At 72.1% G+C, this 55,125-nt stretch carries 59 protein-coding genes (1 of these 59 running past the window's edge); 26 read left to right on the top strand and 33 right to left on the bottom strand.

Translation table 11 applies throughout. The features are described 5' to 3' along the window. Window positions 1-251 (top strand): hypothetical protein (locus AB0A69_RS04325; RefSeq protein WP_361415104.1); only part of this gene is annotated, 251 nt, incomplete at its 5' end. A 143-nt stretch (window positions 252-394) separates the two neighbouring features. Here the strand turns inward: AB0A69_RS04325 and AB0A69_RS04320 are convergent. Further along, window positions 395-1,036, bottom strand: coding sequence for a DNA-3-methyladenine glycosylase (locus AB0A69_RS04320; protein ID WP_361415102.1), 642 nt, complete (start codon window positions 1,034-1,036; stop codon window positions 395-397). Window positions 1,037-1,124: 88 nt separating this feature from the next. Here AB0A69_RS04320 and AB0A69_RS04315 point away from each other — a divergent pair, with 88 nt between their 5' ends. The 3 genes from AB0A69_RS04315 to AB0A69_RS04305 all read left to right on the top strand — a co-directional run bounded on the left by AB0A69_RS04315 (window position 1,125) and on the right by AB0A69_RS04305 (window position 3,160). Next, on the top strand, window positions 1,125-1,907 hold the full coding sequence (locus tag AB0A69_RS04315; protein ID WP_361415100.1) for a sporulation protein: 783 nt from the start codon (window positions 1,125-1,127) through the stop codon (window positions 1,905-1,907). A gap of 57 nt (window positions 1,908-1,964) precedes the next feature. Further along, on the top strand, window positions 1,965-2,504 hold the full coding sequence (locus AB0A69_RS04310; RefSeq protein WP_361415098.1) for a YbhB/YbcL family Raf kinase inhibitor-like protein: 540 nt from the start codon (window positions 1,965-1,967) through the stop codon (window positions 2,502-2,504). Window positions 2,505-2,647: 143 nt separating this feature from the next. Further along, on the top strand, window positions 2,648-3,160 hold the full coding sequence (locus AB0A69_RS04305) for an HNH endonuclease (RefSeq protein ID WP_361415096.1): 513 nt from the start codon (window positions 2,648-2,650) through the stop codon (window positions 3,158-3,160). A 44-nt stretch (window positions 3,161-3,204) separates the two neighbouring features. Here AB0A69_RS04305 and AB0A69_RS04300 read toward each other — a convergent pair whose 3' ends face one another. The 5 genes from AB0A69_RS04300 to AB0A69_RS04280 all read right to left on the bottom strand — a co-directional run bounded on the left by AB0A69_RS04300 (window position 3,205) and on the right by AB0A69_RS04280 (window position 6,732). Next, the gene (locus AB0A69_RS04300; RefSeq protein ID WP_361415094.1) at window positions 3,205-3,393 is read right to left on the bottom strand and encodes a DUF1272 domain-containing protein; all 189 of its coding nucleotides are present in this window, start codon (window positions 3,391-3,393) and stop codon (window positions 3,205-3,207) included. A 4-nt stretch (window positions 3,394-3,397) separates the two neighbouring features. After that, window positions 3,398-4,171 (bottom strand): sulfite exporter TauE/SafE family protein, encoded by a 774-nt coding sequence (locus tag AB0A69_RS04295; RefSeq protein ID WP_361415092.1) that lies wholly within the window; start codon window positions 4,169-4,171, stop codon window positions 3,398-3,400. A 67-nt stretch (window positions 4,172-4,238) separates the two neighbouring features. Next, window positions 4,239-5,228 carry an SPFH domain-containing protein gene (locus AB0A69_RS04290; RefSeq protein ID WP_361415090.1) on the bottom strand — a complete coding sequence of 330 codons (990 nt, stop codon included), beginning with the start codon at window positions 5,226-5,228 and terminating at the stop codon, window positions 4,239-4,241. 171 nt (window positions 5,229-5,399) lie between these two features. Further along, window positions 5,400-5,828, bottom strand: a complete 429-nt coding sequence (locus AB0A69_RS04285; protein ID WP_361415088.1) for an NfeD family protein — start codon at window positions 5,826-5,828, stop codon at window positions 5,400-5,402. A gap of 112 nt (window positions 5,829-5,940) precedes the next feature. Beyond that, entirely contained in the window at window positions 5,941-6,732 is a 792-nt protein-coding gene (locus tag AB0A69_RS04280; RefSeq protein ID WP_361415086.1) for an ABC transporter ATP-binding protein, read from the bottom strand. A 164-nt stretch (window positions 6,733-6,896) separates the two neighbouring features. On the opposite strand from AB0A69_RS04280, the gene AB0A69_RS04275 reads away from it, so the two are divergent. Further along, a complete protein-coding gene (locus tag AB0A69_RS04275; RefSeq protein WP_361415084.1) occupies window positions 6,897-7,685 on the top strand; it encodes a hypothetical protein in 789 nt (262 codons plus the stop codon). 211 nt (window positions 7,686-7,896) lie between these two features. Here AB0A69_RS04275 and AB0A69_RS04270 read toward each other — a convergent pair whose 3' ends face one another. From AB0A69_RS04270 to AB0A69_RS04260, 3 genes are all read right to left on the bottom strand, one after another. Further along, window positions 7,897-8,142, bottom strand: coding sequence for a chaplin (locus AB0A69_RS04270; RefSeq protein WP_361415082.1), 246 nt, complete (start codon window positions 8,140-8,142; stop codon window positions 7,897-7,899). Between the two features lie 142 nt (window positions 8,143-8,284). Then, entirely contained in the window at window positions 8,285-8,947 is a 663-nt protein-coding gene (locus tag AB0A69_RS04265; RefSeq protein WP_361415080.1) for a response regulator transcription factor, read from the bottom strand. Next, window positions 8,940-10,106 (bottom strand): GAF domain-containing sensor histidine kinase, encoded by a 1,167-nt coding sequence (locus AB0A69_RS04260; protein ID WP_361415078.1) that lies wholly within the window; start codon window positions 10,104-10,106, stop codon window positions 8,940-8,942. Before AB0A69_RS04260 ends, AB0A69_RS04265 begins: the two co-directional genes overlap by 8 nt. A 179-nt stretch (window positions 10,107-10,285) precedes the next feature. Between AB0A69_RS04260 and AB0A69_RS04255 the strand changes: the two genes are divergently transcribed. The 3 genes from AB0A69_RS04255 to AB0A69_RS04245 all read left to right on the top strand — a co-directional run bounded on the left by AB0A69_RS04255 (window position 10,286) and on the right by AB0A69_RS04245 (window position 13,156). Then, the gene (locus AB0A69_RS04255; RefSeq protein ID WP_361415076.1) at window positions 10,286-10,990 is read left to right on the top strand and encodes an SDR family oxidoreductase; all 705 of its coding nucleotides are present in this window, start codon (window positions 10,286-10,288) and stop codon (window positions 10,988-10,990) included. Beyond that, a complete protein-coding gene (locus tag AB0A69_RS04250) occupies window positions 10,987-12,123 on the top strand; it encodes an S-adenosylmethionine:tRNA ribosyltransferase-isomerase (protein WP_361415074.1) in 1,137 nt (378 codons plus the stop codon). The genes AB0A69_RS04255 and AB0A69_RS04250 overlap by 4 nt, the downstream gene beginning before the upstream one ends. Before the next feature lie 301 nt (window positions 12,124-12,424). Beyond that, window positions 12,425-13,156: a transglycosylase SLT domain-containing protein gene (locus tag AB0A69_RS04245; RefSeq protein WP_361415072.1), complete on the top strand. Its 732-nt coding sequence runs from the start codon at window positions 12,425-12,427 to the stop codon at window positions 13,154-13,156. Between the two features lie 130 nt (window positions 13,157-13,286). Here AB0A69_RS04245 and AB0A69_RS04240 read toward each other — a convergent pair whose 3' ends face one another. Further along, a complete protein-coding gene (locus AB0A69_RS04240) occupies window positions 13,287-15,899 on the bottom strand; it encodes an FHA domain-containing protein (RefSeq protein WP_361415070.1) in 2,613 nt (870 codons plus the stop codon). 581 nt (window positions 15,900-16,480) lie between these two features. Between AB0A69_RS04240 and serB the strand changes: the two genes are divergently transcribed. Next, window positions 16,481-17,686 carry a phosphoserine phosphatase SerB gene (gene serB / locus AB0A69_RS04235; protein WP_361415068.1) on the top strand — a complete coding sequence of 402 codons (1,206 nt, stop codon included), beginning with the start codon at window positions 16,481-16,483 and terminating at the stop codon, window positions 17,684-17,686. A 96-nt stretch (window positions 17,687-17,782) separates the two neighbouring features. Here the strand turns inward: serB and AB0A69_RS04230 are convergent, their stop codons facing one another. From AB0A69_RS04230 to AB0A69_RS04215, 4 genes are all read right to left on the bottom strand, one after another. Continuing rightward, window positions 17,783-18,301, bottom strand: coding sequence for a histidine phosphatase family protein (locus tag AB0A69_RS04230; protein WP_361415066.1), 519 nt, complete (start codon window positions 18,299-18,301; stop codon window positions 17,783-17,785). 57 nt (window positions 18,302-18,358) lie between these two features. Then, a complete protein-coding gene (locus AB0A69_RS04225) occupies window positions 18,359-18,583 on the bottom strand; it encodes a hypothetical protein (RefSeq protein ID WP_361415064.1) in 225 nt (74 codons plus the stop codon). 172 nt (window positions 18,584-18,755) lie between these two features. Then, window positions 18,756-18,875: an SGM_5486 family transporter-associated protein gene (locus AB0A69_RS04220; RefSeq protein WP_361415062.1), complete on the bottom strand. Its 120-nt coding sequence runs from the start codon at window positions 18,873-18,875 to the stop codon at window positions 18,756-18,758. A gap of 18 nt (window positions 18,876-18,893) precedes the next feature. After that, window positions 18,894-20,345 carry an MFS transporter gene (locus AB0A69_RS04215; RefSeq protein WP_361415060.1) on the bottom strand — a complete coding sequence of 484 codons (1,452 nt, stop codon included), beginning with the start codon at window positions 20,343-20,345 and terminating at the stop codon, window positions 18,894-18,896. Window positions 20,346-20,435: 90 nt separating this feature from the next. Here AB0A69_RS04215 and AB0A69_RS04210 point away from each other — a divergent pair, with 90 nt between their 5' ends. Beyond that, window positions 20,436-21,164, top strand: coding sequence for an FCD domain-containing protein (locus tag AB0A69_RS04210; protein WP_361415058.1), 729 nt, complete (start codon window positions 20,436-20,438; stop codon window positions 21,162-21,164). Here the strand turns inward: AB0A69_RS04210 and AB0A69_RS04205 are convergent. From AB0A69_RS04205 to fabG, 3 genes are all read right to left on the bottom strand, one after another. Next, window positions 21,143-21,478, bottom strand: a complete 336-nt coding sequence (locus AB0A69_RS04205) for a hypothetical protein (RefSeq protein WP_361415056.1) — start codon at window positions 21,476-21,478, stop codon at window positions 21,143-21,145. The genes AB0A69_RS04210 and AB0A69_RS04205 overlap by 22 nt on opposite strands. A 174-nt stretch (window positions 21,479-21,652) precedes the next feature. Beyond that, complete coding sequence (gene fabI, locus AB0A69_RS04200; RefSeq protein WP_361415054.1) at window positions 21,653-22,420, bottom strand: enoyl-ACP reductase FabI; 768 nt, start codon at window positions 22,418-22,420, stop codon at window positions 21,653-21,655. A 4-nt stretch (window positions 22,421-22,424) separates the two neighbouring features. Then, on the bottom strand, window positions 22,425-23,129 hold the full coding sequence (gene fabG, locus AB0A69_RS04195; protein WP_361415052.1) for a 3-oxoacyl-[acyl-carrier-protein] reductase: 705 nt from the start codon (window positions 23,127-23,129) through the stop codon (window positions 22,425-22,427). A 210-nt stretch (window positions 23,130-23,339) separates the two neighbouring features. Between fabG and AB0A69_RS04190 the strand changes: the two genes are divergently transcribed. From AB0A69_RS04190 to tyrS, 3 genes are all read left to right on the top strand, one after another. Further along, window positions 23,340-24,863, top strand: a complete 1,524-nt coding sequence (locus AB0A69_RS04190; RefSeq protein ID WP_361415050.1) for a TldD/PmbA family protein — start codon at window positions 23,340-23,342, stop codon at window positions 24,861-24,863. Between the two features lie 88 nt (window positions 24,864-24,951). After that, window positions 24,952-26,343: a metallopeptidase TldD-related protein gene (locus tag AB0A69_RS04185; protein ID WP_361415048.1), complete on the top strand. Its 1,392-nt coding sequence runs from the start codon at window positions 24,952-24,954 to the stop codon at window positions 26,341-26,343. Window positions 26,344-26,409: 66 nt separating this feature from the next. Beyond that, window positions 26,410-27,678 carry a tyrosine--tRNA ligase gene (tyrS, locus tag AB0A69_RS04180; protein ID WP_361415046.1) on the top strand — a complete coding sequence of 423 codons (1,269 nt, stop codon included), beginning with the start codon at window positions 26,410-26,412 and terminating at the stop codon, window positions 27,676-27,678. Window positions 27,679-27,762: 84 nt separating this feature from the next. On the opposite strand, the gene AB0A69_RS04175 is transcribed toward tyrS, so the two are convergent. Continuing rightward, window positions 27,763-28,038 carry a GlsB/YeaQ/YmgE family stress response membrane protein gene (locus AB0A69_RS04175; protein ID WP_361415044.1) on the bottom strand — a complete coding sequence of 92 codons (276 nt, stop codon included), beginning with the start codon at window positions 28,036-28,038 and terminating at the stop codon, window positions 27,763-27,765. A 227-nt stretch (window positions 28,039-28,265) separates the two neighbouring features. Here AB0A69_RS04175 and AB0A69_RS04170 point away from each other — a divergent pair, with 227 nt between their 5' ends. Further along, a complete protein-coding gene (locus tag AB0A69_RS04170; protein ID WP_361415221.1) occupies window positions 28,266-28,673 on the top strand; it encodes a DUF3099 domain-containing protein in 408 nt (135 codons plus the stop codon). A gap of 214 nt (window positions 28,674-28,887) precedes the next feature. Beyond that, a complete protein-coding gene (locus AB0A69_RS04165; protein WP_361415042.1) occupies window positions 28,888-29,148 on the top strand; it encodes a hypothetical protein in 261 nt (86 codons plus the stop codon). Between the two features lie 89 nt (window positions 29,149-29,237). Here AB0A69_RS04165 and moaA read toward each other — a convergent pair whose 3' ends face one another. From moaA to AB0A69_RS04150, 3 genes are all read right to left on the bottom strand, one after another. After that, window positions 29,238-30,227: a GTP 3',8-cyclase MoaA gene (moaA, locus tag AB0A69_RS04160; RefSeq protein ID WP_361415040.1), complete on the bottom strand. Its 990-nt coding sequence runs from the start codon at window positions 30,225-30,227 to the stop codon at window positions 29,238-29,240. A 154-nt stretch (window positions 30,228-30,381) separates the two neighbouring features. After that, the gene (locus AB0A69_RS04155; RefSeq protein WP_361415038.1) at window positions 30,382-32,016 is read right to left on the bottom strand and encodes a cation acetate symporter; all 1,635 of its coding nucleotides are present in this window, start codon (window positions 32,014-32,016) and stop codon (window positions 30,382-30,384) included. After that, the gene (locus AB0A69_RS04150; protein ID WP_361415036.1) at window positions 32,013-32,381 is read right to left on the bottom strand and encodes a DUF485 domain-containing protein; all 369 of its coding nucleotides are present in this window, start codon (window positions 32,379-32,381) and stop codon (window positions 32,013-32,015) included. Before AB0A69_RS04150 ends, AB0A69_RS04155 begins: the two co-directional genes overlap by 4 nt. Window positions 32,382-32,620: 239 nt before the next feature. Between AB0A69_RS04150 and AB0A69_RS04145 the strand changes: the two genes are divergently transcribed. Then, the gene (locus AB0A69_RS04145; RefSeq protein ID WP_361415034.1) at window positions 32,621-34,186 is read left to right on the top strand and encodes a S8 family serine peptidase; all 1,566 of its coding nucleotides are present in this window, start codon (window positions 32,621-32,623) and stop codon (window positions 34,184-34,186) included. Window positions 34,187-34,236: 50 nt separating this feature from the next. Continuing rightward, entirely contained in the window at window positions 34,237-35,646 is a 1,410-nt protein-coding gene (locus AB0A69_RS04140; RefSeq protein ID WP_361415032.1) for a CoA transferase, read from the top strand. Here the strand turns inward: AB0A69_RS04140 and AB0A69_RS04135 are convergent. Together AB0A69_RS04135 and AB0A69_RS04130 are read right to left on the bottom strand one after the other, a co-directional pair. Continuing rightward, window positions 35,547-36,335 (bottom strand): lysoplasmalogenase, encoded by a 789-nt coding sequence (locus tag AB0A69_RS04135; protein WP_361415030.1) that lies wholly within the window; start codon window positions 36,333-36,335, stop codon window positions 35,547-35,549. The genes AB0A69_RS04140 and AB0A69_RS04135 overlap by 100 nt on opposite strands. Next, a complete protein-coding gene (locus tag AB0A69_RS04130) occupies window positions 36,332-37,210 on the bottom strand; it encodes a sterol desaturase family protein (RefSeq protein ID WP_361415028.1) in 879 nt (292 codons plus the stop codon). Before AB0A69_RS04130 ends, AB0A69_RS04135 begins: the two co-directional genes overlap by 4 nt. Before the next feature lie 159 nt (window positions 37,211-37,369). Here AB0A69_RS04130 and AB0A69_RS04125 point away from each other — a divergent pair, with 159 nt between their 5' ends. Next, window positions 37,370-40,462 carry an NACHT domain-containing protein gene (locus AB0A69_RS04125; protein WP_361415026.1) on the top strand — a complete coding sequence of 1,031 codons (3,093 nt, stop codon included), beginning with the start codon at window positions 37,370-37,372 and terminating at the stop codon, window positions 40,460-40,462. Here the strand turns inward: AB0A69_RS04125 and AB0A69_RS04120 are convergent. Further along, window positions 40,459-41,172: a VIT family protein gene (locus tag AB0A69_RS04120; RefSeq protein ID WP_361415024.1), complete on the bottom strand. Its 714-nt coding sequence runs from the start codon at window positions 41,170-41,172 to the stop codon at window positions 40,459-40,461. The two genes, AB0A69_RS04125 and AB0A69_RS04120, sit on opposite strands and share 4 nt — an antisense overlap. 216 nt (window positions 41,173-41,388) lie before the next feature. Here AB0A69_RS04120 and AB0A69_RS04115 point away from each other — a divergent pair, with 216 nt between their 5' ends. The 6 genes from AB0A69_RS04115 to AB0A69_RS04090 all read left to right on the top strand — a co-directional run bounded on the left by AB0A69_RS04115 (window position 41,389) and on the right by AB0A69_RS04090 (window position 48,942). Next, on the top strand, window positions 41,389-43,974 hold the full coding sequence (locus AB0A69_RS04115) for an MXAN_6230/SCO0854 family RING domain-containing protein (protein ID WP_361415022.1): 2,586 nt from the start codon (window positions 41,389-41,391) through the stop codon (window positions 43,972-43,974). Between the two features lie 121 nt (window positions 43,975-44,095). After that, window positions 44,096-45,106: a DEDDh family exonuclease gene (locus AB0A69_RS04110; RefSeq protein WP_361415020.1), complete on the top strand. Its 1,011-nt coding sequence runs from the start codon at window positions 44,096-44,098 to the stop codon at window positions 45,104-45,106. A 54-nt stretch (window positions 45,107-45,160) separates the two neighbouring features. Next, entirely contained in the window at window positions 45,161-45,397 is a 237-nt protein-coding gene (locus AB0A69_RS04105) for a hypothetical protein (RefSeq protein ID WP_078887695.1), read from the top strand. Window positions 45,398-45,458: 61 nt separating this feature from the next. Then, window positions 45,459-46,301, top strand: a complete 843-nt coding sequence (locus tag AB0A69_RS04100; RefSeq protein ID WP_361415017.1) for an SURF1 family protein — start codon at window positions 45,459-45,461, stop codon at window positions 46,299-46,301. Between the two features lie 89 nt (window positions 46,302-46,390). Next, complete coding sequence (locus tag AB0A69_RS04095; protein ID WP_361415015.1) at window positions 46,391-48,181, top strand: glycoside hydrolase family 15 protein; 1,791 nt, start codon at window positions 46,391-46,393, stop codon at window positions 48,179-48,181. A 5-nt stretch (window positions 48,182-48,186) separates the two neighbouring features. Further along, entirely contained in the window at window positions 48,187-48,942 is a 756-nt protein-coding gene (locus AB0A69_RS04090; protein ID WP_361415014.1) for an SDR family oxidoreductase, read from the top strand. Window positions 48,943-48,959: 17 nt separating this feature from the next. On the opposite strand, the gene amaP is transcribed toward AB0A69_RS04090, so the two are convergent. The 5 genes from amaP to AB0A69_RS04065 are packed head-to-tail and all read right to left on the bottom strand — an operon-like array spanning window position 48,960 to window position 51,210. Then, window positions 48,960-49,538, bottom strand: coding sequence for an alkaline shock response membrane anchor protein AmaP (amaP, locus tag AB0A69_RS04085; protein WP_361415012.1), 579 nt, complete (start codon window positions 49,536-49,538; stop codon window positions 48,960-48,962). A 7-nt stretch (window positions 49,539-49,545) separates the two neighbouring features. Continuing rightward, window positions 49,546-50,088, bottom strand: coding sequence for a DUF6286 domain-containing protein (locus AB0A69_RS04080; protein ID WP_361415010.1), 543 nt, complete (start codon window positions 50,086-50,088; stop codon window positions 49,546-49,548). Beyond that, complete coding sequence (locus AB0A69_RS04075; protein ID WP_361415008.1) at window positions 50,085-50,453, bottom strand: hypothetical protein; 369 nt, start codon at window positions 50,451-50,453, stop codon at window positions 50,085-50,087. The genes AB0A69_RS04080 and AB0A69_RS04075 overlap by 4 nt, the downstream gene beginning before the upstream one ends. Window positions 50,454-50,457: 4 nt before the next feature. Then, window positions 50,458-50,649, bottom strand: a complete 192-nt coding sequence (locus tag AB0A69_RS04070; protein WP_355365456.1) for a hypothetical protein — start codon at window positions 50,647-50,649, stop codon at window positions 50,458-50,460. 33 nt (window positions 50,650-50,682) lie between these two features. Continuing rightward, the gene (locus AB0A69_RS04065) at window positions 50,683-51,210 is read right to left on the bottom strand and encodes an Asp23/Gls24 family envelope stress response protein (protein ID WP_361415006.1); all 528 of its coding nucleotides are present in this window, start codon (window positions 51,208-51,210) and stop codon (window positions 50,683-50,685) included. 93 nt (window positions 51,211-51,303) lie between these two features. On the opposite strand from AB0A69_RS04065, the gene AB0A69_RS04060 reads away from it, so the two are divergent. Beyond that, a complete protein-coding gene (locus AB0A69_RS04060; RefSeq protein WP_361415004.1) occupies window positions 51,304-52,023 on the top strand; it encodes a hypothetical protein in 720 nt (239 codons plus the stop codon). 79 nt (window positions 52,024-52,102) lie between these two features. Here AB0A69_RS04060 and AB0A69_RS04055 read toward each other — a convergent pair whose 3' ends face one another. Next, window positions 52,103-52,543, bottom strand: coding sequence for a helix-turn-helix domain-containing protein (locus tag AB0A69_RS04055; RefSeq protein WP_361415002.1), 441 nt, complete (start codon window positions 52,541-52,543; stop codon window positions 52,103-52,105). Window positions 52,544-52,612: 69 nt separating this feature from the next. Between AB0A69_RS04055 and AB0A69_RS04050 the strand changes: the two genes are divergently transcribed. Beyond that, window positions 52,613-52,987 (top strand): cupin domain-containing protein, encoded by a 375-nt coding sequence (locus tag AB0A69_RS04050; protein WP_361415000.1) that lies wholly within the window; start codon window positions 52,613-52,615, stop codon window positions 52,985-52,987. Between the two features lie 61 nt (window positions 52,988-53,048). Here AB0A69_RS04050 and AB0A69_RS04045 read toward each other — a convergent pair whose 3' ends face one another. The 3 genes from AB0A69_RS04045 to abc-f all read right to left on the bottom strand — a co-directional run. Next, on the bottom strand, window positions 53,049-53,849 hold the full coding sequence (locus tag AB0A69_RS04045) for an enoyl-CoA hydratase/isomerase family protein (protein ID WP_361414998.1): 801 nt from the start codon (window positions 53,847-53,849) through the stop codon (window positions 53,049-53,051). A 161-nt stretch (window positions 53,850-54,010) separates the two neighbouring features. Beyond that, window positions 54,011-54,232 (bottom strand): helix-turn-helix domain-containing protein, encoded by a 222-nt coding sequence (locus AB0A69_RS04040; protein ID WP_254751967.1) that lies wholly within the window; start codon window positions 54,230-54,232, stop codon window positions 54,011-54,013. Window positions 54,233-54,588: 356 nt separating this feature from the next. After that, a protein-coding gene (gene abc-f, locus AB0A69_RS04035; protein WP_361414996.1) for a ribosomal protection-like ABC-F family protein crosses the window boundary here: on the bottom strand, window positions 54,589-55,125 show its 3' end. It continues 1,062 nt past the right edge of the window; the window shows 537 of its 1,599 coding nt (coding positions 1,063-1,599); the start codon falls outside the window, past its right edge; the stop codon is at window positions 54,589-54,591.

Raw genomic sequence — 55,125 nt, 5'->3', positions numbered from 1 at the left:
TATCAACTAATCTGGCGTTGATTTTTGGCACGCTGTTGAGTTCTCAAGGAACGGACGCTTCCTTTGTACTCACCCTCTCGGGCTTTCCTCCGGGCGCTTCCCTTCGTTGTTTCCAACCTTACCAGATTCTTTTTCCGTTCCGTTTCCGGTTCGGATTCAGTTTCCAGTGGCCGTTGGAGGGCCTTTGCCTTTCGGCGCTCCATCACTTTAGACCATTTCCGTGGCGACTCATAATCGAGCCGCTGGAATGAATTCCGGCATGCCAGAACTCGAACCCATTTGGGAGACGATCTTCGGTGGTGGATGGCTGCGTCCAGGGGGCACAGACGGCACGCCCTGCTCTCGCAGCTCGGTAGACATTAGGCGCTTGCGTGGCGCAAGTCAAGCCCCCCTCTCAAGCCCTCCTCCGGCGCGGGACGTGGGCGCGGTACGGGCTCACTGTGGGGTCTCCGTCGATCCAGAAGCGCCAGGGGTGGGTGGCCCCGTCGCCGCTCACTCCGGTGCGGGGGCCCGTGCTGACCTGGCCGGCGGGTGTGGGGGTGCCGGTCAGTACGGAGAGGGGCGACTCGGGGCCGGCGCAGGCGTCGGTGCCGTCGAGGGTGCGGTCGACGTCCAGGGCGGTGGCGAGACGGGCGGGGCCTTTGGCCAGTTCTCGATCGTTCCGGGCCGTGGCGCGGCGCTTCCGGGCCAGCTCGTGACCGGTCTGGATCTCTCCGGCGCGCAGGAGGACACCGCTGGCGTGGCCCTCGGGGCCGCACACCAGGTTCAGGCAGTGCCACATGCCGTAGGTGAAGTAGACGTACGCGTGACCGGGCGGGCCGAACATGACCGCGTTGCGCGCGGTGCGGCCCCGGAAGGCGTGGGAGCCGGGGTCGGCCTCGCCCGCGTACGCCTCGACCTCGGTGAGGCGGAGCTCGATGGGTCCGTCGTCCGTCATCCGCACGAGGACACGGCCGAGGAGGTCCGGTGCGACCTCCAGAACGGGTCGGTCGAAGAAGGTGCGCGGGAGCGGCGTACGGTCGGGGCTCTCGGTCATGTCGTACGAGCGTAATGGGGGACGGGCTACGGTCGTGGCGCGTTTCCGTCGCGTACGAGAAGAAGCAGAAGGACGAGAAGGAGCGAACATGGGGTTCAAGAAGCTGCTCGCGAGCCTGGGTGCGGGGGGTGCGTCCGTCGAGACGGTGCTCACCGAGGCGAACGTCGTGCCGGGCGGGGTCGTCCAGGGCGAGGTGCGGATCCAGGGCGGCACGGTGGACCAGCGGATCGAGGCCCTGTCGGTCGGTCTGCAGGCGCGCGTCGAGGTCGAGGGCGGCGACCAGGAGGTCAAGCAGGACATCGAGTTCACCAAGGTCCGGCTCGGCGGGGCCTTCGAGGTCAAGGCCGGGGCGGTGCACGTGGTGCCGTTCGGGCTGGACATCCCGTGGGAGACGCCGGTCACGATGATCGCCGGGCAGCACCTGCACGGAATGGACATCGGCGTGACGACCGAGCTGGAGATCGCGCGGGCCGTGGACTCGGGCGACCTGGACCCGATCAACGTCCACCCGCTGCCGGCGCAGCAGGCGATCCTCGACGCCTTCATCCAGCTGGGCTTCCGCTTCAAGAACGCGGACATGGAGCGCGGGCACATCCGCGGGACGCGGCAGCGGCTGCCGTTCTACCAGGAGATCGAGTTCCTGCCGCCGCAGCAGTACCGGGGGCTGAACCAGGTCGAGCTGTCCTTCGTCGCGGACGAGCGCGAGATGGACGTGGTGCTGGAGATGGACAAGAAGCCGGGGCTGTTCAGCGAGGGCAGCGACTCGTACCGGGCGTTCAAGGTGGGGCTGAACGACTTCCGGAACACCGACTGGGTGGCGTACCTCAATCAGTGGCTCGCCGACGTCGGTGGACGCCGCAACTGGCTCTAAGGTCGGTGCGGAAGGCTGAACGCTGAAGGCTCGAACGACCGAAAGGGAGGTTCACGCGTGGCAGAGGGGAAGAGGGCGCCGCTCCCTCACGACTTCCATCCGCCGGTGCCGTCGTTCACGGTGGTGAGCAAGGACATCGCGCCGGGTGCCGTGCTGGCGGACGCGCAGGTCTACGCCAAGGGGAACACCTCGCCGCATCTGCGGTGGGAGGGTTTCCCGGTGGAGACGAAGAGCTTCGCCGTGACGTGCTTCGACCCGGACGCACCGACCGGGAGCGGTTTTTGGCACTGGGTGCTGTTCGACATCCCGGCGTCCGTCACCGAGCTGCCGGCGGGTGCGGGCGGTGGGGCGTTCGAAGGGCTGCCCGAGGGGGCGGTGCACGTACGGAACGACTACGGGTCGCGTGACTTCGGCGGTGCGGCGCCGCCGGCCGGGGATCCGGCGCACCGGTACGTGTTCACCGTGTACGCGGTGGACCAGGAGAAGCTGGGTCCGGACGCGGACGCGTCGCCCGCGGTGGTCGGGTTCAACCTGCGGTTCCACACGCTGGCGCGGGCTCAGCTGATCGGTGAGTACGCGGCTCCCGCGGAGTCCTGACGTTCGCTCGTTGTTTGCCCGCTTCTGGTCTTGGAGAGATCAGAAGCGGGCATTTTTTATTGCGTTGTCCAACCCGGCCAGCCCGGCCAGAGTTGATCCAAGCCCGCCAGGGGGTGGGCCGGCACACGGGAGGTGGGCGAGCAATGCGGGACACGCTGGTACTGAATGCAAGCTTCGAGCCGCTGTCGACGGTGACGCTCAACCGTGCGGTGGTGCTGGTGCTGCAGGACAAGGCCGTCGTCGAGCAGTCGCATCCGCGTCTTCGTGTGCGTGCGGCGGCGGTTGAGCTGCCGGTACCGCGGGTGATCCGGTTGTGCCGGTATGTCCGGGTGCCCTTCCGAAGACAGGCGCCGTGGTCGCGTCGGGGTGTGCTGGTACGGGACCAGCACAGGTGCGCGTACTGCGGGAAACGCGCGACGACCGTGGACCACGTGGTGCCGCGGGCCCAGGGTGGTGGCGACAACTGGCTGAACACGGTGGCGTCCTGCGCGGAGGACAACCACCGCAAGGCGGACCGTACGCCGGAGCAGGCGGGCATGCCGTTGTTGTTCCAGCCGTTCGTACCGTCGCCGGCGGACGCGATGCTGCTGGCGTTGGGGGTACGCGACCGGGCGGAGTTGCCGGAGTGGCTGGCGACGCAGGCCGCGGCCGCTTGAGCGAGCGCTCGGGTGCGTCCCGTTCGCCGTGCGAAGAGCCCGTCTCAGTCCGAGGCAGGCTTCGTGCGTGTCGGGCGCAGGACGAGGTCGCCGCCGCAGTTGGGGCAGATGTGGTTCATCGCCGTCGTACAGGGCTCGCAGAAGGTGCACTCGTAGCTGCAGATGTACGCGGCGCCGGTGGCGGAGACGGGTCGCTCGCAGCGTTCGCAGAGTTCGCGCATGTCCAGTGCCATGTGGTCATCCCCGGGTGGTGAGTTGGATGATCGCGACGATACCCACGGCGATGATCAGCGCGCGGAGGGCGGTCGGGGGCAGGCGGCGGCCGACCTTGGCTCCGATCTGGCCGCCGATGGTGGAGCCGGCGGCGATGAGGAGGACGGCCGTCCAGTCGAAGTGGGCGACGAAGAGGAAGAACAGCGCGGCGATGGTGTTGACGACGGCCGCGAGGATGTTCTTGACGGCGTTGAGGCGCTGCAGGGTGTCGTGGAGCAGCATGCCCATGAGGGAGAGGTAGATGATCCCCTGGGCGGCGGTGAAGTAGCCGCCGTAGACGCTGGCGAGGAGCAGGCCGACGAAGAGCGCCGGGCCGCCGGCGGGGTCGCCGGTGTCGTCGCCCTGGCGCTCGCGGCGTCGCTGGACGGCCCGGGAGATGCGGGGTTGCAGGCTGACCAGGACGAGGGCGAGCGCCACGAGGACGGGAACGATCGTCTCGAAGGCGGTCGCGGGCAGGAGCAGCAGCAGGATGGCTCCGCAGAGTCCGCCGATGGCGGCGGCCGTGCCGAGCCGCAGGACACGGCGGCGCTGGCCGGTGAGTTCGGCGCGGTAGCCGATGGCGCCGCTGATGGAGCCGGGGATGAGGCCCAGGGCGTTGGAGACGGTGGCGGTGACGGGCGGGAGACCGGTGGCGATCAGCACCGGGAAGGTGATGAGCGTGCCGGAGCCGACGATGGTGTTGATGGTGCCCGCGCTGATGCCGGCGGCGAAGACGGCGAGCATCTCCCAGATCGTCACGCTGTGTCCTCGGCCTTCGTGCATGATCGGTGCTTGATGCACTGATCATGCACGAAGGGAGGGCCCGTCAGTCGACCGGGGGCTCTTCGCGGCGCTGCTGCGGCGGCTGCTTGGCGATGCCGGAGCCACCGTTGCCGCCGCCGTTGCCGCCGCCGTGGCCACCTGTGTTGAAGCCGGGAGTGCCGTTGCCGATGTTGCCGAAGGCACCGGAGAGGCCCTTGAGTGCGTCGCCGATCTCGCTGGGGACGATCCAGAGCTTGTTGGCGTCGCCTTCGGCGATCTTCGGGAGCATCTGGAGGTACTGGTAGGAGAGCAGCTTCTGGTCGGGATCGCCGGCGTGGATGGCCTCGAACACCGTGCGGACGGCCTGGGCCTCGCCCTCGGCGCGCAGGGCCGCGGCCTTGGCCTCGCCCTCGGCGCGGAGGATGGCGGACTGCTTCTCACCCTCGGCGGTCAGGATCTGCGACTGGCGGATGCCCTCGGCGGTGAGGATGGCGGCGCGCTTGTCGCGGTCGGCGCGCATCTGCTTCTCCATCGAGTCCTGGATGGAGGTCGGGGGCTCGATGGCCTTGAGCTCGACGCGGTTGACGCGGATGCCCCACTTGCCGGTGGCTTCGTCGAGGACGCCGCGCAGGGCCGCGTTGATCTCCTCGCGCGAGGTGAGGGTCCGCTCCAGGTCCATGCCGCCGATGATGTTGCGGAGGGTGGTGACGGTGAGCTGCTCGATGGCCTGGATGTAGCTGGCGACTTCGTAGGTGGCCGCGCGGGCGTCCGTCACCTGGTAGTAGATGACGGTGTCGATGTTGACGACCAGGTTGTCCTGGGTGATCACCGGCTGGGGCGGGAAGGGGACGACCTGTTCGCGCAGGTCGATCCGGTTGCGGATCGAGTCGATGAACGGGACGACGATGTTGAGGCCCGCGTTCAGCGTGCGCGTGTAGCGGCCGAAGCGCTCCACGATGGCGGCGCTGGCCTGCGGGATGACCTGGATCGTCTTGATCAGGGCGATGAAGACGAGCACCACCAGGATGACCAGGACGATAATGACTGATGGCATCGTGTTCCCCGTGTCCTTCGCTGCCGCGGTTGCTTTCGGTGATCGAGTTTCCCAGACGGCGGGGGGTGGCGTGCGCCGTTCTGCGGGGTTGACCGGGTTCCGTCACATGTCAATGCCGCAACCTGTGGATGTCGCACGCCTCGTGCACCGTTGTCCCTCGGTGACGTTCCCTCACATGACCACGGCGGTCGCTCCGTCGATCTCGGCCACGTCCACCTGCTGTCCGGGTTCGAAGACCTGGTCGGCGTCGAGGGAGCGGGCGGACCAGACCTCGCCGGCGAGCTTGATCCGGCCGCCGTTGCCGTCGACCCGTTCCAGGACGACGGCCTGGCGGCCTCTCAGCGCGTCGACGTTGGTGACGTGTTCGGGCCGGCCGTCGCGGTGGCGTGCGGCGATGGGGCGTACCACCGCGATGAGCGCGACGGAGACCACCGCGAACACCACGACCTGGGCGACCACGCCCAGGCCGAGGGCCGCGGTGAGGGCTCCGGCGATCGCGCCGACGGAGAGCATTCCCAATTCCGGCATCGCGGTCAGGACGAGTGGGATGCCGAGTCCCACCGCGCCGATCAGCCACCAGACCCATGCGTCGATGTCCACGTCGTCATGGTAGGACCGGGGCCCGGTTCCCCGACAGGGCGCGGTGGACGGGGGGTTGACCTACGAGACCGGCTTACGAGACCGGCTTACGGGACCGGCTTACGGGACCGGTCTACGAGAGGGGCAGGCCCTGGGCCGTGTAGCGCTCGCCGACGTGCTCGACGACCAGGGGCAGACCGAAGCAGTGGGAGAGGTTGCGGGAGGTGAGCTCCATCTCCATGGGGCCGGCGGCGAGGATCTTGCCCTGACGGATCATCAGGACGTGGGTGAAGCCCGGCGGGATCTCCTCGACGTGGTGCGTGACCATCACCATGGAGGGCGCGTACGGGTCGCGGGCGAGGCGGCCCAGGCGGCGGACCAGGTCCTCGCGGCCGCCGAGGTCCAGGCCGGCGGCCGGCTCGTCGAGGAGGAGGAGCTCGGGGTCGGTCATCATGGCGCGGGCGATCAGCGTGCGCTTGCGCTCGCCCTCGGAGAGGGTGCCGAACCGGCGGTCCAGGAACTCGGTCATGCCGAGGCGGTCGAGGAAGGCGCGGGCGCGCTGCTCGTCGACGGCGTCGTAGTCCTCGCGCCAGGTGGCGGTCATGCCGTACGCGGCGGTGAGGACGGTCTGCAGGACCGTCTGGCGCTTGGGCAGCTTGTCGGCCATGGCGATGCCGGCCATGCCGATGCGGGGGCGCAGCTCGAAGACGTCGACCTTGCCGAGCCGGTCGCCGAGGACGGTCGCGGTGCCGGCGCTCGGGAAGAGGTAGGTGGAGGCGACGTTGAGGAGGGTGGTCTTGCCTGCGCCGTTGGGGCCGAGGATCACCCAGCGCTCGCCCTCCTTGACCGACCAGGAGACGTCGTCCACCAGAGCACGTCCGTCGCGGACCACGGATACGTCCACCAGCTCCAGTACATCGCTCATGAGCGCGTTGTCTCCCCTATGCGGTCTGTCGGGTCTTGTGGTCGCTCGCACCTGTGGGCGCGGCTCCCAGGGAAAACCTACGCCACCGCTGCGGCGGGGCGGTCGTTAGGGGCGGTTCGGGGCGGTGGCCCGGGGGTCCCGGGGCCAGTGCCTAGGGTGGGGGCATGCTTTCGGAACCACGTTCAGGACGGTTGGCCGCATGGGGGAACGCCCTGCTGGCCGGGTTGGTCTCGCCCGACGAGGCCGTGCTCGCGATTGTCGGGGACGACGCGGTGCACCGGGTGGAGGGGCTCCCGGGCGAGGCGGGGCCGGTCGGGCTGACGCTGGCGCTGGGGCGGCTGCGGGCGCTCGGGGTGACCGGGTGGCGGGTGGCGCTGCCGGCGCCGGGGCATCCGCTGGGGCTGAGCGGGCCGCCGGAGTTCAACGCGCGGGCGCTGGAGGCGGAGGAGGCGGTGGTCGGGTACGGGGCCGGTTTCGGCCTCGTACCCGAGGTGTACGAGGCGGGGCCGTCCGGGGACGTGCACGTCGAGGTCCTGTGGCACTGCCTGCCGGTGCGGGAGGCGCCGCCGGCGGACGTGCCGTCGCTCGGGGAGGCGGAGCGGGAGCTCGCCGAGGCGCTGCGGGAGGCGACGGTCGTGCTGACGCGGCTGGACGTGGCGGCGTCGGGGCCGGTGGCGGAGGCGGCGCTGGACGCGTACCGGGCGCGGGCGGAGGTGGGGAGCGAGGTACTGGCGCCGGGGTATCCGCCGCGGGCGGTGCGGGTGCTGGAGCTGGCGCAGCGGGTGGCGTTCCTGGTCTCGCTGGCGTACGGCAACGGGCACGGCGGCGCGGTGAGCGCGTCGGAGATGGCTGCGCGGACGGAGGCGCTGCGCCCGGTGGAGCGGGTGGCGCGGCGGGCGCAGGTGGCGGCGTTCAACGCGTACGTGGAGGAGCGTGAGCGCGGGCGGGGGTGAGGCGCCTGTGTCCGGTGGCCCGGCCCCCGGCTGATGCGCTGTGCCGGGGGGAGCCGGGCCGGGCGGGAGGCCCCGGCAAGGGGCCCGGGCAGAGGGTCCGGCAGGGGGTCCGGGCAGAGGGTCCGGCAGGGGGTCCGGGCAGGGGGCCGGTCCCGGGGGGCATGGCGACGGCCCCCAGGTGGGGGCTGGGGGCCGTGCGGTGAGAAAGCCGTCAGTGGTTGACGGACGTGTTGCCGAAGGCCGGGTTCAGCGCGCCGATCACGTTGACGCTGTTGCCGTTGACGTTCACCGGGACGTGGACCGGGGCCTGGATCAGGTTGCCGGAGCCGACGCCGGGGGAACCGACGGCGGCGCCGTCCGCGTGCGCGCCGGAGGTGGCGGACGCGGCGCCCGCGGCGGCGGCGACCAGCCCACCGGCGAGCAGGGTCACGGTGGCGGCCTTCTTCAGGTTCTTCACTTCTGGAATCCTCCGTTGGACATCGCTGCGGAGATCACCGCAGCACGCCCTGGAGAACGGCCGCACGCCCACCAGGTTCCGCCGAGTGGGTGACATACACACGACGGTATGAATCTCCGACTTATATGGGTGCGCTGGTTGACTAGCCCGTCAGGCCGTGGCGCACCGCCCACAGCGCCGCCTGGGTGCGGTCCGCGAGGTCCAGCTTCATGAGGATGTTCGAGACGTGGGTCTTGACCGTCTTCTCGGAGAGGACCAGCGCCCGGGCGATCTCGCGGTTCGAGCGGCCGTCGGCGATCAGGCCGAGGACCTCGCGCTCCCGCTCGGTGAGGGTGCCGCCGCGGCCCGTGCCGCCGTTGCCCTCGTCCTGGCTGAGGAGTGCTCCGGCCACCTCCTGCTGGAGGAGGACGTGGCCCGCGTGGACGGAGCGGATGGCGCCGGCCAGCGCGTCCGGGTCCACGTCCTTGTAGACGTACCCGGAGGCGCCCGCGCGCAGGGCGGGCACGACCGTGCGCTGCTCGGTGAAGCTGGTGACGATCAGCACCCTCGCCGGGTTCGCCAGCTCGCGCAGTTTGCGCAGGGCCTCGATCCCGTCCATGCCGGGCATCTTGACGTCCATGAGCACGACGTCCGGGCGCAGCTCCTCCGCGCGGGCCACGCCCTCGGCACCGTCCGACGCCTCCCCCACGACCTCGATGTCGTCCTGGACCTCCAGGAAGGTGCGCAGTCCACGGCGGACCACCTGATGGTCGTCGACCAGCAGGACGCGGATGCCGGTCTTCGCTTGGGACGCAGCCTCAGCCACCGGGGACCTCCATCTCGATCGTGGTGCCCTTGCCGGGCTCGGACTGGACCGTGAGCTTGCCGCCCACGCCGCTCGCCCGGTCCCGCATGGAGACCAGGCCCAGGTGGCGGCCCGCCCTGCGGACCGCGCGCGGTGCGAACCCCTTGCCGTTGTCGGTGACGCTGAGAAGCGCGCCCTGGCCGTGCCGGTGGAGGGAGACCTCCACCCGGTCCGCACCGGAGTGGCGCAGGGCGTTGTGCAGGGCCTCCTGGGCGACGCGGAGGACGGCCTCCTCCTGGGAGGCCGGCAGGGCGCGTATCCCCCGGGCGTCGAAGGTGACGTGCGCGCTGTGGGCGCGGTCCAGGACCTGGATCTGCGTACGCAGGGTGTGGACGAGGCCGTCCTCGTCGAGTGCGGCCGGCCGCAGTTCGACGACCGCGGCGCGCAGCTCGTCCGCGGCCTCGGCGGCGAGCGCGGCGACCTGCTGGAGCTCGCCCTTGGCGCGGGCCGGGTCCCGGTCGACGAGGGCGGCCGCGGCCTGCGCCGTCAGCCGCAGGGAGAAGAGCTTCTGGCTGACGGCGTCGTGCAGTTCGTGGGCGAGGCGCGAGCGCTCCTCGGCGATGGTGAGCTCGCGGCTGCGCTCGTACAGCCGGGCGTTGGTGAGGGCGATCGCGGCGTGTTGGGCGAGGATGCCGAGCAGCTCCTCGTCCTCCTCCGTGAAGCCGCAGCGCTGCTCGGCGCCGGCGGGTCTGGCGCAGCGCTTGTTCGCGAGGAACAGCGCGCCGATCGTCTCGTCGCCGTCCCGGATCGGCAGCCCCAGGAAGTCGGCCAGGTCGGGGTGGGCGTCGGGCCAGCCCTCGAAGCGGGGGTCCTTGCGCACATCGGCGAGGCGCTCGGGCTTCGCCTCGTGGAGCATCGCGGCGAGGATGCCGTGCTGTCGGGGCAGGGGGCCGATGGCCTTCCACTGCTCCTCGCTGACGCCGTCCACCACGAACTGGGCGAAGCCGCCGTGATCGTCGGGCACGCCCAGGGCCGCGTACTCGGCGTCGAGCAGCTCGCGGGCCGAGGCGACGATCGTCTTGAGGACGTCGCGCACTTCGAGGTGCCTGCTCATCGCCAGCAGGGCGGTGCTGACGGCGGCCAGGCCGGAGCGGGGTGGTCGCTCTCGTCGATCGGTCATGCGTTCACGTTACCGGCGGGGTGTGACAGTCCGTATCCGCCCGGGGACGGCGGCACCCTGGGCCCGCGGACCTAGGCCGAAGTCCCACACGCGTCGGGGCCTTTGGAGGAGGCGAGGGGCGGCGTACGCGTTCGAGGGTGGGAGCACAGAGCACCGCACGTGTGAAGGGGATGGGTGTCATGGCTGTCGCGATCATCACCGGGGCTTCCAAGGGGTTGGGGCGCGCGCTCGCGGAGGCGCTCGCGAAGGAGGGCTGGGACCTGGTCCTGGACGCCAGAACCGCCCGCGTACTGGAGGACGGCGCGCGGGCGGCGGGGGCATACGGGACGCGGGTGGTTGCGGTGCCCGGGGACGTGACGGACGCGGCGCACCGAGCGGAGCTGGTGGCCGCGGCCCGGGGACTGGGTGGGCTGGACCTGCTGGTGAGCAATGCCAGCGCGCTGGGCGCCGAGCCGCTCGTCCGGTTGGACGCGCTGCCGCTGGAGGGGCTGCGGGCGGCACTGGAGACGAACGTGGTCGCCGCCCTCGGCCTCGTGCAGGAGGCGCTGCCGCTGCTGCGGGCGGGCGCGGGCGGCGGGACGGTGATCGCGGTCAGCTCCGACGCGGCGGCGGAGGCGTACGAGACGTGGGGCGGGTACGGGGCGTCGAAGGCGGCGCTGGACCTGCTGGTGGCGGTGCTGGCCGTCGAGGAGCCGGGGCTGCGGGTGTGGGCGGTGGACCCGGGTGACATGCGGACGGACCTGTACCGGGCCGCGGTCCCCGTCGACGACGAGTCGGGCCGTCCCAGCCCGGAGTCGGTGGTGCCGGCCTTCCTGCGGCTGCTGGCGCAGCGCCCGGCGAGCGGGCGGTACACGGCGTCCGCGCTGCTGGGGGTGGGGGCGTGAGGGCGCTGGGGCAGGGCCTGGACGCGCTGCGGGTGCCGGAGGAACTGTCCGCGCGGGTGCCCGCCGAGCAGCGCGGCAGCGGGCGGGACGACGTGCGGCTGCTCCTGTCGCGGGGCTCGGCGGTGTCGCACCGTTCCTTCCGGGAGCTGCCGGGGCTGCTGCGGGCCGGGGACGTGCTGGTGGTGAACACGTCGCCCACGCTCGCGGCCGCCGTCGGCGGGCGGATCGGCGCGGAGGCCGTGGTCGTGCACTTCTCGACGTGCGGGGACGACGGGCGCTGGGCCGTGGAGCTGCGCGCCCCGGACGGGCGGGGCAGCACCCGGCCACGCGCCGGGGGCCCGGCCGGCGGGGTCGTACGGCTGCCGGGGGGCGCCCGGCTCGTACTGGAGGAGCCGCTGGTGGCCGGTGCGGCGCGGCTGTGGTGGGCGTCGGTGTCGTGGGGGACGCCGGTGGCGTCGGGGGCGCTTGTGGCATCGGCGGAGGCGGTGGCGCCTGTGCCGGTCGGTGTGCCGGGGTTGCTGGCGCGGTACGGGCGGCCCATCCGGTACGGGTACACCGAGCGGGACCAGCCGCTCGCCGCGTACCAGACGGTTTTCGCGCGACCCTCGCCGGACGGGGCGGGCTCGGCGGAGATGCCGAGCGCGGCGCGGCCCTTCACGGCGGGGACGGTCGCGGAGCTGGTGAGCCGGGGGGTGCAGTTCGCGCCGGTGACGCTGCATACGGGCGTGGCATCGGCGGAGGCGCACGAGCCGCCGTATCCGGAGCGCTTCGCGGTGCCGGCGGCCACGGCGTGGCTGGTGAACGCGGCCCGCGCCGCCGGCGGCCGGGTGGTGGCCGTGGGGACGACGGCGGTGCGGGCACTGGAGTCGGCGGTGGGCGCGGACGGGGTCGTACGGGAGGCGGCGGGGTGGACGGACCTGGTGGTGACTCCGCAGCGCGGGGTGCGCGTGGTGGACGGGCTGCTGACCGGGCTGCACGAGCCGCGGGCCTCGCACCTGCTGATGCTGGAGGCGGTCGCGGGGCGGGAGGCGCTGGACCGGGCCTACGCGGAGGCGCTGCGGTGCCGGTATCTGTGGCACGAGTCCGGGGACGTCCACCTGCTGCTACCCGGGCCTGCGACAGGTCCTCACTGACCGCATTGCGCGTGCAACAGATGGTGAGGTTGTTACACGCTCGATGTGAGCCCGCACATAGGACGCAGGTCACTTACGAAGCGGCGTAGTGGACATGTAAGGACCGGATCAGCGCTGGTTGAGGGGGTGGCGTGGGCGATTTGTGGTGCTTGGCGGTACCTCCTGATCCACTATCGCGGATCGTACGTCACACCTTTGCCAGGGGTTTTTGCTGCCGCTAAGAATTGCAGCCGTTGCCCGCCGAGCAGGCGCAGCGCCACCCGGCCAGGCGACGTCCCGCGATTCGAAGAGGTACGACTGCATGTCCGCGTCCAGGACTTCCGGCTTCAGCCGTCTCAAGAACAACCAGAAGAAGCTTTCCATCGCCGGCGTGGCCGCCATCGGCGCCGCCGCCCTGGCGTTCACCGCCGTTCCGAGCAACGCTTCCACCGCGCAGACCGTCGAGCCGCAGACCGTGGCCGCCGCCGCTCCGGTCGCCTGGGGTGGCAAGCAGGCCGCCGGCACCCTCCAGCTGGGCATCACCGACCAGCTGACCACCATCGAGCTCAAGGCGAAGGCCGACGCCGCCGCCGCGAAGGCTCAGGCCGCGGCTGCCGCCAAGGCCAAGGCCGCTGCCGCCGCCAAGGCGAAGGCCCAGGCCGAGGCCGCCGCGAAGAAGCGCGCCGCCGAGAAGGCCGCCGCCAGCCGCGCCGCCGCCCGCAAGCCGGTGTACGCGAACAACCTCGACGGCTGGATCCGCGAGGCGCTCGACATCATGAAGAAGCACAAGATCCCGGGCACCTACGAGGGCATCCACCGCAACATCATGCGGGAGTCCAGCGGTAACCCGAACGCGATCAACAACTGGGACATCAACGCCATCAACGGCGTCCCGTCGATCGGCCTCCTCCAGGTCATCAAGCCGACCTTCGACGCGTACCACATCCCGGGCACCAAGAAGAGCCAGTGGGACCCGGTCGCCAACATCGTCGCGGCCTGCAACTACGCGGCCGACCGCTACGGCTCCATGGACAACGTCAACAGCGCGTACTGAGCCGTGTGACGTCGCGGCGCGCCGTGTAGCTCGTGACGTGTGGCCGATGGCCCCGTGGCGCGTGTGACATGCGGAAGGGCGGCACCCCGTGGGGGGTGCCGCCCTTCGCGCGTGCGCGGAGGTCAGTCCGTCACTTGCGCATGACCTCGGGCTCGTGGCGGCGCAGCAGGCGCGCCACGATCACGCCGCAGAGGGCGCCGAGGGCCAGGAGCGCGCCCATGTCGACGAACCACATACCGATCTCGTGGTCCCACAGCGGGTCGGTGTCGGTCGGGTCGTCCTGGTTGGGGAACAGGACGTTCAGCTGGGCGGTCGTGCCGGCGGCGGCCACGGCCCAGCGGGACGGCATGAGGTACGAGAACTCGTTGACGCCGACCTGGCCGTGCAGGGTGAACAGGCAGCCGGTGAAGACGACCTGGATGATCGCGAACATCACCAGCAGCGGCATGGTCTTCTCGGCGGTCTTCACCAGCGAGGAGATGATCAGGCCGAACATCATCGAGGTGAAGCCGAGCGCCATGATCGGCAGGCTCAGCTCCAGCCGGACCAGGGAGGAGCCGAAGAGCAGGCCCTCGTCCGGGACCTCGCGCATGCCGAAGCCGATGCCGCCGATGATCGCGCCCTGCACGATCGTGATCAGGCCGAGGACGATCACCTTCGACATCAGATACGCCGAACGTGACAGGCCGGTGGCCCGTTCCCGTTCGTAGATGACCCGTTCCTTGATCAGTTCACGCACGGAGTTGGCCGCGCCGGCGAAGCAGGCACCGACGGCCAGGATCAGCAGGATGGTCGCCGCGCTGCCGTTGGGGCCGCGTGGGCTGGGCCGGAGCCCGTAGTTCGAGCTGATCAGCGTGGAGACCACACCGAGGACGGCCGGCAGGATCACCATCAGCGCCATGAAGCCCTTGTCCGACGCGATGACGGACAGGTAGCGGCGGATCAGGGTCCACAGCTGCGCGCCCCAGCCCTGCGGCTTGGGCGGGCGCATCGCCTGGGCCGGCGGCATCTGGACGGACTGCGGGGCGACGGCGTCGAGGTCCGCGGCGTACATCTGGTAGTGCTGCGAGCCCTTCCAGCGGCCCGCCCAGTCGTAGTCGCGGTAGTTCTCGAAGGCGGAGAAGACGTCGGCCCAGGTTTCGTAGCCGAAGAAGTTGAGCGCCTCCTCCGGCGGGCCGAAGTACGCCACCGAGCCGCCGGGCGCCATGACCAGCAGCTTGTCGCAGAGCGCGAGCTCGGCGACCGAGTGCGTGACGACGAGGACCGTGCGGCCGTCGTCGGCCAGGCCGCGCAGCAGCTGCATGACGTCGCGGTCCATGCCCGGGTCGAGGCCCGAGGTCGGCTCGTCCAGGAAGATCAGGGACGGCTTGGTCAGCAGCTCCAGGGCGACGGAGACGCGCTTGCGCTGGCCGCCGGAGAGGGCGGTGATCTTCTTGGTCTTGTGGATGTCGAGCTTCAGCTCGCGCAGGACCTCGTCGATCCGCGCCTCGCGCTCCTGCTCGGTGGTGTCGGCGGGGAAGCGGAGCTTGGCGGCGTACTTGAGCGCGGTCCGGACGGTCAGCTCCTTGTGCAGGATGTCGTCCTGCGGGACCAGACCGATGCGCTGGCGCAGCTCGGCGAACTGCTTGTACAGGTTCCGGTTGTCGTAGAGGACGTCGCCCTGGTTGGCGGGGCGGTAGCCGGTCAGCGCCTTGAGCAGCGTGGACTTGCCGGAGCCGGAGGGGCCGATGACCGCGACGAGCGACTTCTCCGGGACGCCGAAGGAGACGTCCTTGAGGATCTGCTTGCCGCCGTCGACCGTGACGGTGAGGTGGCGGGCGGAGAAGGAGATCTCGCCGGTGTCGACGAACTCCTCGAGGCGGTCGCCGACGACCCGGAACGTCGAGTGACCGACACCGACGGTGTCGTTCGGGCCGATGAGCGCCGAGCCCGACTTGGGCAGCGGCTGGCCGTTGACGTACGTGCCGTTGTGCGAGCCGAGGTCGCGGATCTCGAAGCGGCCGTCGGGGGTCGCGTGGAACTCGGCGTGGTGGCGCGAGACCTGGAGGTCGGAGACGACCAGGTCGTTCTCGAGCGCACGACCGATGCGCATCACGCGGCCGAGGGCCACCTGGTGGAAGGTGGTCGGGCTGCGGTCGCCCCCGTGGACCGGCGGCGCCCCCGCCGCGCCGCCGCCGCCCTGGGCCGGGACCTTCGAGGCGTACTGCTGGGCAGGGCCGGCCGGGGCTGCCGCGCCGCCGCCGTGCGGGCCGGCCTGCTGCTGGTGCGGTACGTGGGACTGGTGTGGCTGCTGGTGCGGCTGCTGCTGCCAGCCCTGGTTCTGCGGGGCGGCGGCCGGAGCCTGATGCTGCTGAGGCCAGCCCTGCTGCGGGGCCTGGTGGGGCTGCTGCGGGGGCTGGCCTTGTGAGACCTGGGGCGCCTGAGAGGCCGCGCCCTGTGCGTTGTAGGCGGCCGCGCCCGTGAAGTTCAGCCGCGGGCCGTCGGTGGCGTTACCGAGGTGGACGGCCGACCCGGGGCCGATCTCCATCTGCTGGATCCGCTGGCCCTGCACATAGGTGCCGTTGGTGGAGCCGTGGTCCTCGATGAGCCAACTGCGGCCGTCCCACCTGATCGTGGCATGCCGCCACGAGACCCTTGCGTCGTCGACCGCCAGGTCGCCCTGCGGATCCCGGCCAAGGGTGTACGACCTGGACGCATCGAGAGTCCAGGTCCTTCCGTTCAATTCCAGTACGAGTTCCGGCACTCCATGCCCCACTAGTTGTCCCCCGAGTGACCCCCGTCGCGGGGAGTCCAGGGATGCGAACATCGTGGGGAACTATTTCAGGCCCGGTCCCGTATTCGAAAGTCGGGCGGTGTGAAGAGGGCGCGCAGGCCCGTGTAATGGCACCCCCGAGTGCGCACGGATCAGGAGCGAACGGGGCAACTCGGAACTCCATGGGAGGCGTTCGCACGGTGCGGAATCGGTGGCGCCCGCGCGCCGCCACACGGCGCACCCGGCACACGGCGCACGGCACACGGCACACGGCACACGGTGCACCCGGCACGCGGGCACGGGCATGAGAGCGGCGGCCTCGGCGCGGAGGCGCGGCGTGATCGCGACTGGGTCGTGCTGCGGTCGGCGCGGCCGACCGTATCGGCGGGGCGGCCGGGGGGTCGGGGACGGGGTCGGGGCGGAGGATGTGCGGAATCCGCAGGGCCGGCGCCCCGCGTGGGGTGCGGAGGTCGAGCCGGGTCCGCACGGCGGGTCGCGCGGTGTGCCGGCGGTGTCCGGTACGCGGGACAGGGGAAGCCCGGGCCGCCGGGGCCGGATACGGTGGGAGGACCATGAGCGCATTGCAGACCTCCGACGTACCCACCCTTCTCGTCAAGATCTTCGGGAAGGACCGGCCCGGGATCACCGCCGGGCTGTTCGACACCCTCGCCGCCTTCTCCGTCGACGTGGTCGACATCGAGCAGGTCGTGACCCGGGGCCGCATCGTCCTGTGCGCGCTCGTCACGGAGCCCACGGTGAGCACGGAGGGTGAGCTGCGCGCCACCGTCCACAGCTGGGCGGAGTCGCTGAAGCTGCAGGCGGAGATCATCTCCGGTACGGGTGACAACCGGCCGCGCGGCGTCGGCCGCTCCCACGTCACCGTGCTGGGGCACCCGCTGACCGCCGAGAACACGGCGGCCATAGCGGCGACGATCACCGGGACGGGCGGCAACATCGACCGGATCTTCCGGCTGGCGAAGTATCCGGTGACGGCGGTGGAGTTCGCGGTGTCCGGTACGGAGACGGAGCCGCTGCGCACCGCCCTCGCCACCGAGGCCGCCGAGATCGGCGTGGACGTGGCCGTCGTGTCGGCGGGGCTGCACCGCCGCGCCCAGCGGCTGGTCGTGATGGACGTCGACTCCACGCTCATCCAGGACGAGGTGATCGAGCTCTTCGCGGCGCACGCGGGCTGCGAGGACAAGGTCGCCGAGATCACTGCCGCCGCCATGCGCGGCGAGCTCGACTTCGAGCAGTCGCTGCACGCCCGCGTGGCGCTGCTCGCCGGGCTGGACGAGTCGGTCGTGGACAAGGTGCGCGCGGAGGTCAGGCTGACGCCGGGCGCGCGCACCCTGATCCGTACGCTCAAGCGGCTCGGCTACCAGGTGGGTGTGGTGTCGGGTGGCTTCACCCAGGTCACGGACGACTTGCAGGCCCGGCTCGGGCTCGACTTCGCCTCCGCCAACACCCTGGAGATCGTCGACGGCAAGCTGACCGGCCGCGTGACCGGCGAGATCGTCGACCGGGCCGGCAAGGCGCGGCTGCTGCGCCGGTTCGCCGCCGAGGCGGGCGTGCCGCTGGCCCAGACCGTCGCGATCGGCGACGGCGCCAACGACCTCGACATGCTGAACGCGGCGGGGCTGGGCGTGGCCTTCAACGCCAAGCCGGTGGTGCGCCGCGCCGCTCACACGGCCGTCAACGTGCCCTTCCTCGACACGGTCCTCTACCTGCTGGGGATCACCCGGGAAGAGGTCGAGGCGGCGGACGTCGACGTGGCCTAGCAGGTGCGCGGGGCCGAAGGGGTCCGGACACCGACCCGGTGTCCGGACCCCTTGTCGTTCGCACGGGGTCGAAGGGCCGGGTGACGAAGGGGCGGGTTACTCGTGCGGCGCCCAGTAGCCGGTGAGCGTGCCGACGCCGTGTTCCACCGACTTCCAGGAGCCGGCGAACTCCACGACCGCGAACGCGGCGGTCGGGAAGCCGCCGCGGTTCATGCGGACCAGCGTGTCCCCCTCCCCGCTCCCGGCCAGGGCGTCGGCGAGGGCGTGCACACCCGGGTTGTGACCGATGACGAGGACGTTGTTCACTTCGTCGGAGGTCTCGTTGAGCAGCGCGATCAGATCGCCGAGCGAGGCTTCGTAGAGCCGCTCCTCGTACACGGTCTTGGGTCGCTGCGGCAGCTCCGAGACCACCAGCTTCCACGTCTCGCGGGTCCTGACCGCGGTCGAGCACAGGGCCAGGTCGAAGGTGATGCCCGTCTCGGCGAGCCGACGGCCGGCCACGGGTGCATCCTTGCGGCCTCGGTCGGCCAGCGGCCGTTCGTGGTCGGACACCTGGGGCCAGTCGGCCTTCGCATGCCGGAGTAGCACGATCCTGCGGGGTGTATCGGCGCTCATGGCCCCAGCTTCGCATGAAAGCCGCCACGGGGCGCAGGGTGTTGACCAGCTCTCCCCTCAGGGGGAGAGCGTGTGTTGGATGTGTTCGAGTATGCGTCCCACCGCTGGATCCCCACTCGTCGCATGCGCCTCAGCGCCCCCGGTACCGCCCCGGGTTCCGCCCCCGGTGATCAGCACCAACAGGGCGACGAACGCCATCACCGGCAGGGTGAGGGCCCACCAGGTCAGCCGGGTGCCGACGCCGCCGGTGGCGTGGGGCCGGGGGTGCGTACGAGCCGACATGGCCGCCTCCGTGGGTCCGTGGTCCGTGATCGCGAGTGCGCGGGGCGCCGAGGCCCGGCGTCCCGATGCACCTCAGACGTTACGGATCACGGCGGCCCCGGCCCATCCGGTGATCCACCCACTTCACCCTGAGCCTGGCCCCCTAGGGGATCGGGGGGCTACCCCCACCCCGTCAGGGCGAGGCGATCGACGCGACGATGCCGATGATCAAGCCGATCGCCAGCATCGCGCCGAGCACGCCGAGCAGCTTCTTCTGACCGTTCTGAGGGTTCGGGTCAAGCACAGGTTCCATGCCGCCCAGTTTCGCACCTCAGAGTTCGTCCTCGATCGTGCGGTCCCGTCCGGCCAGGATGCCGACGGCCATCTGCGGCACCATCAGCCCGGCCATGAGGGCCAGCGGCACGTCCCAGCCGCCACTGTGCTGGTAGAGCGCGCCGACCAGCGTCGGTCCCGGGATGGAGATGAGGTAGCCGACGCTCTGGGCGAAGGCGGAGAGCCGCACGACGCCGCCACCGGTGCGCGAGCGCATGCCGATCATGGTGAGGGCGAGCGGGAAGGAGCAGTTGGAGACGCCCAGCAGCAGCGCCCAGAGCCACGCTCCGGCGGCCGGGGCGAAGAAGAGGCCCGCGTATCCGCTCAGGCCGCACAGGCAGAGGGCGACCACGATGGGGCCCTGGTTCTTCATCCGCCCGGCCAGCCGGGGGATGACGAAGGCGAGCGGCACACCCATCACCATCGTCACGGCGAGCAGGACGCCCGCGGTACCGGCGGAGACCCCGGCGTCGCGGAAGATCTGCGGCATCCACCCCATGGTGATGTACGCCCCGGTGGCCTGGAGCCCGAAGAAGACGCCGAGCGCCCAGGCGGTCCGGCTGCGGGTGATCCGCATGCCCGACGCCCCGGCGGCGTCCACCGCCGGACCGGACTTCACCGGACCGGACTTCACCGGACCGGACTTCACCGGACCGGACTTCACCAGACCAGCCTTCGCCGCTCCGGTGTCCGCCGGACCACGCTCAGCCGGGCCCTCCGCCCGGCCCTCCGCCGTCGCGGCGCCGTGACCCCTCCCCCGGTCGCGTACCAGCGGCAGCCAGGCCAGCGTCGCGAGGGCGGCGAGGGCGGCCCACACGCCGAGGCCCGTGCGCCAGCTGCCGCCCAGCGCGTCCGTCATGGGCACGGTCGCGGCGGCCGCGAGGGAGGTGCCGAGGGCCAGGGCCATCGAGTACAGGCCGGTCATGCTGCCGACGCGGTCGGGGAAGTACCGCTTGACGATGACCGGCATCAGGACGTTGCTGAGGGCGATGCCCATCAGCGCGAGGGCGCTGGCGGCGAGGAAGGCGGCCGTGCCGCCGGTGAAGGGCCGGATGGCCAGCCCGAGCGCGATGGCGGCCATGCCGGCGCACACGATCGCGGCGGGCCCGAAGCGACGGGCGAGCCGGGGCGCGGTGATGCCGAAGACGGCGAAGCACAGCGGCGGTACGGAGGTGAGCACCCCGGCCACGCTGCCGCTCATGTGCAGCCCGTCGCGGACCTCTTCGAGGAGGGCGCCGAGGCTGGTGATGGCGGGACGGAGGTTGAGCGCGGCGAGGACGAGTCCGAGGACCAGGAGCCGGGGCAGCCAGACGGCGGTGGTGGTGGTGGTGGTGGTTTTACGAGCGGACACGGCGGCTTCCGCGCCGGAGGCGGAGTTCATGGCGGCGCTCTGCCGGGGTATGCGGGTGGGGGACTCGGTCGTGGTCGGGGTCAGCGGCTCGTCGGACATGGAACCATCATAGAATCATGGGATGATTGGCTGTCCAATCGACGGACGCTTCCCTTCCGCCGCTTCCCTTCACGACGCCGAGGAGCACCCATGGCGCTCAGCACTCCCCGCCGGTCCGGGCTCACCGATCAGGTGATCGCCGAGCTCCGCAACCAGATCACCTCGGGCGAGTGGCCGATCGGTTCGCGCATCCCCACCGAGCCGGAGCTGGTCCAGCAGCTGGGCGTGGCCCGCAACACGATCCGCGAGGCGGTCCGCGCTCTGGCGCACAACGGCCTGCTGGACATCCGCCAGGGCTCGGGCACGTACGTCATCGCCACCAGCGAGCTCGCCGGGGTGATGCACCGCCGCTTCTCCGGCGCCGACCCCAGGCACATCGCCGAGCTCCGCTCCACGCTGGAGTCGGCGGCCGCCCGCCTGGCCGCGGAGCGCCGCACCGACCGGGACATGAAGCAGTTGGACGCGCTGCTCGCGCGGCGCGAGGAGGCCTGGGAAGCCGGGGACGCGGAGCGGTTCGTGGCGGTGGACTCGACGTTCCACCTGGCCGTGGTGGCGGCGTCGCACAACGACGTCATGACGGAGCTCTACGCCGACCTCGGGCATCTCGTACGCGACTGGCTGCGCGAGGACGTGGGGCAGGAGCTGCGGCCGGAGTACCACATGGACCACGCGCGGCTGGTGGAGGCCATTCGCGCGGGCGACGCGGAGCGGGCGGCCTCGGAGGCGGCCGGCTACCCCTTCATGTGCCTGCGCCAAGCCGGCGCGGCGGCCGTCGATCAGGGAGCAGAGCCGGCCGATCAGCCGCGTACGAGCTCGTGAGTGATCCAGGCGGCGCGTACTTCCTTCCAGCACCGCTCGGTCAGCTCGGCGTAGGCGGTGGGGGCCACCTCGACGGCGGCGCTGTCGGAGTCGATGTCCCACCAACGGTCGCACTCGACGTGCAGCCGGACCCGGTCCGTGTAGGGGTAGGGGTTGTGACAGTGAGCGGTGACGCGCGAGCCCTCGACCGACGTACGGCATGAGGCGACGTACCGTTCGAGGTCTTCGGCATAGGCCTGGGCGCTGAGGGCGGGCCCCCACAGGAGAGCCGCCACCGCCACCAGGGCCAGGTGGTGCTTCGTACGCACAGCCACACCTCCTCCCCGATCAACGGACACGAATATCCGTTCTGCACCAGTGTGCCGTGATCACGGCGACTCTTCGACTCGAGCGCCGGCCCGGGCACGCGCGCCATGCGCGAAGGGCCGCGCACCCCGTCTGTGGCGGGGTGCGCGGCCCTTCGGGCACGCGATGGGTTACGCGGAGGGTCAGGCGCCCATGATGTGCACGCCGCCGTCGACGTGCACGATCTCGCCGGTCGTCTTCGGGAAGAAGTCCGACAGCAGCGCGACGACGCCGCGGCCGGCCGGCTCCGGGTCGGACATGTCCCACTGCAGCGGGGAGCGCTCGTCCCAGACCTTCGCGAGCTCGCCGAAGCCCGGGATGGACTTGGCGGCCATCGAGCCGATCGGCCCGGCCGAGATCAGGTTGCAGCGGATGTTCTGCTTGCCCAGGTCGCGGGCGAGGTACCGGCTGGTGGCCTCCAGCGCGGCCTTGGCCGGGCCCATCCAGTCGTACTGCGGCCAGGCGTACTGCGCGTCGAAGGTCAGGCCGACGACCGAGCCGCCGTTCTGCATCAGCGGCAGGCAGGCCATCGTCAGCGACTTCAGCGAGAAGGCGGAGACGTGCATGGCGGTCGCCACGGACTCGAACGGCGTGTTGAGGAAGTTGCCGCCGAGCGCGTCCTGCGGCGCGAAGCCGATGGAGTGCACGACGCCGTCGAGGCCGCCGAGCTCCTCGCCGACCACGTCCGCGAGCCGGTTCAGGTGCTCGTCGTTGGTGACGTCGAGCTCGATGACCTTGGCGGGCTTGGGCAGCTTCCTGGCGATGCGCTCGGTCAGCGTGGGCCGCGGGAAGGCCGTCAGGATGACCTCGGCGCCCTGCTCCTGGGCCACCTTGGCGGTGTGGAAGGCGATGGACGACTCCATCAGCACACCGGTGATCAGGACCCGCTTGCCCTCGAGAATTCCGCTCATGTGATCAGTGACCCATGCCCAATCCGCCGTCAACCGGGATGACGGCTCCAGTGATGTACGAGGCGTCGTCGGACGCGAGGAACCGGACGGTGGCGGCGATCTCCTCGGGCTGCGCGTAGCGGCCGAGCGGCACCTGGGCGACGATGCCCGCGCGCTGCTCCTCGGTCAGCACCTTGGTCATGTCGGTGTCGACAAAGCCGGGTGCGACGACGTTGAACGTGATGTTGCGCGAGCCCAGCTCACGGGCGAGCGAGCGCGCGAAGCCGACCAGCGCGGCCTTGGAGGCGGCGTAGTTGGCCTGGCCCGCCGAGCCGAGCAGGCCGACCACGGAGGAGATGAGGACGACGCGGCCCTTCTTGGCGCGCAGCATGCCGCGGTTGGCACGCTTGACCACGCGGAAGGTCCCGGTGAGGTTGGTGTCGATGACGGAGGTGAAGTCCTCCTCCGACATGCGCATCAGCAACTGGTCCTTGGTGACGCCGGCGTTGGCCACCAGCACCTCCACCGGACCGTGCTTCTCCTCGATCTCCTTGTAGGCCTGCTCCACCTGCTCGGCGTCGGTGATGTCACACCTGACAGCAAGGAAGCCCTCCGGCGGCTCGCCGGACCGGTACGTGATCGCGACCTTGTCGCCGGCGTCGGCGAACGCGCGGGCGATGGCGAGGCCGATGCCCCGGTTTCCTCCGGTGACAAGAACCGAGCGGCTCAACAGATCACCCTTTCCCTTGCATGGTGTGGTACCCCGAAAACCTATCGGTCCCGCTGGTCGTACGCGGAATCGGCCTCTGACAGTGGCGTACGGGCCGCACTGTCGGGTCCCTACAGAAAACCCCTGGCGGGACCACGGAAAGCACTGGGCAGCGAACCGTGCGGCGCGACATGATCTGAGGCGACCGGTCTCATACGACAGGAGACATTCGTGCCTCATTCCATCGACGAAGCCTTCACGGCGCTGCCGCTGCGGGCCCTCGCCGACGCGGCGCTCGCGCGGGCCCGGGCGCTCGGCGCCGAGCATGCCGACTTCCGTCTCGAGCGCGTACGCAGTGCCTCGTGGCGGCTGCGGGACGCCAAGCCCGCCGGGTCGTCGGACACCACGGACCTCGGGTACGCGGTGCGGGTGGTGCACGGCGGGGCGTGGGGGTTCGCTTCCGGGGTCGACCCGACCATGGACGCGGCGGCGAAGGTCGCCTCGCAGGCCGTGGCCATGGCGAAGCTGTCGGCGCGGGTCATCGCGGCGGCGGGTTCCGAGGAGCGGGTGGAGCTGGCGGACGAGCCGGTGCACGCGGACCGCACGTGGGTCTCGGCGTACGAGATCGACCCCTTCACGGTGCCGGACGCGGAGAAGAGCGGGCTGCTGGCGGAGTGGAGCGCGCGGCTGCTGCGGGCGGACGGGGTGGCGCACGTGGACGCGTCGCTGATGACCGTCCACGAGAACAAGTTCTACGCGGACACGGCCGGGACCGTCACCACGCAGCAGCGCGTACGCCTGCACCCGCAGCTGACGGCGGTGGCGGTGGACGCGACGACCGGTGAGTTCGACTCGATGCGGACGCTCGCGCCGCCGGCCGGGCGCGGCTGGGAGTACGTGACCGGCACCGGGTGGGACTGGGACGCGGAGCTGGAGCAGATCCCGGAGCTGCTCGCGGAGAAGATGCGGGCGCCGAGCGTGGAGGCGGGCACGTACGACCTGGTCGTCGACCCGTCGAACCTGTGGCTGACGATCCACGAGTCGATCGGGCACGCCACGGAGCTGGACCGGGCGCTCGGCTACGAGGCGGCGTACGCGGGCACCTCCTTCGCCACCTTCGACCAGCTGGGCAAGCTGGTGTACGGCTCGCCGATCATGAACGTGACGGGTGACCGGACCGCCGAGCACGGCCTGGCGACGATCGGGTACGACGACGAGGGCGTCGAGGCGCAGAGCTGGGACCTGGTCAAGGACGGCGTCCTCGTCGGCTACCAGCTGGACCGGCGGATCGCGAGGCTGACGGGGCTGGGCCGGTCGAACGGCTGCGCCTTCGCGGACTCGCCGTCGCACGTGCCGGTGCAGCGGATGGCGAACGTGTCGCTCCAGCCGGATCCGGGCGGTCTGTCGACGGAGGACCTGATCGGGGGCGTGGAGCGCGGCATCTACGTGGTCGGCGACCGGTCCTGGTCGATCGACATGCAGCGCTACAACTTCCAGTTCACCGGGCAGCGGTTCTTCCGCATCGAGAACGGGCGGCTGGCCGGGCAGCTGCGCGACGTCGCGTACCAGGCGACGACGACGGACTTCTGGGGCTCGATGGAGAAGGTCGGCGGCCCGCAGACGTACGTCCTGGGCGGCGCCTTCAACTGCGGCAAGGCCCAGCCGGGCCAGATCGCGGCGGTCTCGCACGGCTGCCCGTCGGCCCTGTTCCGGGGCGTGAACATCCTGAACACGACGCAGGAGGCCGGTCGATGACGCGCCTGCCGCGTACCGCCCCCTGCTGGGGGTCCGGGGGGCGTCCCCCGGGCAAGCACAGTCTCAACACCACGCAGGAGGCCGGTCGATGAGCCCCGTCAGCAAGCCGTACGAGATCGTCGAGCGGGCCCTGGAGCTGTCCCGCGCGGACGGGTGCGTCGTCATCGCGGACGAGCAGTCGTCCGCGAACCTGCGCTGGGCGGGCAACACCCTGACGACGAACGGTGTCACCCGGGGGCGGACGCTCACCGTGATCGCCACCGTCGACGGGGCGCAGGGCACCGCCTCCGGTGTCGTGTCGCGGTCCGCGGTGACGGCCGAGGACCTGGAGCCGCTGGTGCGGGCCGCCGAGGCGGCGGCGCGGGCGGCCGGGCCCGCCGAGGACGCGCAGCCGCTGGTCTCCGGGGTCGCGGCGTCGCCGGACTTCACGGACGCGCCCGCCGAGACGTCCTCGGCGGTCTTCGGGGACTTCGCACCCGCGCTGGGCGAGGCGTTCGGCCGGGCCCGTGCGGGCGGGCGGGAGCTGTACGGGTTCGCGAACCACGAACTGACGTCGACGTACCTGGGTACGTCGACGGGGCTGCGGCTCCGGCACGACCAGCCGTCCGGGACGCTGGAGCTGAACGCCAAGTCTCCGGACCGGACGCGCTCGGCGTGGGCGGGGCGGGCGACGCGGGACTTCAAGGACGTGGACCCGCTGGCGCTGGACGCGGAGCTCGCGCGGCGGCTCGGCTGGGCGGAGCGGCGCGTCGAGCTGCCCGCCGGGCGGTACGAGACGCTGCTGCCGCCGACCGCGGTGGCGGACCTGCTGATCTACCAGATGTGGTCGGCGGCGGGCCGGGACGCGGCGGAGGGCCGCACCGTCTTCTCCAAGCCGGGCGGCGGCACGCGGCTCGGCGAGACCCTCTCCCCGCTTCCGCTGACGCTGCGCAGCGACCCGTACGAGCCGGGCCTGGAGTCCGCGCCGTTCGTGATCGCGCACGCGTCGGGCGACGACTCGTCGGTGTTCGACAACGGGCTGCCGCTGGAACCCACCGCGTGGGTACGGGAGGGGCGCCTGGAGCGGCTGGTGACCACGCGGCACAGCGCGGGGCTCACGCAGCTGCCGGTGGCTCCGGCGATCGGCAACCTGGTGCTGGACGGCGGTGGCGAGCGGTCGCTGGAGGAGATGGTGGCCTCCACGCGGCGCGGGCTGCTGCTGACCTGCCTGTGGTACATCCGCGAGGTGGACCCGGCGACGCTGCTGCTGACCGGGCTGACCCGGGACGGGGTCTATCTCGTCGAGGACGGCGAGGTCGTCGGCGAGGTGAACAACTTCCGGTTCAACGAGTCGCCGGTCGACCTGCTGTCGCGGGCCACGGAGGCCGGCCGGACCGAGAAGACGCTGCCGCGCGAGTGGAGCGACTGGTTCACCAGGGCGGCGATGCCGCCGCTGCGGGTGCCGGACTTCAACATGAGTTCGGTCAGCCTGGGCGTCTGACCCCCATAGACTGACAGGGAACACCGCACCTGTTCGATCCCACTTCGTTCAAGGAGAGACGTCACCGTGACGGACATCGTCGACGAACTGCAGTGGCGGGGGCTCATCGCCCTTTCCACTGACGAGGACGCACTGCGCAAGGCGTTCGCGGACGGTCCCGTCACGTTCTATTGCGGCTTCGATCCGACGGCACCGAGCCTGCACCTGGGCAATCTGGTGCAGATCCTCACCATGCGCCGGATCCAGCAGGCGGGCAACCGTCCGCTGGGTCTGGTCGGCGGGGCGACGGGCCTGATCGGCGACCCGAAGCCGAACGCGGAGCGCACGCTCAACTCCCCGGAGGTCGTCGCCGGCTGGGTGGAGCGCCTGCGGGCCCAGATCGAGCGGTTCCTCGACTTCGAGGGGCCGTACGCCGCGACCATGGTCAACAACCTGGACTGGACGGCGGGGCTGTCGGCGATCGACTTCCTGCGGGACGTCGGCAAGTACTTCCGGGTGAACAAGATGATCACCAAGGAGGCGGTCGCGCGGCGGCTGAACTCCGACGCGGGCATCAGCTACACCGAGTTCAGCTACCAGATCCTGCAGGGCATGGACTTCCTGGAGCTGTACCGCCGCCACGGCTGCGTCCTGCAGACCGGCGGCAGCGACCAGTGGGGCAACCTCACCGCGGGCACCGACCTGATCCACCGGGTCGAGCCCCAGGCCACGGTGCACGCCCTGGCGACGCCGCTGATCACCAAGGCCGACGGCACCAAGTTCGGCAAGACCGAGTCCGGCACCGTCTGGCTGGATGCCGAGCGGACCACGCCGTACGCGTTCTACCAGTTCTGGCTGAACGCGGACGACCGGGACGTCTCCAAGTTCCTGCGGATCTTCAGCTTCAAGTCCCGCGAGGAGATCGAGGAGCTGGAGAGGCTCACCGAGGAGCGGCCGCAGGCCCGTGCGGCCCAGCGTGCGCTGGCCGAGGAGCTGACGACGCTGGTGCACGGCGCGGAGCAGTGCGCCGCCGTCGTCGCCGCGTCGAAGGCGCTCTTCGGGCAGGGCGAGCTGGCGGAGCTGGACGAGGCGACGCTGGCCGCGGCGCTGGCCGAGCTGCCGCACGCCCGGGTCACCGAGCTGGGCCAGGTGGTGGACCTGTTCGTCGAGGTCGGCCTGGCGCCGAGCAAGTCGGGCGCCCGCCGCACGGTCAAGGAGGGCGGCGCGTACGTGAACAACGTCAAGGTGACCGCCGAGGACGCCGAGGTCTCGGCCGAGGAGCTGCTGCACGGGCGCTGGCTGGTGCTGCGCCGGGGCAAGAAGAACCTGGCGGCGATCGAGGTCGCGGCGGGCTGACGCCCCCGGGGCGGATGACGAAGGGCCGAGGCGGCCCGGGCACGGAGGACGCGCCCGGGCCGCCTCGGTCTGTTGCACGGCCGGTCAGGCGCGCTGTTTCCTGCCGCGCATCGACATGTAGAGCATGTCGCCGACTCCGACGATCACGACCGCCGCCACGACTTGCAGGGCGTGCCGGCCCCAGTCGATGCCGGGCGTCGCCTCGATGCCGAACGCCCGGGCGAGGGCGTTGCCGACGATGCCGCCGATGATGCCGAAGATGGTGGCCAGCCACAGGGGGCTGTGCTGCTTGCCCGGCAGGATCGCCTTGGCCAGCAGACCCAGCACGAATCCCACGATGATCGCCCACAACCAGCCCATGGCTGCCTCCTCGGTACAGATCGGTACGGATCGACATGAGCAGTCATCGACAGTGTGCGGGTCCGCGCCGTACGGCGCATGTCGGGGCGAACCGTACGCAGGACGCAGGGGGGTGTATGGCCTGGTGAAGGGGTGCCCCGCTCTCGAACGGGGCGCAGGGCGGGCGTACCGTGGAAGCAGGTCCGGTCCGGGGAGTGTCCGGCACAGACGTCGGGTGGTGGAACGCGATGCGGAAGCGCGGTCATGACGAGGTCTTCCGGATCACCGGCGCCCGGCAGGGCCTGGCCGACGACGTACGGGGCCGGCAGCGCCGCTATGTGATCTCGATGTCGGTGCGGACGTTGGCGGTGATCGCGGCGGCGTCCCTGTGGAACGTGGAACGGCATGTGGCGATCGTGGCGCTGGTGCTCGGCGCGGTGCTGCCGTACATCGCCGTGGTGATCGCGAACGCGGGCCGGGAGACCGCTCCCGGGATGCCGTCGAGCTTCGTCGTCACGCCGACGCCCACGCATCCGATGCTGGAGGCGCCGGAGCCCGCGGGGGACGGTGACCGGGAGCCCGCGCAGCCGCCCGTACGGGAGAAAGCGGAACGTCAGCCGGAACCCGAAGGGGAACGGCAGTACGAGCAGAGGTGACCCGCGGCCGCCGGGGAGGCGCCGGTCGGCGGGCATACAAGCTCAAGAAAAGCTCAGATCAATCATGACGTTCCAGTGCACTGCGGCGGGGTGTGCGTGACATACTGCGTAGGCGCTCCGCATCCCCCGTCGGAGCGACGGACCGACGCCGGGCAGCTCCCCCCGTGGCTGCTCGGCGTCGCCTTTGTTCGGGCCGTTTTTGTTTGGACGTGTGGTGAGCGACGAAACCCAGCCGGAGAGCCAGCCGGAGACCCAGCAGGCGAGCCGGCCCATCTGTTCCGCCAAGGGCTGCCGGACGGCCGCCGTGTGGGTCCTGGCCTGGAACAACCCGAAGCTGCACACGCCGGAGCGCCGCAAGACCTGGCTGGCCTGTGACGAGCACCGCGAGCACCTGTCCCAGTTCCTGGGCGTGCGCGGGTTCCTCAAGGACGTAATGACGCTCGCCGAGTGGGAGTCGGGCTCGGCCGACCGCTGAGCGGGCCCCCCGACCGCCGGGCAGGACGGCCGGGCGCCGAGCAGGACGGCCGACCGCCGACCGCCGCGTCCAGGCTCCGAGCCCGGGCCTCAGCCGCCGATCGCCGACATGGGGCGGTCCGGCTGCAGGAAGCTCGGGTCGTCCAGGCCGGAGCCGGCCTTCTTGCCCCACATCGCGAGCTTCCAGATCCGGGCGACCTCCTCGTCGGGGGCGTCCGAGCGCAGCGCGGCCCTGAGGTCGGTCTCCTCCTGGGCGAAGAGGCAGGTGCGCACCTGGCCGTCCGCCGTGAGGCGGGTGCGGTCGCAGGCCCGGCAGAAGGGACGCGTGACGGAGGCTATGACGCCCACGCGGTGCGGGCCGCCGTCGACGATCCAGCGCTCGGCGGGGGCCGACCCGCGCGCCTCGTCGGGCTCGGGCGTCAGCGTGAAGCGCGTACGCAGGGACTCCAGGATGTCGCCGGCGGTGATCATGCCGTCGCGCTTCCAGCCGTGCTGGGCGTCGAGCGGCATCTGCTCGATGAAGCGCAGCTCGTAGTCGTTCTCCACGGCCCAGGCCAGCAGGTCGGGGGCCTCGTCCTCGTTGAGCCCCGGCATGAGGACGGCGTTGACCTTCACCGGGGTGAGGCCGGCGTCGCGGGCGGCGGTGAGGCCGTCCAGCACGTCGTGGTGGCGGTCGCGGCGGGTGAGGGTCTTGAAGACGTCGGGCCGCAGGGTGTCGAGCGAGACGTTGACCCGGTCCAGACCGGCGGCCTTGAGGGCGGTGGCGGTGCGCTTGAGCCCGATGCCGTTGGTGGTCAGGGACATCTTGGGGCGGGGCTCCAGGGCGGCGCAGCGCTCGACGATGCCCACGAGCCCGGGGCGCAGGAGCGGCTCGCCGCCGGTGAACCGGACCTCGGTGATGCCCAGGTCGGTGACGGCGATGGTGATCAGCCGGACGATCTCGTCGTCGGTGAGCAGGTCGGGCTTGGCGAGCCACTGCAGCCCCTCTTCGGGCATGCAGTACGTACACCGCAGATTGCAGCGGTCGGTGAGCGAGACCCGCAGGTCAGTGGCCACGCGGCCGAAGGTGTCGATGAGCACTGGGGCCCCCTCCCCCGAGTTACCGGGATCCGTCTACCAGCGAGACTACGCGAGACCACTGACAACGACACGGGCCATTGTCCACAGGAGCGGCGGGGCCGCGTCGTAGGGACCTACGACGCGGCCCGCCCGCCCGTTTCGTACGGTGTCCGGGTCAGTGCGCTCCGACACCGGTGAGGGACTTGACCTCGAGTTCCGCGTACTTGCCCTTGTCCGGCTGCTCCTTGGAGAGCAGGGAGCCGAGCCAGCCGAGGAGGAAGCCCAGCGGGATGGAGATCAGACCGGGGTTCTCCAGCGGGAACCAGGCGAAGTCGGCGTCCGGGAACATCGAACTCGGCTTGCCCGACACGACCGGCGAGAAGAGCACCAGCGCGACGGACGCGGCCAGGCCGCCGTAGATCGACCACAGGGCGCCCTGGGTGGTGAACCGCTTCCAGAAGAGGCTGTAGAGGATCGTCGGCAGGTTGGCGGAGGCCGCGACGGCGAAGGCGAGGGCGACGAGCCCGGCCACGTTCAGGTCGCGGGCGAGGGCGCCGAGGGCGATGGAGACGATGCCGATGAAAACGGTCGCCCAGCGGGCCGCGCGGACCTCCTCCTTCTCGGTGGCCTGCCCCTTGCGGATCACGTTGGCGTAGATGTCGTGCGCGAAGGACGAGGACGAGGCGAGGGTCAGCCCGGCGACGACGGCGAGGATGGTGGCGAAGGCGACCGCGGAGATCACGGCGAGCAGGATGGCGCCGCCCGCCGAGTCGACGCCGCCGATGTGCAGGGCGAGCAGCGGAGCCGCGGTGTTCCCCGCCTTGTTGGAGGCCGTGATGTCGGCGGGCCCGACGATGGCCGCGGCGCCGAAGCCGAGGGCGATGGTCATCAGGTAGAAGGCGCCGATGATGCCGATGGCCCAGTTGACGGACTTCCGGGCCGCCTTGGCGGTGGGCACGGTGTAGAAGCGGATCAGGATGTGCGGCAGTCCGGCGGTGCCGAGGACGAGCGCGATGCCGAGCGAGATGAAGTCGAGCTTGGACGTCCCCGTGGCGCCGTACTTGAGGCCGGGCTCCAGGAAGGCGGCGCCCTTGCCGCTGTTCTCGGCGGCCTTGCCGAGCAGGTCGGAGATGTTGAAGTTGAACTTCCACAGCACCAGCAGGGTGATGAGCAGGGTGCCCGCGATGAGCAGGACGGCCTTGACCATCTGCACCCAGGTGGTGCCCTTCATGCCGCCGATGGTGACGTACACGATCATCAGCAGGCCGACGAGGGCGACGATCGCGACCTTGCCGCCGTCCGAGGTGATGCCGAGCAGCAGGGAGACGAGCACGCCCGCGCCCGCCATCTGGGCCAGCAGGTAGAAGATCGAGACGACGATGGTCGACGTGCCGGCGGCGGTGCGGACGGGCCGCTGACGCATCCGGTACGCCAGGACGTCGCCCATGGTGAAGCGGCCGGAGTTGCGCAGCGGCTCGGCCACCAGGAGCAGGGCGACGAGCCAGGCGACCAGGAAGCCGATGGAGTAGAGGAAGCCGTCGTAGCCGAAGAGGGCGATGGCTCCGGCGATGCCGAGGAACGACGCGGCGGACATGTAGTCGCCGGAGATGGCCAGGCCGTTCTGGAAGCCGGTGAACTGCCGCCCGCCCGCGTAGAAGTCGGCGGCGCTCTTGGTCTGGCGGCCGGCCCAGACGGTGATGAAGAGGGTGGCGACGACGAAGCAAGCGAAGAGCGTGATGATCAGCGGCCGGTGTTCCGAGGCGTCACCGGCTCCGGCCGCGAGCAGGACGGTGGGGTGAACGGCGCTCATGCGTCGGCCTCCATACGGGTCTTGATGGCCTCCGCCTTGGGGTCGAGCTTTTCGGCCGCGTGCCGCGAGTACAACCAGGCGATGAGGAACGTGGTGACGAACTGGGCGAGGCCCAGGACGAGCGCCACGTTGATGTTGCCGAAGAGCTTGGTGCCCATGAAGCCGCCCGCGTAGTTGGACAGCAGCACGTACAGCAGGTACCAGGCGATGAAGGCGATGGTCAGGGGGAAGGCGAAGGAGCGGTACGTGCGGCGCAGTTCGCCGAATTCAGCACTCCCCTGCACCTCGACGAACGACTCGGTCGTGGGCTGGACAGGGCTGGTGTCCGTACCGCCCCGAGGGGGCGGCGGTGCATCGGTAGCCACGAAAAACTCCTCGCGACGCGGATGGGCTGGGCAGGGACGGAAAGAACCTCACGGTTCTCCCTGTCAACGTCACGGGGAGCCGGGCGAAGCGGTTCACCTCCAGCCGTTTTTTCCTCGTGCGGTCGCCCGGATCGGCCAACTCGTTGCTGCGCCGGGATGATCGGCGCTAGCTTCGCTCGTCATGTACCCGCCCACACCTCACCCGGTGGGGCGGCCGTCACGGATGATGTGGAGAACCCATGGCTCATCTGGGATCCGGGCGCGGCCGGCGTCACGCCGCCCTGCCCGCCGGACTGGCGCTCACGGCGTCACTCGGCCTGCTGCTGCCGGCGGGCGCGGCGTCGGCCGCACCGGCACCGGCACCGGTCGCCCCCGCGCAGGCCGCCACAGCGGCCGGGCCGGCGATGTCGTACGTCGTCAACGTGACGGGCGGCCAGGCCACCGCCGCGGCGGTGAAGCGCGCGATAGCCGCGGCCGGCGGCAGGGTGGTCATCGCGTACGACCAGATCGGCGTCATCGTCGTCCACGCGGCCAACCCGCACTTCGCGGCGGAGCTCCGCGCGGTGCCGGGCGTCGAGTCGGCCGGTGCGACGCGGACCGCTCCGCTGGCGGCCCAGACCAGCGACGACGTCGCGGCGGACCAGCCGCTGACCGCCGCTGAGGCGCGAGCGGCGACGGCGCGGGCGGCCACCTCGACGGCCGACGACGATCCGCTGCAGCCGCTGCAGTGGGACCTGCCCGCCATCAAGGCGGACAAGGCCCACCTCAAGACGCCGGGCAGCCGCGCCGTGACCGTCGCGGTGCTCGACTCGGGCGTCGACGACACGCACCCGGACATCGCGCCGAACTTCGACCGCGCGGCGTCGGCGAGCTGCCTCGGCGGCGTACCGGTGCAGAAGGACAACGCCTGGCGGCCGGCCGCCGAGGAGAGCGACCACGGCATGCACGTGGCGGGCACCATCGCGGCGGCGAAGAACGGGATCGGCGTCACCGGGATCGCCCCGGGGGTGAAGGTCTCCAGCCTCAAGGTGGCGGAGCCGGACAGTGGCCTGTACTACACGGAGGCGGTCGTCTGCGGCTTCGTGTGGGCGGCGGAGCACGGCGTCGACGTGACCAACAACAGCTATTACACGGACCCCTGGCTGTTCAACTGCACGACGGACCCCGATCAGAAGGCGCTCGTCGACGCCGTCACGCGCGCCTCCCGGTACGCGGAGCGCAAGGGCGTGGTGAACGTGGCCGCGGCCGGCAACGCGCGGATGGACCTGGCGGCCGAGACCCTGACCGACAAGACCAGCCCGAACGACACCACCCCGGTGGTACGGACCGTCGACACGCGTGAGTGCTTCGACATCCCGTCCCAGCTGCCGGGCATCGTGACCGTCTCGGCCACGGGCGCGCAGGGGCTGAAGTCCTCGTACTCCAACTACGGCCTCGGCGTCGTGGACATCGCGGCGCCGGGCGGCGACTCGACGGTGTACCAGCCGCCCCAGGCGCCGGCCACCAAGGGCGGGATCCTCTCCACCACGTTCCGCGGCGGCCACACGTACGCCTACAAGTCCGGTACGTCCATGGCGTCGCCGCACGTCGCGGGTGTCGCGGCGCTGGTCAAGTCCGTACGGCCGCATGCCACGCCGGCCGAGGTGAAGGCGCTGCTGTACGCGCGGGCCGACGCCATGCCGTGCACCGTTCCGTACGACATCGACAAGAACGGCACGGTGGACGCGGTGTGCGAGGGCGATGAGCGGCGGAACGGGTTCTACGGCGTCGGCATGGTCGACGCCTTGGACGCGGTGCGCCGCTAGGCCCGTCGTAGGACCTTCCCTGAGGTGGCACCCAGTGCCATAGTGGCGGTATGGAGCCGACCTGTCCCGCCGCCACGGAGTCCGCTTGGGTGGCACTGGGTGCCGACGCCGCCCTCCTGGACCGGGTCGCGTACGGCGGCCCGTCCGGTGGGCTGCCCGCGCGGCTGCCGGTCATGGAACTGGCCCGTGCGACGGTGGCGGTCTGCGCGCTGGCGGCCGCCGAGCTCGGCGCGGTCCGTACGGGGCGGCCCGTGCCGCGCGTACGGGTGGACGACGGGGCGGTCGCGACGGCCTTCCGCAGCGACCGCCTCGTACGGCTGGACGGGCGCCCCTGGGAGGGGTTCGCGCCGCTGTCGCGGTTCTGGCGGGCCGCGGACGGATGGGTGCGGACGCACGCCAACTATCCGCACCACCGGGCCCGGCTCCTCGCCGCGCTCGGCCTGCCGGGCGGCGCCGGGCCGGACGCCGTCGCTGCGGCGATCGCCGAACGCCCGGCCGTGGCCGTGGAGGACGCCGTGTACGCGGCGGGCGGGCTCGCCGTCGCCGTACGCGGCCCCGCCGCGTGGGCGGCACACGAACAGGGCGCCCTGGTGGCGCGGCAACCGCTGCTGACGCTGGAGCGCCTCGGTGACGCCCCGGCGCGGGTGCCCGGGGCGCGTGCGCTGCCGGGGCGCGTGCGCGGTGAGGCTCCGTCGCCGTGCGCCGGCGTGCGGGTGCTGGATCTCACGCGCGTGCTCGCCGGGCCGGTCGCCACGCGCACGCTGGCGCTGCTGGGCGCGGACGTGCTGCGGGTGGACGCCCCGCAGCTGCCGGAGACCCCGGAGGCGCACAACGACACGGGGATGGGCAAGCGGTCGACGGCCCTCGACCTGGGGCGGGGAGCGGACCGGCGGGCGTTCGAGGAGCTGCTGGCGGACGCCGATGTGGTGGTCACCGGCTACCGGCCGGGCGCGCTGGACCGGTTCGGGCTCTCCCCCGAGGCGCTCGACGAGCGCCGCCCGGGTCTGGTGGTGGCGCAGCTGTCCGCGTGGGGCCGGTACGGCCCGTGGGGCGGGCGGCGCGGCTTCGACAGCCTGGTCCAGGCGGCGACGGGCATCGCCCTGCTGGAGGGCTCCGCGGAGGAACCGGGCGCCCTCCCCGTCCAGGCCCTGGACCACGGCACGGGCTATCTGCTCGCCGCCGCCGTCCTGCGCGCGCTGACCGAGCAGCACGGGGCCGGCGGGACCCGCCTGGCCCGGCTGGCGCTGACGCAGACTGCGCACTGGCTGACGCACGGCCTCGCCAAGGGCCCGGAGGGCGGCGGCCCGTACGACCCGGAGCGGTGGCTGACGGAACGGGACAGCCCCATGGGACGGCTGCGCTACGCGCGCTCGCCCGTGTCGTACGAAGGGGGCCCGGCGGACTGGACACGACCGCCCGCGCCGCTGGGCACGGACCGCGCGGAGTGGCTCGGTCCCTGACCGGCTGTCCGGAGCACCCCCTGGACCAGCAGGTACTGGGCCGCCGTGTAGGTGGCCATGATCCAGAAGTCGGGGACGGGCGGCTGCGGCCAGTCGGCGACCCCGGCGGCGATGAGCGTGTCCGAGAGCAGGAACAGCGCCCCGCCCGCCCCGGCGGCGAGACCCAGCCCGCTCGCGCGGTACGCCATGGCCGTGAGCAGCGCCGCGTAGCCGGCGACCGGAACCCTCAGGTCGGCGGGCAGGCCGGGCCAGAGGAGGACGACCGTGACGACGAGAGCGGCGCCGTAGACGGCCCCCAGAGCCGGGGACGTACGGGCACGGCGGAACAGGAACAGGTAACACACGTGTCCGGCGGCGAAGGAGCCCATGCCGACGAGGAAGGCCCACTCCGCGTCGGACAGCAGGAACACGTCACCGCCCCAGCCGAAGAGCAGGGCGGCGAGCAGGGGCCGGGGTACGCGCCCCGGCGCGTGGCCCGCCACCGCGGACGCCGAGTACACCGCGTACGCCGCGTACGCCGCGTATGCCGCGTATGCCGCGTATGCCGCGAGCAGCGGCATGAGCAGCGGCTTCGCGATCCGGTGCCCGGTGTCGGACCCGGCCAGGAGGGCGGCCAGGTCCGCGGCGACGGCCACCACGAAGGCGAGGAGCAGCACCCGGGCGACCGGGCCCCTGGGGACCGGGGTCACGCGGTGCGCTCCGGGACCGGGGGCTCGACCCGCGCGTCGAGCGCCGCCGGCTGCCAGCCGGGCCCGCGGAAGATCCGCCCCGCCCGCTCGCGCCAGCTCCGGGCGGCGCGCAGGTCACGGGCGATGGCCGCGTACTCGTGGGTGGCGACGCGCAGCGGGTTGTACGTGTGGATGTTTTTGGTGAGCCCGTAGACGGGCCGCTCCGTCTCCGCGACGAAGGAGCCGAACATCCGGTCCCACAGGATGAGGATCCCGCCGAAGTTGCGGTCCAGGTAGCCGCCCTGGGAGGCATGGTGGACGCGGTGGTGGGAGGGGGTGTTGAAGACGTACTCGACGGGGCGGGGCAGCTTCCCGATCCGTTCGGTGTGCACCCAGAACTGGTAGACGAGGTTGGCGGAGTAGCAGAAGAAGACCGCCGCCGGGTGCACGCCGAGCGCCACCATCGGCAGGAAGAACGGCCACACGGTGAGCGAGGTCCAGGGCTGGCGCAGCGCGGTGGTGAGGTTGAACTTCCGGCTGGAGTGGTGGACGACGTGGCAGGCCCACAGGATCCGGATGACGTGGTGGCCGCGGTGGGACCAGTAGTAGAGGAAGTCCTGCGCGAGCAGCATCAGCGGAACGGTCCACCACAGGACGGGGACACGGAGCGGCGTGAGCTCGTAGACGGCGGTGAAGAGGGCGAGTGCCGGGACCTTCCACAGCAGGTCGAAGACGATGCTGCCGAGCCCCATGCCGATGCTCGTGGCGGCGTCCTTCACCTCGTACCCGGCGGCGTCCTCGTCGGGATGCAGTCGGTAGCTGACCATCTCGAGGACGGTGAGCAGGACGAACGCGGGGATGGACCACAGCACGACATCGGGCAGGTTCGGCGGCATGCGAGCACCGTAGAGCGGGGGATCGTGGCGCGGCTAGAGGTGGTTACCGACAAGTATGCGAGACGACTTGTCAGCGGGCTTTGGCGACTTCCGCCAAGACCGGCGTCGTACGATCCGGTGGCAGGGGCAGCGTGAGGGGGATCAATCGCCGTGCAGGGTATGGAACTTGCGGTCGCTCGTCTCGCCGGTACGGTGCTGGGCGCGGTCGCGCGGTCGCTGGTCGCCCCCAGGGCGGGCGCGGGGCTGGTGGACCGCCCCGTGCGCCCCCTCCCCCGCCCGGCGAAACCGGACCGGCTGGCACGGGTCCTGTCCGAGCGGCTCACCGCGCCGTACGGCTCCCTCCCCGAGCACGAGCGCCTGGCGGCGGTCGACTCCGTACGGGACACCTTCGCGGCCGCCGGGGAGATCGACGCGGAACGCCTCTTCCGGCTCGACCTGGAGCCGGGGCGGCTGGCCGGTGAGCTGCGCGCGCCGGCGGCCGGGCTGAGCCCGCGTGCGCTCGACCTGTACGAGGAGCTGCTCGCGCTGTGCTGCGCGCACCTGGTGGAGCAGCTGACGGCGCACCCGTCCTTCCCGGCCCGCGCGGCGGTGGAACAGACCCGTGCGGCCGGTCGCACCCGAGCCCTGGTGGAGGACCTGGCCGCCGCCCCGCACCGCCGCCGGGACGCGGCGGCGGTGGAGTTCGAGGAGCGGTACGCGGCGTACGTGACGGAGACGTACGGGCGGCTGGAGCTGTTCGGGCTGACGCTCGGACGGTCGGCGAGCGAGTGGCCGCTGGACACGGCCTACATCAGCCTCACGGTGAGCGACACGGCCGGCGTGGAGCGGCGCGACGCCATGGACCTGCCGCACGCGGGCCGGGGCGCCGTCACGGCCGAGCAGGCGCTCGCCGAGTCGGACCGGGTCCTGCTGCGCGGTCCGGCGGGCTCCGGCAAGTCCACGCTCGTGCAGTGGCTCGCGCTCAACGCGGCCCGGCGCAGCTTCCCCGCCGAGCTGGCCGACTGGAACCGGTGCGTGCCGTTCGTCCTGCGGCTGCGCGCCTTCACCTCGGCGGATGCCCTGCCCCTCCCGGACGACTTCCTGCGGGCGGCGGGCGTCCCGCTGCACGGCTCGGCGCCCGGGGGGTGGGTGGAGTCGCTGCTGTCGTCCGGGCGGGCCCTGGTACTGGTCGACGGCGTCGACGAGGTCCCGGCCCGGCTGCGCGGCCGTACCGTGGCGTGGCTGAAGTCCCTGATCGCCGCCTTCCCGGAGGCGCGGTACGTGGTGACCACGCGGCCGTCCGCCGTGCCGGAGGACTGGCTGGCCGCCCAGGGCTTCACGGCCCGCTCGCTGCTGCCGATGGACCGCGAGGACATCCGGGCCTTCGTCGCGCACTGGCACGCCTCGGCTCGGCTGGAGGGCCCCGCGGAGGCGGAACTCCTCGACACGTACGAGCAGTCGCTCCTCCAGGCCGTCACGACCCGCCGGGACCTCGGGCGGCTGGCCACCAACCCCCTGATGTGCGCGCTGCTGTGCGCCCTCAACCGCGACCGGCGCATGCACCTCCCGCGCGCCCGCAAGGAGCTGTACGACGCGGCGCTCGACATGCTGCTCGTACGGCGTGACATGGAGCGCGAGATCGGCTGCGTGGAGGGCGTGGCTCTGTCCCGCGAGGAGCAGACCGCGCTGCTCCAGCGCCTGGCGTACTGGCTGGTCCGCAACGGGCAGGCGGAGGCGGCGCGTGCGGAGGCCGTCGAGATGGTGGGCGAGTGGCTCACCGCGATGCCCCAGGTGACCGCGGGCCCGGACGCCGTCTTCGCCCACCTGCTGATCCGCAGCGGTCTGCTGCGCGAGCCGGTTCCGGGCTCCGTCGACTTCGTCCACCGCACCTTCCAGGACTACCTGGGCGCCAAGGCGGCCGTCGAGACGCGGGACTTCGGCGTGCTGGTGCGCCACGCGGACGACGACCAGTGGGACGACGTCGTCCGCATGGCGGTGGGCCACGCCCGCGTGGAGGAGCGCGCGCGTCTGCTGCGGCAGCTGCTCAAGCGCGCCGACCGCGCGCCCCGGCTCCGCCACCGCCTGGTCCTCCTGGCGGCGGCCTGCCTGGAGCACGCGCCGGAGCTGGACCCGGCGGTGCGGGCGGAGGTGGAGACCCGCGCGAGGGAGCTGGTGCCGCCACGCTCGCTCGCGGACGCGGAGGAACTGGCCAAGGTCGGCGAGCTGGTGCTGGAGCTGCTGCCGGGGCCGGAGGGGCTGGAGGAGCAGGCGGCTGCGGCGGTGGTGCGGACGGCTGCGCTGGTGGGCGGGGATGCGGGGCTGGAGGTGATCGCGCGGTTCCGGGGGGACGAGCGGTTCCGGGTCGCGGATCAGGTGTCCGAGGCGTGGGGGCAGTTCGACACGGAGGTCTATGCACGGCGGGTGCTGAGCGCGGGTGAGTGGCGGGTTCCGTACGTTCGTGTACGTACGCCGGAGCAGTTGGCCGCTCTTCGCCATGTCCCCTGCGCGAAGTCCGTCTCTGTGGGTGGGGCCCACAGTGACCTGCGACCGTTGCACGTACTGCAAGCTCTGGAGTACGTGCATCTGAACAACAACCCGGTCCTCACTGATCTGGGCCCGCTGGCGGAGATGCCCTCCCTACGTAGGCTGGGCTTGTACAGATGCGGGGCCATGACAGATCTGTCGCCGCTCGCGGGCACGGATTTGGAGCGACTTTTCCTGCTGGAGGCGGAGCCGCCCCTCTCCCTGGAACCGTTGGGGACGCTGGGCAAGCTGGACCATATGGGGTTGGACTTCCGATGTGCTGCCCGCTCCCTGGCCGAGGTGCCGGTGGGGCCTCAGCTCACAGAGCTCGCCTTGTACGCACGCGCTGGGCATCTGGGCCTCGACGGCCTTGAACGATGGCCGGCGCTGCGCTGGCTTTCCCTGGCAAGCGACACGCAACGCAATGAGTTGCTGGCCCGGCAGGCCCTCCCCGAGCTGCGGTTCCTCCGACTGCAGTGGCAGACCGGACTCAACCTCCGGTCGCTCGTTCCGTTGGGTGGGCTCACCGAGCTCTTCCTGTACCAATGCGGGCTCCTGGGGGGCCTGGAGCCGCTCCGCGACCTCCCCGACCTCACCTCCCTCGGGCTCTCGCACAGCCACGGCCACGACGGCCCCATCGACCTCCGCCCCCTCCTTGACCTGGACCGGCTGACCATCACCCTGACCGGTGACATGCCGCTCATCGGCGAGGAGCTCTTCGCCCCCGGCCGCATCGTCCGCAACGCCTAAACCCCCGCCGCCCCCAGCAGCGACCCCGCCCCGTACGTCACCGCCATCGCCAGCGCGCCCCCGCCCACCACCCGGAGGACCGCCGGGCGCACCGGGGCGTCGCCCAGGCGGGCGCTGGACCAGCCGGTGAGGGTGAGGGCCGCGAGGACCGAGAGCACCGTGACGGGGAGGCGCAGGGGCGCGGGGGGCAGGACGATGGCGAGGAGCGGGAGCAGGGCGCCGACCGTGAAGGCGAGGAAGCTCGCTCCGGCCGCGTGCCAGGGGTTGGTCAGTTCGTCGGGGTCGATGCCCAGCTCCACGCGCGCGTGGGCACGCAGGGCGTCGCGTTCCGTGAGTTGTTCGGCGGCCTCGCGGGCGACGTCGCGGCTCAGGCCGCGGGCCGCCAGGAGGTCGGTGAGTTCGTCGAGTTCGGCGTCCGGCTGCTCGCGCAGTTCGCGCTTCTCCTGGGCCAGCGCGGCCTTCTCGGAGTCGCGCTGCGTGGAGACGGAGACGTACTCCCCCACCGCCATGGACATGGAGCCGGCCAGCAGGCCCGCGAGGCCGGCCGTGAGGAGTGTGGCGCGGTCGTCGGTGGCGCCGGCGACGCCGACGACGAGTCCGGCGGTGGAGACGACGCCGTCGTTGGCTCCGAGGACGGCGGCGCGCAGCCAGTTGAGGCGGGTGCCGAGCGCGCCGGCGTGCGCCTCGTCGTGGGATGGTGCATCGGTCACCCGGTGAGGGTCTCACCCGCGTGGGCCGGATGCCCGTTGGCCGCAGCCCAAATTGGGTGGCGGCCCCGTACGGGTGTTCCCTAGAGTCCGTGCACGCGGGGACGGCTCCGCACGCGTGCTTCCTTCTCCTTCTCTCCAAAAGAATCCGTGTAGCGCGCTCACTCTCCGTCCCCGCCTCACACTTCTTCCCGTCGCCGGGTTCCCAGGGGGATCTGTTTGTCCGCGCTGTCGTCCGTACTGCTCCGCCGTCTCCGTACGGTCTACGTCGGCGGGGCCGGGCCCCGCCCCGGGGACGGGCCGACGGCCGAAGGGCTCGTCGCCCTGGAGGCCGAGCTCCTGGAGCGCGGATTCACGCCGACGGCGCGCCTGCGGGCCGCGCTCGCGTGGCTGGGGCCGGCCGGGCTCGCGGAGGCGGGCAAGGAGCTGCTGGGCCGGCTGGACGCCGAGCTGGGGTCGGATCGCACCCATATGCCGCTGTTCCGCGATTTCCCGGTCTCCGTTCCGGACGACACCGACCGGCTCTATGTGGACCGGGTCTTCGCGCTGCTGCTCCAGTGGCCCGCCCAGCCGTGCGTGCTGTGCGGCACGGTCGGCGGTGTCGAGCCCGTCTCGCCCTGCGCGCATCTGGTGTGCCGGGCCTGCTGGGACGGCGCCGACTACGCCGGCTGCCCCCTCTGCCACCGCCGCATCGACCCGGCGGACCCGTTCCTGAAGCCGGCCGCACCGTCGCGCCACACACCCGAAGCGCCGTCCGGCGGTCCGCTGTGCCCGCTGGACCTGGGCACCGACCCGTCCGCCGACGCCGCCAAGGCGCTGGGCGCGCTGCTGGCCCGCCGTACGCCGCTGCCGCCGCAGGACCGTGACGACCTGAAGGTGCTCCTGGCGTACGCGCCGCCCGCGCTGGACTGGCTGCCCGAGGACGTTCCCGTACGGGAGACCAAGGCGCTCGTCCTGGGTTCGCTGCTGCTCGATCCGCGCACGCGGGAGGCCGTACGCCCCCTGCTGGACGAACGGCTGACCACCGCGACCGACGTGCTGCGGCTGCTCGCCGTCTGGTCGGGCGGCGAGCCGGACCTGCTGGAGCGCCACCGCTTCCGGTCCCTGCCGCGCGGCCTGCGCCGGCAGCTGCTCGCCGTCCTGGACGGGCTGGCCGCCGAGTCGCTGGTCGAGGACGTGCTGCGGTACCCGGGGCCGTGGAAGCGTGCCGCCGAGGTCCTCCACCCGTACGAGCGGCACGGCGACCACCCAAAGGCGGCCCTCGCCTTCGCGGTGCTGCGCGGGACCGACACCGCGGCCGTCTCCGCCTCCCTCGGCGAGGCGCTGCGGCGCACGGCGGCCGAGCACCCGCGTGCGGTGCGGATCACCGGCACGCGCATCAGGGCGAACACCTGGTCCGGCCGGGTCGAGGAGGCCCTGCGCGCCCGGGACCGCTCCACGGCCCTCGCGCTGCTCCTCCAGCGGCCCGGAGAGCTGCTGCGTCGCCTGGACCACCTGCTGCGCCTGGACGGCGAGGCCGGCGCGAGCCTGACGGAGGCAGAGGCGCAGGCGCTGATGGAGGTCCTCCCGGGCGCGGGTCCCGGCCCGCTGCTGGCCGCGCTCGGACGCCTGCGGGGACGTCACCTGCCCGCCGAGCGGAGGGTGTTCTTCCCGCGCGGCCGGGTGACCCACACGTACACGGTCGAGGACACGCGCGCGCCGCTGCCCGCCGCCGTCACCGAGCGGGTGTGCGGGCTGCTGGAGGCGGAGGTGCTGCGCCGGCTGTCCACCGCCTCCCGCTTCCGGCTGGCCGTGCTCGACGCGGGCCTGTCCGGGCTTGCCGTCCCCTCCGCCGAGGGGGCCGCGGCCAAGGCCCTGGTGTCGGTTCCCCGCGGCAGCACGCAGCGGCTGCCGGAGGGCGAGGTGCTGCGGCTGTTCCTGCATTGGACGCAGCCCCCGGGGACGCGGGTCGACCTGGACCTGTCGGTCGCGCTGTACGACGCGGAGTGGACGTACCTCGGCCTGTGCGACTACACCCACCTCGTGTACGGGCGCAGGGCCGCTGTCCACTCCGGCGACCTGACGTCCGCCCCCGCGCCGGACGGGGCGACGGAGTACGTCGATCTGGACCTGGACGGGCTCAGGGCGGCGGGCGTGCGGTTCGCGCTGCCCCTCGTCTTCAGCTTCAACAACATCCCCTTCGACCAACTCACCGACGCGTTCGCCGGTTTCATGTCGCTGCGGTCGAAGGAGGCCAGGAGCGCGCGGTACGACCCGAAGGCGGTGCGCCAGCGCTACGACCTGGTGGGCGAGTCCAGGATCCATGTGCCGATGCTGGTCGACCTGGAGCGGGGCGCCTTCCTGTGGGCGGATCTGCACCTGCCGCCGTCCGAGGGGTACCACAGCGTCGCGCGGCACAGCCGCGACCTGGGCCGGATCGGGAAGGACCTGTTCCAGTACTTCTCGGCCGGGCGTACGACCCTGTGGGACCTTGCCGTGTGGCACGCGGCGGCGCGGGCGGAGGAGACCGCCGTCCTGCGCGACGGGGAACTGCTCTCCTTCACGCGGCACGTCGGCGAGACCCTCGGCTCGTACGCCCGGCGTATCCGTACGAACCGGGCACCGGACGCGCGGCGCGCCGGGGAGGATCCGGTGGCGTCGGCCGCCCGGGCGGCGGCCGGGCGGCATGTCCTGCTGGCCCTGGTGGACGGCTCGGTGGCACCCGAACGGGCGTCGGGCACGGTGTACCGGCTGCTGCCGGGCGCCGTCGACGGCTGCGGCCTGGAGCAGGCGGCGGCCGGGGACCTGCTCGCGGCTCTCGGCTGAACCACCCCCAACTGCCGTCGCCGACAGGGAAGCAGCGCCTCGGGGCGTCAACACGGCGGGCCGGAGGGGCTTGCACGGGGGATGCCGGGGGCGGCGTTGTCAGTGGCGGCCTCTATTCTCAGTGACCATGCTCGACGACCGCACGACAGCAGCAGCGTGGCCGACCGCCTACCCCCAAGAGGGGTACGCGGTCGTCGACGTGGAGACCACCGGCCTCGCCCGCGACGACCGGATAGTGTCGGCTGCCGTCTACCGGCTCGACGCGCAGGGCAATGTCGAGGACCACTGGTACACGCTGGTCAACCCGGAGCGGGATCCGGGCCCGGTGTGGATCCACGGTCTGACGACCAGCGTGCTGGAGGGGGCGCCGCTCTTCGCCGACATCGTCGCGGAGTTCTCGCGGCGGCTCGACGGCCGGGTGCTCGTCGCGCACAACGCCATGTTCGACTGGTCGATGATCGCCCGGGAGTACGCGCGCGCCGAGCACACCGCGCCCGTACGCCGGCGGCTGTGCACCATCGCGCTCGCCAAGGAGCTGGCGCTTCCGCTGCCCAACCTCAAGCTGGAGTCCCTCGCCGCGCACTTCGGCGTCGTCCAGCAGCGCGCGCACAACGCGCTGGACGATGCGCGCGTGCTGGCGGAGGCGTTCCGCCCGAGCCTGCACGCGGCGGCCGAGCGGGGCGTACGGCTGCCGCTGCTGGAGTGCCGTCCGCTGACGGAGTGGGCGCCGTCGCCGTCCGTGCCGATGCCGCGCGCCGGGCAGCAGTCCACGTCGTCGTACCGCGCGAACAGCTGGCGGCCGTCGCGGAAGCGGCCGGCGTGCCCGTACCCGAACCCGGGGCGTTACGAAGCGGACAAACCACTCAAGCAGGGGATGCGTGTTGCCTTTTCGGGCGATACGTCCGTCGAGCGGGAGCTGTTGGAGGACCGTGCGATCGAGGCGGGCCTGCATGTGGCCACCAGCGTGTCGCGGCTGACGAGCCTGCTCGTCACCAACGATCCGGACGCGGCGACCTCCAAGACGGTCAAGGCGAAGTCCTTCGGCACGCCGATCGTCGACGAGGCGGCGTTCACCCATCTGCTCCGCGACGTGGCCCCGGCCGAGGCCTCGAAGGACTCAGCAGACGAGTGACGGTCCGGGCGTTGCGCCGCCCCTTCCCCGGACGTACACCGCACCCTGTGGCGCATGGCACGTTGTGAGGTCTGCGGAAACGACTACGGCATGTCCTTCGAGGTGCACGCGCAGGGCGCGGTGCACGTCTTCGACTGCTTCGCCTGCGCCATCCACCGCATGGCGCCCATCTGCGAGCACTGCCGGGTCCAGATCATCGGTCAGGGCGTCGAGGTCGACGGCCAGTGGTTCTGCGGCGGGCACTGCGCCCGCGCGGAGAAGGGCCAGGTGGGCATCGTCGACAAAGTGTGACGCACCCCCCATCCCGCACCCCCCTCGGTGCACCCCGTGGCGCCGGTTGTACCGTCGTGGGGTGTACCGCTTCCTGTTGTCCCGGCAGTGGGTGATCCTCACCCTCCTCGCCCTCGTCCTCATCCCCGTGATGATCGAGCTGGGCTTCTGGCAGTTCCACCGGCACGAGCACCGGGTCGCCCAGAACGCCCTGATCGCGGACAACCTCCGGGCCGAACCCGTCCCCGTGGCGGAGCTCACCTCCCCCGGGCACACCGTCCCGCGCGCCGACTACTGGCGCCAGGTGACCGCCACCGGCACCTTCGACACCGCGCACGAGGTCGTCGTACGCCGCCGGACCAACGCCGACGACAAGGTCGGCTTCTTCGTCCTGACCCCCTTCCTCCTCACCGACGGCCGCGTGGTCCTGGTGAACCGGGGCTGGGTCCCCGCCGCCGACGACCAGGCCGCCTTCCCGGAGGTGCCGCCCGCCCCCAAGGGCGAGGTGACCGTCACCGGCCGCCTCAAGGCCGACGAGTCGACCGGCGCCAGCGGCATCAAGGACCTCAGCGGTCTGCCGCCCCGCCAGGTGATGCTGATCAACAGCGAGCAGCAGGCCCAGCGCCTCGGGCGCGAGGTGCTCGGCGGCTACCTGGAGCAGACGGAGCCGCAGCCCTCCGGTGACCTCCCGGAACTGATCCCGGAGCCGGACCACGACTCCATCGGGGCCCACATGGCGTACGCCGTGCAGTGGTGGCTCTTCGCGGCGGGCGTCCCGGTCGGCTGGGTGGTGCTCGTGCGCCGCGAGAAGCGCGACCTCGCGGCGGCGGCAGAGGCGGCGGCCGCAGCGGACGCGGCGGACGGAGACGCCCACAAGGCGGACGCGGCCGAGACCGCCGAGGCCGCCGCGCCGTCCGCCCCCTGACACCCGGCCCCCGGTCACCGGCCCCCGGCCCCCGGCCACTCGGCGATGCGCCCTGCTTAACCGAACGCCGGTGCGGGAACACGCCTGGGGTGACGCAACTCATCGAGGACTACGCCCTCATCGGCGATCTCCAGACCGCGGCGCTGGTGGGCAAGGACGGCTCCATCGACTGGCTGTGCCTGCCCCGCTTCGACTCGTCGGCCTGTTTCGCGGCCCTGCTCGGCGATGAGGACAACGGCCACTGGCGGATCGCGCCCAAGGACGCGACGGTGTGCACGCGCCGGGGCTACCTGACCGACTCGCTCATCCTGGAGACGGTCTGGGAGACCCGCACCGGCACCGTCCGGGTCCTCGACTTCATGCCGCAGCGCGACCAGGCACCCGATGTCGTGCGGATCGTCGAAGGCGTCAGCGGCGAGGTCGAGATGGCGGGCGTGCTGCGGCTGCGCTTCGACCACGGGTCGATCGTGCCGTGGGTGCGCCGCTTGGACGGCCACCGGGTGGCGGTCGCCGGCCCCGACTCCGTATGGCTGCGCAGCCAACCCGAGGTCAGGACGTGGGGGCAGCAGTACAGCACCTGCTCGTCCTTCACGGTCCGCCCGGGCGAGAAGGTGGCGTTCGTGCTGACGTGGCACCCCTCCCACCAGCCGCGCCCGCCGCTGGTCGACCCGTACGAGGCGCTGGAGCACACGCTCGAGGACTGGAAGGCGTGGGCGGCGCAGTGCGTGTACGAGGGGCCGTACCGGGAGGCGGTGCTGCGCTCGCTCATCACGCTGAAGGCGCTGACGTACGCCCCGACGGGCGGGATCGTGGCCGCGCCGACGACCTCGCTGCCGGAGGAGATCGGCGGCGTACGCAACTGGGACTACCGCTACTGCTGGCTGCGCGACTCGACGCTCACGCTGGGCGCGCTGCTGTCCGCCGGGTACCTGGAGGAGGCGTCGGCGTGGCGGGACTGGTTGCTGCGGGCGGTGGCGGGCGACCCGGCGGACCTGCAGATCATGTACGGGCTGGCGGGTGAGCGGCGGCTGCCGGAGACGGAGCTGCCGTGGCTGCGCGGCTACGCCGGATCGCGCCCGGTGCGGATCGGCAACGCCGCGGTGCACCAGCTCCAGCTCGACGTGTACGGCGAGGTCATGGACTCCCTCTACCTGGCGCGCGAGGCGGGTCTGCAGGCGGAGCCGTACGCGTGGAACGTCCAGCTCAGCCTGCTGAACTTCCTGGAGTCGGCGTGGCGGCGGCCGGACGAGGGCCTGTGGGAGGTGCGCGGGCCGCGCCGCCACTTCGTGCACTCGAAGGTGATGGCGTGGGTCGCCGCCGACCGGGCCGTGCGGACGCTGGAGGAGCACCCCGTCCTGCGCGGTGACGCGACGCGGTGGCGGGCGATGCGGGACGAGATCCACCGGGAGGTGTGCGAGAAGGGGTACGACGCCGACCGGAACACCTTCACGCAGTCGTACGGTTCGCGGGAGCTGGACGCGGCGACGCTGCTGATCCCGCGCGTCGGCTTCCTGCCGCCGGACGATCCGCGGGTGGTGGGGACGGTGGACGCGGTGCGGCGGGAGCTCAGCCACGACGGCTTCATCCGCCGGTACAGCACCGAGGGGGTGGCGGTCGACGGCCTGCCGGGCGACGAGGGGACGTTCCTCGCGTGCTCCTTCTGGCTGGCGGACGCGCTGCGCATGACGGGCCGGGACAAGGAGGCGCGGGAGCTGTTCGAACGGCTGCTCGCGCTGCGCAACGACGTGGGTCTGCTGGCGGAGGAGTACGACCCGTCGTCGCGGCGGCAGCTGGGCAACTTCCCGCAGGCGTTCAGCCACGTCGGACTGGTCGGGACCGCTCTGGCGCTGGCGCGGGAGGAGGCGGGCGGAGCAGGATAGGGCGCATGGATCTTGGACTGAAGGACCGTGTGTACGTCGTGACGGGCGCGTCACGGGGCCTGGGCAACGCGTCGGCGCGGGCACTGGTGGCGGACGGCGCGAGGGTCGTGCTCTCGTCGCGCGACGAGAAGGCGGTCGCGCAGGCGGCGGCCGCACTGGGGCCCGGCGCCGTGGGCGTCGCGGCGGACAACGCCGACCCGGCGGCCGCGGAGCGCCTGATCGACACCGCCCGGACGCGTTTCGGCCGCTTCGACGGCATCCTGATCAGCGTGGGCGGACCGCCGCCCGGCTCGGCGGCGGACAACACCGACGAGCAGTGGCGGGCGGCGTTCGACGCGGTGTTCCTGGGCGCGGTGCGGATGGCCCGCGCCGCGGCGGCGGCCCTGGGCGAGGGCGGCGTCATCGGCTTCGTGCTCTCCGGCTCGGTGCACGAGCCGATCACCGGCCTGACCATCTCCAACGGCCTGCGCCCGGGGCTGGCCGGCTTCGCCAAGTCCCTCGCCAACGAGGTCGGCCCGCGCGGCGTCCGCGTCGTCGGCCTGCTGCCCTCCCGCATCGACACCGACCGCGTCCGCGAACTGGACGCCCTGTCGGGCGACCCGGCTGCGGCGCGCGCGGCGAACGAGGCGAACATCCCGCTGCGCAGGTACGGCACCCCGGAGGAGTTCGGCAACACCGCCGCCTTCCTGCTCTCGCCGGCCGCCTCGTACCTGACCGGCGTCATGCTGCCGGTCGACGGGGGCGCGCGGCACGGGTTCTGACGTTCGGGCCCGGGGCGTCAGTTCACCCGGCGCGGGGCCTGCTTGACGGCGCGCAGGCGGGCTTCCGCCGGGAGGGCCGCCAGCCGCGCCGAGGCGCGGGCGCGGGCGAGGGTCCCGGCGGTGAGCTCCCGCAGCGTGTCGGCCGGGGAGGCGTGGGGCTCCAGGAGGAGGGAGACGCGGGCGGCCGGGGCGGTGCGGCGCCCGGTGAGCCGTACCCGCGCGCGGGCCACGCCGTCCAGGGTCTCCGCCTCGGACTCGACCGCGCCTTCCAGCGCCCGGCCGCGCAGCACCGCACCCTCCCCGTCGCCCGTGTCGACGAGCACCTCGGCCAGCCGACGCTGCCTCAGCTGCGCCAGCAGCCACACCAGTGCCAGCAGTACCAGGGCGGCGAGCACCGCGACGACGACGGCCCACCGCCACTCGCCCCGTCCGCGCCGGGCCTCGCTGAGCAGTACCGCGTCGGGGCCGTGCCACGGCCACCAGGACGGTACGCCCAGGTCGAGCCCGGCCGCGAGGACGGCGCCGCCCGCGCAGAGCAGCAGCAGCCCGGCGAGGCCGACCAGGACACGGTTGACGGCACGGAGCACTCCGGCCACCTCCTTCTCACCGCCTCTTCGCCGGGCGCCTGACGCGTACGGACAGCGCCGGCGGCCGCTTGAGGCCGAGTTCGTCGATCCCGTCGTCCAGCGCCGCGCGCACGTCGTCCCGTACGTCGTCGAGGTCGCGGAAGTGCGACACGGCACGCACCGCGACCGCACGCCGGCGCGCGCGTACCCGTACGGAGCGCACGCCCGGAACGGCCTGCGCCCGGTCGCGCAGCACGAGCGCCACCGCCTCCCGGTCGAGCCCGGCCCGTACGGGCACGGCGTCGCGCCGCATCGGCAGCACCCGGCGCAGCCCGGGCGTGACCGCCAGCACGAGCAGCCACAGCCCCAGCGCCGTCGCGGCCCCGGCGCCCACGAGCACCCACACGTCGTCCAGGGGGCGGCGGTCCAGTTCCTCGAGGAGCACCCGCCGCCAGCGCATGCCGGGCCGCCCGGCCCGTACCGCCGCGATGTCGTACAGCAGCAGGCCCGCGCCGCCGAGGACCACGAGCGCGACGAGGGCGGCGGGGACGCGCCGTACGGACCAGAAGCGCCCGTTCACGCGAGCCTCCCGCGGGTGCGCTGCGGCGAGTGGAGCCGTTCGACCTGGACCGCCACCTCCGGCACGCTCATGCCGGCGAGGGCTTCGACCCGCCGGGTGACGTGGCGGCGCACGGCCCCGCACTGGGCGCCGATGTCGGAGGGGTAGCCGAGTTCCAGGCTGATCCGGATGCGCGCGCTGTCCCGGTGAACGACGACCGACGCGTGCGGCGGCCCGCCGCCTTCCGGTACGCCGCCCTCGGGGGCGTCGTCGAGGGCTTCGCGCGCCGCCCGCGCGGCGATCTTCGCGACGACGCGGTCGGCGATGACGGTCGCGCCGCGCTCCGGCGCCCGGACACCGGTGGCCGCCGCGGTTTCCCCCGCCACGGCGTCACCGCCGCCGGTCGTCGCGGTCGCGGCCCCGGAAGAGGTCCCCGGGCTCCAGGTCTCCGTCGAGGAACCGCCCCACCACGAAGCCGACCGCGCCCAACGCGGCAACCAGCAAAAACGCGCCGAAGCCGCCGAAGTAACCGGCGAACCCGAGCGCCATCCCGGCCAGCAGGCCGACCACCGCCATGCTCATCCTGCGCTCCTTCGTGGTCCGTGGACCCCTGGACTACTGGATCCGGGTCTCGGGCTGCTCCTCTTCCTCCTCATCGGGGAGCTTCACGTCGCTGACGGCGATGTTGACCTCGACGACCTCGAGACCGGTCATCCGCTCCACCGCCGAGATGACGTTCTCCCGGACGTCCCGCGCCACGTCGATGATCGAGACGCCGTACTCCACGACGATCTCCAGGTCGAGCGCCGTCTGGACCTCGCCGACCTCGGCCTTCACGCCGCGCGTCACACCGGCCCGGCCGCCGCCCGGGACCCGGTCGCGCACCGAGCCGAAGGTGCGCGAGGCCGCGCTGCCCATGTCGTGGACGCCGTCGACGTCCCGGGCCGCGAGCCCGGCGATCTTCATGACCACGCCGTCGGCGATGGTGGTGCGGCCGCGCGAGCCCGGGTCGGCGCCCGCGCCGACGGTGCGCCGCGTCGACGAGCTCCTGCGGGCTTCCTCGGCCGCCGGTTCCCTGATCTGCCCGGCCTTCGCGGTCTGGGCCGCCTGGGCCGCTTGCGAGGTCTGTGAGGTGTCGCTCATCACCGTTCATCCCTTCCGGGCTGATTTGCGCTCTGTTGACCACACTAAGGGCGGTTGCCCGGTTTCGCGCCGGGGATGCGGCAGGCTGGAGGAATGACGACGGCTGAGGGATGGGCCACGACGGTACGCAGTCGGCTGAGCCTGGGGCGACTGCTCCCCCTGGGCGGCCTGGCGGACGGGACCTGGCTGGCGGAGCGGGCGGCGGACGGGGTGCTGCGCGGGGCGGCCCGGCGGGTGCCGGGCGTGTCACCCGGCCGGCTGCGCATCGATCTCGCGGAACCGGACGCGGCCCCGGGGCCGGTGTCCCCGTTCCCACGGCCGCCGGGTGCCCTGCCGCCGGGGCCGCTGCGGCTCTCGGCGGACTTCGCGGCGACCGGCGGCGTCGGCGTACCGCTTCCGGAGCTCGCCGCCGGGCTGCGTACGGCCCTGTTCGCGGCGTGCGAGGAGCGGCTGGGGCTGGTGGTGACGGAGGTGGACCTGCGGGTGACGGCGCTGCTGGACGGGCCCGCGCCCGCCCCGGAAGCGGAACCGTCCGCAGCCCCCGGGGAGGAGGCGGGCGCGGTCGACCTGTCCGACCCGGTGGCCGCCGCCGCGGCAGCCGTACCGGGGGTGCGGCGGCTGACGACGGTGCTGGGCCCGTCCGTGCACCGGGCGGCCGACCACCTCCGTATCGAGGTGGCGACCGCGCCGGACCACCGCGCGCTGGATGTGGCGCGAGCGGTCCGAGCAGCGACGGGCGCGGCGGCACCGGTGACCGTGCTGATCACGGACGTCGCCGCGGGGGGAGATGACCCGAGCATGCCGGCACCCTGACCATAAAGGCTCACCGGCCCGCGGAGGGCCCGGCACGACGCCTCGCCTCGCCGCGCCGCTCGGGCGGTGAGTCGTCAGCTCACCAGGCAGGGCGGATCGGCCCCGACGGCGTCAGTCGTGTCAGGTCGGCGACGAGTTCGCCGAAGCGCGCCTCGCCCAGCGCTTCCCGCCACGGCGCGACGGCAGCCCGGGCCGCCTGGTCGGCGGCGCGCGTAGCGGCCCAGCCGGTCTCGGTCAGCCCCAGGAGGCGGGCGCGGGCATCGCGCGGGTGCGGATGCCGCTCCACGTAGCCCTTGCGGACGAGCTCCTCGACCAGCTGGGCGGCGGCCTGTTTGGTCACCCCCAGGTGCTCGGCCAGGTCGGCCGTGGTGGCGCCGCCCGCGGAAATGCGGGCGAAGGCGAAGCCGTGTGCGGGTCGTAGGTCCTCGAATCCCTGCCGGGCCACGCGGGTGTGGATTTCCTGCACCAGCTGTCCGGAGAGTGCCAGCACGAGTGCGGGGAAGGCCAGGGCGTCGTCCATGGGCTTGACTATAACTCGTCAAGTTGCTTGTCTATCTGGACAAGCAACTTGTCTGAATAGGGGTGGGGCATGCCATTCATCCGCGGTGACGAAGCCGTCGTACACGAGATCCACGGCGGCCGTTTCGTTTCCTACGTCCGCCCGGACACCGGCAGCCGGGACCTCGCCGCCTGGCGCCTCGAGATCCCGGCCGCAATGGTGGGGCCGACCCACACGATCAGCGAGGAGGAGACGTTCTACGTCCTCTCCGGTCGCCTCCTGCTCACCATCGACGGTGAGAGCGCCGAACTCGGCGCAGGCGACGCGGCTGTGGCACCCGCGGGCTCCGCACTGGCGGTCGCCAACCAAACCGACCAGCCCGCCCACGCGTGGGTCACCACACGGGTCGGGCTCACCGCCGAACTGGCCGACGGCACCACCATCACACCGCCCTGGGCCCACTAGCGCGCTGTGATCGCGTACGTCCGCCGGATCCGGCGCGTCACGCCGTGCCCCAGCGCCTGGACTAGTCGGCGAGGCCCGCCAGGTCGCGCAGGCGCCGGGCCTGGGCGGCGCGTTCCGCGACGCGCTGCTCCTCGTACGTACGCTCCTGCGCACCCCGCAGCAGCGCCTTCGTCTCGACGACGGCGTCGCGCGGGGCCGCCAGAAGCGCCGCCGCCAGGTCGCGTACGGCACCGTCGAGTTCCTCGACGGGCACGACCAGGTTCGCGAGACCGATGCGCTCGGCCTCGGCGGCCTGGACGAAGCGGCCCGTGGCGCAGATCTCCAGCGCGCGGGCGTAGCCGACCGCCGCGACCAGCGGATGCGTGCCCGTCAGGTCGGGAACCAGGCCCAGGCTCGTCTCGCGCATGGCGAACTGCACGTCCTGCGCGACGACCCGCAGGTCGCAGGCGAGCGCAAGCTGGAACCCGGCGCCGATGGCGTGCCCCTGGACGGCCGCGATCGACACGATGTCGTTGCGGCGCCACCAGGTGAACGCCTCCTGGTACTCGGCGATGACGGCGTCGAGCTCCTCGTCCGAGCCGCGCGCCAGGTCCAGGAAGGACGGCTCGCCCTCGAAGCCCTCGGGCGTGAACGCCTGCCGGTCGAGCCCCGCGGAGAAGGACTTGCCCTCGCCGCGCAGGACGACGACCCGCACGCTGCCCGGCAGCGACCGCCCGGCCTCCACCAGCGCCCGCCACAGGGCGGGCGACTGCGCGTTGCGCTTGGCCGGCTGGGCGAGCGTCACCGTGGCGACGGCGTCCTCGACGGTGAGGCGTACGCCGTCCTTGTCGAACACTTCGAGGACTGGGTCGAGCGAGGTCATGGGGCGCCTCCGGATCCGGTGCGGCGGCTGTGCAGCCGATGACAGCCATCAAGTGACTGCACAGTAACCACCCGGTCGACACGCCGGTCGACCGGGTGGCCCTGCCGGATCCCTTGGGCCGGATGAGCCCGCTCGGACGGCGAGTGCCGACGCGGAGACCGTCAGGCCGAAGGGGCCTTCTTGCCTCGCGTAGCTCCGCCGCGTCCCCGCAGCGACACTCCGGACTCACTGAGCATCCGGTGGACGAACCCATAGGACCGGCCGGTCTCTTCGGCCAGTGCCCGGATGCTCGCACCGGAGTCGTACTTCTTCTTCAGGTCTGCCGCGAGCTTTTCGCGCGCGGCGCCGGTCACCCGGCTGCCCTTCTTCAGAGTCTCGGCCACCCGTGCCTCCTCATGGGAAGTGCGCCTCTGGACTCTCATGATCACCCCTCTGCGGCCACATGGCCAGCCATTCGACAAGGTCGGTGCCGCAAGGTTTCGCCATTCGGCGCTCACCGGACGGTCACCTTCCCGTCTCCGGAGCCCGGCCCGGCGCCGACTCTGCGGCGAAGTGCCAGGTCAGGGCGGTGGAGGGAACGACAACGCGGCGCGGGAGCGGAGGACGGGAATCCACCGCTCGCCACGCCGCGATATGAGACGCACTCACTCAGATGAAGGATCACGCGTAAGCCGAATGATCCATGCGGGGACGATCAGACGAGGGTCGAGCACAGGCCGGGGCCCCGTCGGGGACCGGGTCAGGCGAGGGCGACCAGGTCCGCGTAGTCGGCTCCCCACAGGTCCTCGACGCCGTCCGGCAGCAGGATGATGCGCTCCGGCTGCAGGGCCTCGACCGCTCCCTCGTCGTGCGTGACCAGGACGACGGCGCCCTTGTACGTGCGCAGCGCGCCGAGGATCTCCTCGCGGCTGGCCGGGTCGAGGTTGTTGGTCGGCTCGTCCAGCAGCAGCACGTTCGCCGAGGAGACGACCAGGGTGGCCAGCGCCAGCCGGGTCTTCTCGCCGCCGGAGAGCACGCCGGCCGGCTTGTCGACGTCGTCGCCGGAGAAGAGGAAGGAGCCCAGCGTCTTGCGCACCTCGACGAGGTCGAGGTCGGGCGCGGCCGACCGCATGTTCTCCAGGACGGTCCGGTCGGGGTCGAGGGTCTCGTGCTCCTGGGCGTAGTAGCCGAGCTTGAGGCCGTGGCCCGGCGTCACCTGGCCGGTGTCCGGCTTCTCCACGCCCGCGAGCAGGCGCAGCAGCGTGGTCTTGCCGGCGCCGTTGAGGCCCAGGATGAC

The organism is Streptomyces sp. NPDC045431, from assembly GCF_040646655.1.
Classification (GTDB): Bacteria; Actinomycetota; Actinomycetes; order Streptomycetales; family Streptomycetaceae; genus Streptomyces.
The sequence above is the reverse complement of the archived record's forward strand: the minus strand, read 5'-3'. Positions and strand labels throughout refer to the sequence as shown.

Bases quoted from the DNA above. Each gene is read 5' to 3' on its own strand.
- AB0A69_RS04320 (WP_361415102.1), bottom strand. From the start codon at position 1,036: ATGACCGAGAGCCCCGACCGTACGCCGCTCCCGCGCACCTTCTTCGAC.
- AB0A69_RS04315 (WP_361415100.1), top strand. From the start codon at position 1,125: ATGGGGTTCAAGAAGCTGCTCGCGAGCCTGGGTGCGGGGGGTGCGTCC.
- AB0A69_RS04305 (WP_361415096.1), top strand. From the start codon at position 2,648: ATGCGGGACACGCTGGTACTGAATGCAAGCTTCGAGCCGCTGTCGACG.
- AB0A69_RS04300 (WP_361415094.1), bottom strand. From the start codon at position 3,393: ATGGCACTGGACATGCGCGAACTCTGCGAACGCTGCGAGCGACCCGTC.
- AB0A69_RS04290 (WP_361415090.1), bottom strand. From the start codon at position 5,228: ATGCCATCAGTCATTATCGTCCTGGTCATCCTGGTGGTGCTCGTCTTC.
- AB0A69_RS04280 (WP_361415086.1), bottom strand. From the start codon at position 6,732: ATGAGCGATGTACTGGAGCTGGTGGACGTATCCGTGGTCCGCGACGGA.
- AB0A69_RS04275 (WP_361415084.1), top strand. From the start codon at position 6,897: ATGCTTTCGGAACCACGTTCAGGACGGTTGGCCGCATGGGGGAACGCC.
- AB0A69_RS04260 (WP_361415078.1), bottom strand. From the start codon at position 10,106: ATGACCGATCGACGAGAGCGACCACCCCGCTCCGGCCTGGCCGCCGTC.
- AB0A69_RS04255 (WP_361415076.1), top strand. From the start codon at position 10,286: ATGGCTGTCGCGATCATCACCGGGGCTTCCAAGGGGTTGGGGCGCGCG.
- AB0A69_RS04245 (WP_361415072.1), top strand. From the start codon at position 12,425: ATGTCCGCGTCCAGGACTTCCGGCTTCAGCCGTCTCAAGAACAACCAG.
- serB (WP_361415068.1), top strand. From the start codon at position 16,481: ATGAGCGCATTGCAGACCTCCGACGTACCCACCCTTCTCGTCAAGATC.
- AB0A69_RS04230 (WP_361415066.1), bottom strand. From the start codon at position 18,301: ATGAGCGCCGATACACCCCGCAGGATCGTGCTACTCCGGCATGCGAAG.
- AB0A69_RS04225 (WP_361415064.1), bottom strand. From the start codon at position 18,583: ATGTCGGCTCGTACGCACCCCCGGCCCCACGCCACCGGCGGCGTCGGC.
- AB0A69_RS04220 (WP_361415062.1), bottom strand. From the start codon at position 18,875: ATGGAACCTGTGCTTGACCCGAACCCTCAGAACGGTCAGAAGAAGCTG.
- AB0A69_RS04215 (WP_361415060.1), bottom strand. From the start codon at position 20,345: ATGTCCGACGAGCCGCTGACCCCGACCACGACCGAGTCCCCCACCCGC.
- AB0A69_RS04210 (WP_361415058.1), top strand. From the start codon at position 20,436: ATGGCGCTCAGCACTCCCCGCCGGTCCGGGCTCACCGATCAGGTGATC.
- fabI (WP_361415054.1), bottom strand. From the start codon at position 22,420: ATGAGCGGAATTCTCGAGGGCAAGCGGGTCCTGATCACCGGTGTGCTG.
- AB0A69_RS04185 (WP_361415048.1), top strand. From the start codon at position 24,952: ATGAGCCCCGTCAGCAAGCCGTACGAGATCGTCGAGCGGGCCCTGGAG.
- AB0A69_RS04175 (WP_361415044.1), bottom strand. From the start codon at position 28,038: ATGGGCTGGTTGTGGGCGATCATCGTGGGATTCGTGCTGGGTCTGCTG.
- AB0A69_RS04170 (WP_361415221.1), top strand. From the start codon at position 28,266: ATGCGGAAGCGCGGTCATGACGAGGTCTTCCGGATCACCGGCGCCCGG.
- AB0A69_RS04155 (WP_361415038.1), bottom strand. From the start codon at position 32,016: ATGAGCGCCGTTCACCCCACCGTCCTGCTCGCGGCCGGAGCCGGTGAC.
- AB0A69_RS04145 (WP_361415034.1), top strand. From the start codon at position 32,621: ATGGCTCATCTGGGATCCGGGCGCGGCCGGCGTCACGCCGCCCTGCCC.
- AB0A69_RS04140 (WP_361415032.1), top strand. From the start codon at position 34,237: ATGGAGCCGACCTGTCCCGCCGCCACGGAGTCCGCTTGGGTGGCACTG.
- AB0A69_RS04130 (WP_361415028.1), bottom strand. From the start codon at position 37,210: ATGCCGCCGAACCTGCCCGATGTCGTGCTGTGGTCCATCCCCGCGTTC.
- AB0A69_RS04125 (WP_361415026.1), top strand. From the start codon at position 37,370: ATGGAACTTGCGGTCGCTCGTCTCGCCGGTACGGTGCTGGGCGCGGTC.
- AB0A69_RS04105 (WP_078887695.1), top strand. From the start codon at position 45,161: ATGGCACGTTGTGAGGTCTGCGGAAACGACTACGGCATGTCCTTCGAG.
- AB0A69_RS04090 (WP_361415014.1), top strand. From the start codon at position 48,187: ATGGATCTTGGACTGAAGGACCGTGTGTACGTCGTGACGGGCGCGTCA.
- AB0A69_RS04070 (WP_355365456.1), bottom strand. From the start codon at position 50,649: ATGAGCATGGCGGTGGTCGGCCTGCTGGCCGGGATGGCGCTCGGGTTC.
- AB0A69_RS04065 (WP_361415006.1), bottom strand. From the start codon at position 51,210: ATGAGCGACACCTCACAGACCTCGCAAGCGGCCCAGGCGGCCCAGACC.
- AB0A69_RS04060 (WP_361415004.1), top strand. From the start codon at position 51,304: ATGACGACGGCTGAGGGATGGGCCACGACGGTACGCAGTCGGCTGAGC.
- AB0A69_RS04055 (WP_361415002.1), bottom strand. From the start codon at position 52,543: ATGGACGACGCCCTGGCCTTCCCCGCACTCGTGCTGGCACTCTCCGGA.
- AB0A69_RS04050 (WP_361415000.1), top strand. From the start codon at position 52,613: ATGCCATTCATCCGCGGTGACGAAGCCGTCGTACACGAGATCCACGGC.
- AB0A69_RS04045 (WP_361414998.1), bottom strand. From the start codon at position 53,849: ATGACCTCGCTCGACCCAGTCCTCGAAGTGTTCGACAAGGACGGCGTA.